Source organism: Pseudophaeobacter sp. 1A16562 (assembly GCF_041008785.1).
Taxonomy (GTDB): Bacteria; Pseudomonadota; Alphaproteobacteria; order Rhodobacterales; family Rhodobacteraceae; genus Phycobacter; species Phycobacter gallaeciensis_A.
This window is the reverse complement of the sequence record NZ_JAXGFT010000023.1, coordinates 1-45,898: the sequence shown is the minus strand read 5'-3', so window position 1 is coordinate 45,898 and position 45,898 is coordinate 1. Positions and strand designations below refer to the sequence as shown.

Genomic DNA, 45,898 nt, shown 5'->3' with positions numbered 1-45,898 from the left:
CTGCTCTTTGATCATCCCGATGATTTGCGCCTCGGTGAAACGGCTCTTACGCATTTGTCTGCTCCTACATAGGTTGGGCAGACTCTACTTCATGGTGAGGGATTTTGCGGGGGGCAGGTCACCCGAAAAGGCGACTGTTTCCAAAAACTGAAAATGTTGGAAATCGTGGAAGCAGGCGCGGACGGGTAGTTACGCAGGCTTTCGACCATCGCATTTCAGGATAATTCGCCTCTGGTCAATGTTGAGATGCGCAGCAAAAGAAAAAACATTGCAATCGCCAACCCTTATCCATGCCTCCCAAATTGGGATATTGGAAAATCCATGCACTCGGTGGATTTTGTCCATTAGTACAGCTGAGCCGCCATTGCTGTTCGATCGAAACGATGATTGAAAATTTGGCGAGCCGTGGAGGACTCGAACCCCCGACCTGAGAATTAGAAGTTCCCTGCTCTAATCCAGCTGAGCTAACGGCCCGCTCTTCTTTCGGCTGTATCAGCCAAATCCCCCGCCTTGTCAACTTGGTAGCGAGATGGGATGCCTACCCGAAAATTTTCCACCAATTTCAGGTGCATCACTGCACATGGTAGATAATAGGGTGCTATTTGTCCTCTATCCAGTTGAGCTAAGGGACCGCTGAGGACCAGTTACGACACCCGCAATGCAAGGGTCAAGGCGCGGCTTGCAGGTCCAGATGCATAAAGACGGACCAGGGATCTTCACTGTAGTCCCCAAAGGGCGGGCACTCCGAAAATCCGTAGCTTTCATAAAGCTTTCGCGCAGGGAGGAACTCTGGGGTAGAGCCGGTCTCCAGGTAAATGCCAGAGGCGCTGTCCTGGCGGGCAAGCTTCAGGAGATGGTCCAGAATGGCCCTGCCCGCGCCACTGCCGCGGGCCTCAGAGAGCGTGTGCATCGATTTCAGCTCACGGGTGTTATCCGCCAGCCGCTTCAGCGCGCCCATACCGATCGCCTGACCATCACGGCGCAGCAGGAAGAACTGCACGTCCGGACCTTCAAGACCACTGCCGTCCAGCGCGTGACAGCTCTCTTCCGGAGATTGCGCGGCCATCTGATCCAGGTGGCGCCGGATCAGAACCGCCGCATCGGGATCCGAAGGACGGGCCGGTACAATCACAGTTTCGGGCATCTTTGGTTCTGTAAGTCGGGGCAAAGTTGTTTCCACGTGGCAAAAAATTCAACATGATTTCAAAGCCTTATTTTACGCCTTTCCTCCCTCGGAGCAAGGATGCCGCGAAAATAGGGGCAAGATCCCGTGAACACCCTGAAATAGAAAAAGAAAAGCCCGCCGAAGCGGGCTCCATCTCAAGATCTGCGGGGGTAGGTCAGGCTGCGTTTTTCGCGGACACCAAGTGTCCGACATCTACAAGGATTGATTCAATCCCTTGCTTGCGGGGATGTCGGAATGCCGGGATGTTTCCGTTGAAAATTTCCGAAAACAGGTACCCAAATCGGTCGGCCCCACGCTGGCAAGCATAGAAAATCGGATGCAAAAGCGCCTTCGCCGGACACCGGTGTTGCCGGCAAACCGGCGATTTTTGCCAGTAGCTGATCAAGGTGCGATCGACCAAAGAGGACGTGCTGAACCGAGCCGCGTTCCGTCCTTAGGGTCAGCGGGAGGACAATTCCTCCGAGAGAGAACTTCAATTTGCCCTTTCGTTGCGCCGAGATATTTTGGGAGATCGCAAAGGGGGATCGCGGTCTGGAACGCCTCAATCATCGAAACCGTAGTGACTGCGTCAAATACCATCTTCCCGCTTTCAGGTAGCTTACGACATGGTTAAAGGCTTCGAGCGGTCATGCGCGCTGTCTCACACGCAGGGCCGGATTGGGCCGAATTTGGCGCCTGTATTTCTCCAGCCGAATATTGACGAAGCCAATCAGAAGCAGGAATTTGCCCAAACCTTGACTTGCTCAGCGAGCTCAAGGAGTTGGTCCTCAAGCGTCTTGCCGGTCACCCGTTTACGCGGCTTAAGGTCGTGATCGCCGTCTTCCAGCCAGTGCAGGGTCACGGCATTGGACAGATCGTATTCCTGCACCTCTTCCCGCGTGCCGAATGGATCGCGGGTGCCTTGGCAGATGAGGGTTGGACAGGTGATCTCGGCAAGGTTCTCACCACGTCGATTGCCGGGCTTCTTCGGCGGATGGAACGGGAAGCCGAGGCACACCATGCCTTTTATCCGCCCCGCGTCATAAAGGTCCTGAGCGATCAGGCTGGCCACGCGGCCGCCCATACTTTTCCCACCAATGATCAGCGGACCATCGCAGCCAAGCGCGTCAATGGCGGCAAGAAATTCTGGCGCGTAGGTGTCGGCCTTTGCCGGTGGGCGCTTAGAGCCGCCAGTGCGACGGGCGGACATGTAGCTGAACTCGAAGCGGGCGACGCGGAAGCCTTGGGCATCCAGCCCTTCGGCAACCGTATCCATCCAAGGGGTGTCCATCGCTGCGCCAGAACCATGGGCCAGCAGGATTGTGGTTCGCCCCGGTTCGTCTCCGTTCAGCAGGAAATCCATCGTGCCCTCCTACGAAATCAGGCTGCGGCGAGATCAGGCTGCGGCGCCTGTGCGCTTAGCCTCTTCGACGGCCAGTTCGGCCATCTTAAGCGCTGCCTCACGGCTGCTGGCAACCGCGATGAACCGTCCGTTGTGACAGAACTTTGCGCCTTTGACGCTGCTGGCTTCTTCCAATGCCTCGTCGGTCAGGCCAGCCCATGCGGCGGGCAGATCGGCGCGTTGTTCAAAGCTGTCACCGCTGATGCGAATACCGCCGATGGACCAGTCATTGTCACGGGGGGCCACCACAAACAGCAGGTGGTCCGCGCCAGTCGCCTCAATGGCCGAGCGGAAGGGCATGCCCATGGGCAATTCCAGAATGCGCGAGGGGCCAGCATCGTGGATCGCCTTGATGACCATGGCTTCGGCACGACGCTTGGCGGCTTTCTTGGTGATCGACGCCTCGACAAACGCCCGTGCGATCGGCAGCGCCTCTGCGAAGGCTTTATCGTCCGCGTCCGCGCTGCGGTTGTCGAAGACGGGCTTCAGGCTTTCCAACAGGACCGAGAGGGTCAAAGGCGTCAGCGGACCTGCAACCGAAGGGTTCATCGCGCCGTTGTCGATCAGATCGATGGGCAGGACAAAGCTCTGCTCAAAGCTGGCGTGGATGTCTTCCAGATCGGCCTCGGGGATCTCCAAAGCGCGGAGATAGTCAAGGCCGTAATGCTTCCAGATCAGACCGAAGGAACTGTAGGGCTGTTCGTCCTCACGCAGGGGATTGGGGCGCTGGTGGTGGTCAAAAATGCCCGCCTCAGCGTCATAATCGCGGCCGACATCATAGATGATCTTGCCCTCACCGGGGGTGATCCACGCGGCGTCCCGGGTGCGCACCACCTCGGCCTGCGGGAACAGGCGGGTCAGGATGACCGAGGAAAGAAGTTCGTCCGCGTGGAAACCGCCATTGTGGGTGACGAGGTGGGTAATGATCATGATGGGCACTCTGGCAGATCTGGAAATACAACGGGCGACCGGTTGGGTCGCCCTGAGGAAATCGCGTTCGGGGGGATTCCGGCGGCGACGCGACAAGCATCAACATGCTGTGCGCCGCGCTCACCAGTATCTAAATCTGGTGCTCCGCGAAATCTTTGCCCCGATTCCGCGACAACCTTGCCCCGATTTACAGGTTCAGTGGGTCCAGGGACCGCGCCGGTTGGTGGCGAAGTTATCGCCATAGCCGCCGGGGCGGATGTTGGTCTTGCGGGTCTTCGGTTCGACCACCTCGGCGGTGATGCCGTGATCCTTGGCGTATTCCAGCGCCTCTTCCTTGCTGTCAAAACGCAGACGGACCTGGCTTTGGGTATCGGCAGAGGAGGTCCAGCCCATCAGAGGATCAACCTCGCGGGCGCTTGCGGGTGCAAACTCCAGAACCCATTTCCGCGTCTTGGCCATGCCCGAGGTCATGGCGTTTCTCGCTGGCCGGTAAATACGCGCTTGCATTGCAGTCTCCTACTCATCCGATGCTGCCTATATGCGATGATCTGCGCGCTGCGGCAAGATCGATTTACCCTTAGTATTGCGACAATGCTAACCCGTCTGCCTGCTACGCCTGCGCCGCAACAGCGGTTGGATCAGGCGGCGATAGCTGAGCGCCGCGCCGGTATAGGTCATCACCAGGGCAAATGCGGCCGCCAATCCCGCCAAAGTCTGCCCCAAGAGGCCAAAAACCTCTCCGGTGTGCAGGAACCGCAGGAATATCCGCGCCTGCTGACCCGCGCTGCGGTCAGAGAATTCACTGCGGTCCAATACCGCCCCATCCCGGGCATCCATGGTCAGCGTTACCTGTTTCGTCGGCTGGCGGCCGGTGCCGCTGTCGACCGTGACGCGGATCTTTTCGGCAAGCGGCAGCGCAACTTCCATCCGCTGCCACTCCGGAATATTCGCGCTGGCCTGCAACAGCGCCAGATCGAGATCTGACACCTCAGCCACGGCGTCCGACGCGCCCTGCCCGGCCCCTGCCCGCCGACGCAGTTGCACCGGTTCTTCGCCATAAAGGCGGAACACAAGATCGCTGGCCCAAGGGTAAGAAATCACCACGCCTGACACCGCAATCGCCAGCAGGGGCACAAGCGCCCAGAAGCCGAAGACATGATGCCAGTTGTAATCGCGGGCCTTGCTGCTGGGCAGACCTTTGCGAAACCACAGGTTCATGCGGACCATCCGCCATTTCCACACCCGGGGCCACCAAAGGTAGAGGCCGCTGGCCAGAAGGAACAGAAAGCCAAGGTTCGCGGCCCCTGTCACGGCCCTGCCCAGATCACGCCCATCACCAGAGAGCGCAAACCAGCGGTGCAGATGTTCAACCGTGGAAAAGAATGCAGCGACTCCCGCACCCTGTTCCGGCAGCAAATCGCCGGTGAATGGATCAAGAAACAGTGTGGAATTTCGCCCGACCTGCACCGTAACGGGGGCATCCGGATCTTTTGCAAAACGAAGCGCTGTCGCCCGCCCCCCTGTTTCAATCGCGGCGATGCCTGCCAGCTCATCCGCAGACAGCCTCTCTGTGCCCACTTCGGACACCGCGGGTGTCTGCGCCCAACGGGTGATCTGCGCCTCATAGGTCAGCAACAGCCCCGTCAGTGACAGCATCAGCACTACAAGGGCAACCATCAGGCCGACCGTCAAATGACTCCAGAAAATAAGCTTCCGCATGGTTTTGTCCCCGGATCGTTTTACGCCACTCTTTCTGCAACGCAGCAGGCCGCAATCTCCGTCGCAGTGCCGTGCAATTTTTCGGGAACTTGCCCGGGACTTGCCCCTGCCCCCTTGATCTGGAACAAAAAGAGATCAAGTGTATGGCCGCCAGACTGAGGAGCGCCAATGCCCTACGCCCATTCCGACAAATCGCTGCCGATGATGACCGAACGCGAGGCCGTCCAGCGCCCCAAGCTGGAAGGTGGCAAGAGCTTTGTGATGAACACGGAGTTCAGCCCGGCCGGGGATCAGCCCACCGCAATTGCGGAGCTGAGCGCCGGCGTCAACGAAGGCGAGCGCAATCAGGTGCTCTTGGGCGCCACTGGTACAGGCAAGACCTTCACCATGGCCAAGGTGATCGAGGAAACCCAGCGCCCAGCCATCATTCTGGCCCCGAACAAGACGCTGGCTGCGCAGCTCTACGGTGAATTCAAGGGTTTCTTCCCGGAGAACTCGGTCGAGTATTTCGTATCCTTCTACGACTACTACCAGCCCGAGGCCTATGTGCCGCGCAGCGACACCTATATCGAGAAGGAAAGCCAGATCAACGAACAGATCGACCGGATGCGCCACTCGGCCACGCGGGCGCTTCTGGAACGCGATGACGTGATCATCATCGCCTCGGTCTCCTGTATCTACGGTATCGGCAGCGTCGAGACCTATTCGGCAATGACCCAGGATCTGAAGGTCGGTGAGATGTACGACCAGCGGCAGGTGATGGCCGATCTGGTGGCCCAGCAGTACAAGCGCAACGATCAGGCGTTCCAGCGCGGCTCGTTTCGGGTGCGGGGCGACACGCTTGAGGTCTTCCCCGCACACCTTGAAGACCGCGCGTGGAAACTGTCGTTCTTTGGCGAGGAACTGGAGGCGATCACCGAGTTCGATCCGCTGACCGGGGAGCGCACCGGCAGTTTCGAACAGATCCGGGTCTATGCGAACTCCCACTATGTGACGCCGAAACCGACGCTGAACCAGGCGGTTATCGAGATCAAGAAAGAGCTCCGGATGCGGCTGGATCAGCTGGTTGGCGACGGCAAGCTTCTGGAGGCGCAGCGGCTGGAGCAACGCACCAATTTCGACATCGAAATGCTGGAGGCCACCGGCCACTGCAACGGGATCGAGAACTACTCGCGCTATCTGACGGGCCGCGCCCCCGGAGAGCCGCCCCCTACCCTGTTCGAATTCATCCCCGACAACGCCATTGTCTTTGCTGACGAAAGCCACGTCTCGGTGCCGCAGATCGGCGCCATGTACAAGGGCGACCACCGGCGCAAGTTCACCCTGGCCGAACACGGCTTCCGGCTGCCTTCCTGCATGGACAACCGCCCGCTGAAGTTTGAGGAATGGGATGCAATGCGGCCGCAGTCGGTCTTTGTCTCGGCCACCCCCGCCGCGTGGGAACTGGAACAGGCTGGCGGCGTTTTTGCCGAGCAGGTTATCCGACCCACGGGTCTGTTGGACCCAATGGTCGAAATCCGCCCCGTCGACATGCAGGTGGACGACCTGCTGGACGAGATCCGCAAGGTCTCTGCCGATGGCTTCCGCACGCTGTGTACCGTTCTGACCAAGCGCATGGCCGAGGATCTGACCGAATACCTGCACGAGCAGGGTATCAAGGTGCGCTACATGCACAGCGACATCGACACGCTGGAGCGGATCGAAATCCTGCGCGATCTGCGGCTTGGCGCCTTTGATGTTCTGGTGGGCATCAACCTCTTGCGGGAGGGCCTTGATATTCCCGAATGCGGGCTGGTGGCCATCCTGGATGCCGATAAGGAAGGCTTCCTGCGTTCTGAAACCTCGCTGATCCAGACCATCGGTCGCGCGGCGCGGAACGCCGATGGCCGTGTCATCATGTATGCCGACCGGATCACCGGCTCGATGGAGCGGGCCATCGGAGAAACCGACCGCCGCCGGGCCAAGCAGATCGCCTATAACGAGGAACACGGCATCACGCCGGAAACCGTCAAGAAGAACGTCGAGGACGTCATGGCGGGTCTCTACCAGGGCGATGTGGACATGAACCGCGTCACCGCCAATATCGACAAGCCGATGCATGGAGCCAATCTCGAAGCCCACCTCAACGGGCTGCGGGAGCAGATGCGCAAGGCCGCCGAGAACCTCGAGTTCGAAGAAGCCGCCCGCCTGCGGGACGAGGTCAAACGGCTGGAGGCCGTGGATCTGGCGGTCTCAGACGATCCGTTGGCCCGCCAGTCCGCCGTCGATGCGGCTGCCGAGGCAGCTGTAAAAACCCGTGGCAGGTCCACGGCGGGCAAGCCAGGACAACGCGGCGGCAATGTGAAACGAAAATGGAAGTGATCTGAGCCTGTTCAGATCCTGTGCAGGGGGCTGCAAGACGCCTCCTGTCCCGGTTTGCCTCCTTGCCTGATCATCATTCTGTGTTAGCCTGACATTGGTATACAGGAGTTTTGTTTATGAGTATTTTTCGCGTTGCCACCCTCGGTCTGTTTTTGGTCTCTGCCGGAGCGCTTCACGCTGGCGGCGATGCAGGTTACGGAGGCAGCGGGTCCTCTGTCGGCCTGTCCGCAGCAACAAGCAAAAGCGTCGCCAATACCCTATCGCGGGGCTTCAGCCGCTGCGAGAATGTCGATTGGGTCTACCGTTACGATTGCTACCGGCTGGTTTACAAACGGTCTGGCGACAAACTGCGCGGCAACACGGCCTATTCCGAAGCGCAGAAGGCGCTGGACCTTGTCGAGAACACCCTTAGCGCTGCGATTGCCAAGAACCGCGATCCAGGTACGAAACCCAAACGTCGTGGGTTTGAGGTATACACTCCAGTCAAACCCTCTGCCCTGCCGAGGATGAAACAACAGACGCGGAAGGCGATCCAGCAAGCCGAAACCATCCTGCTGCGGGCGCCAGAGGAAAAACAGGTCTATTATGCCCGCATTGCCGACGCGCTGAATTCCAACAAGGCGCTGCTCCGCTCCGCTCTGTTGAAGGGCGTACAGCCGGGCAGCACAGCCGTGCGACTGGCCGCCGTGGCCTTGCACCGTTTGGCCAGGCTGGCTGGATGATCAGACCTGTCGATCCGGTTAGGCATCGGATCAAAACAGATCGGGGGCACGATACACGCGCCCCCGTTCTCACTTCTGAAAGTTCAGGAATTACCGTTCCAGATCACCTCAGCGTACCACATGCACGGCGCAACCGGCGTGCCGCACCACCTGCGCTGCGGTCGAGCCCAAGAGCAGATCCTGCATGCCCGGACGGTGTGACGCGATGATGATCAGATCGGGGTTGTTCTGCTCGGCCCAATCGAGGATCGACCGCCCCGAATGCCCTTCAATGACCAGACCTTTGGCATTGGGCAGGGTGTCCGCCAGTGCCGACAGCTCGCTTTCCAGCGCGGCGCGGGCCTCGGCCATGTAATCGGCCGGCATATAGGTGATCGCGTAGGACGGGATCTGTTCCACCACATGCAGCAGGGTGATCTTCGCCTCTGGCGTCGCCAAGAGGCGCGCCAGTTTCAAAGGCGCGGATACATCGCGGTCAGGGTCAAAGGAAATCGGTACAAGAATATTGTGATACATTGGGTCCTCCAGTCATTCGGGCTTGGGGACAACATGCCCGGCGCGTGCCCCCAAGGCCTTGATCCATATCAGTCTATTTGCAGATCTCAGTCAAAGGTGGCGGCAACTTCGTACATCACCGGTTCGAAACTGCGGCACAGGGCGCTGATCTGGCGGTTGCGTTCACGCATTTCCTCCGAGCGCAGCATCGCCATGAAATCCTCGCGCCGTTTCCACTGGGAATAGTTTGCGATCCGGGTTTGCGCATCATTCACATGCAGCCCCGCCGCAATGAACCCTGGCTGCCGGGAAATGAAATTGTCATAGGCGTCTGTCAGCGCATCCAGCAGATCCTGACAGGTTCCCGGTGTCATTTCAAAAGTGGTGATGACCGTCTGAATATCGGCCGTTTTGGAAATTGTCGGCATCGTTTCCTCCCGTGATTGGCCCTGAACACCTCCACACTACGACGATTTTGCCGCAAACAAGACTGTTTTCCGCGTGCAACTTGAGTTTGCGGCAAAAACATCAAAAGGTAGATTTCAAATCAGCAAAGCAACCCAAGGGAGTTTCAATTGCGGATCTGGATCCTCTCCTGCCTGTTCAGCCTGCTTCTGGCGCCGCCCGCGCTGGCTGGGCCCTGGCTGCGTCAGACAGGCCAGGGTTTTGTTGCCGCCAGCGCCACCCTGCGGCAGACCGAGGATGGCACTCTGCGCCATGAGCTGGGGTATTTCGGGGAATACGGCTGGTCGCCGCGGCTGACCCTCGGCGTTGATCTGAACCAGAACGACCGGCAGTCGGGCCACGCCCTGCTCTTTGCCCGCATACCGCTGCTGCGCGGCCACGATCGACCTCGGTTTGCACTGACATTCGCCGCTGGCGGCAGCCATCAGCATGGCCACTGGCGCCCCATGTCCCGCACCACCCTGTCTGTTGGCCACGAATTTACCACCGCCCGTGCCAGTGGCTGGATCTCTCTCGATGCCAGCTATGAATACCGCGCCTACGCCCCGGATCCGATCTGGAAACTGGATGCCACCATCGGCCTCAATACCGGCAAGGCCTTTTCGCCGATGCTGCAGATTGAAACCTCCCGCAGCGCCAGTGCGCCCCTGTCCTATGCCATCATCCCAAGCCTGCGTTACAGGGTGTCAGAGCGGCAGGACCTGGTTGTGGGGCTGGAACACAAAAAGGCCGTAGACCGGAGCCTTGGCCTGAAAATCGCCCTGTGGCATAGGTTCTGAAACACTTGCAGGGCGATAACCGCGATGACCAACCCGATCCGACCCACCGATGATGAGGCCCGCAGCCTGGCCCGCGTACTGATGGAGAAGGCACGCTTTGCTGCGCTGGGTGTCATTACCGAGGATGGAACCCCGCTTGTCACGCGGGTGGCCTTTGGTCTGTCACCAGAGGGGCAGCCGATCAGTCTGATCTCGACCCTCTCCGCCCATACGCGTGCCTTGCAGAAAGCGCCTGCCTGTTCCTTTCTCGTCGGGGAGCCGGGAGACAAAGGCGATCCCCTGACCCATCCCCGGCTCAGTCTGCAGGGCCGTGCGCAGTTCGTCCCCAATACCGGCGAAGAACACGCCCGTCTGGCCGCGCATTACCTGCAGGACCTCCCCAAGGCGAAACTCTACATCGGGTTTGGAGACTTCGCCTTTGTCCGGCTGGATGTGACGGCGGGACATCTGAACGGTGGCTTTGGCAAGGCTTTTGTGCTGAGCCCAGATGATCTGACGCCCCCCGCCTGAGCGGCGTGCTAGCGGTCCACCCGCACGATCACCTGCACCTCTCCCTTGACCGCTTCCTGCCAGTTCAGCTTCACGCGGTCCTTGCCGCTGCCCTGTTCGACCTCGGCATAGGGCATGGCATAGCGTTTGCCGCCACCCGACGTGGTGATCGGCCCCAGCGCGGTGATTGCATCCACCTTGCGGGCACGCCCTCCGAACGGCAGCTGCTGGTCCGTGTCGATAGTCCAGGTCGTGGCGGCGCTGCCTTGGGTGTATTCCAGCCGCAGGGGGCTGGCGGCAGGATAGCTGATCCCGTGAAAGGTGTTGCCTTCGAAAAAGACCATCTTACTGCGGCTGAAATCCAGCCCGGAAAAACTGGTATCGACACGCTCGGCCCGGTCGATAAAGCCGTTGATCGACCGGAACTTGTTGCCGGACACCGTGACACCGTTCAGAAAATGCCCGGTGCCATAGGGTTTGACCACAATATAGCTGAACCAGGGCGCGACCTCACCAGACAGAAACACATTGTCAGTGATCGACAGGGCGCTGAAGGAAAAGCCCGAACTGAAATCCGGCGTCGGGTCCTGTTCGTTCGTCCATTCGACAAAACAATTGTCGACGTAATTGTCGGACACGGTCGTCGAACAATAGGTATTCGTCAGCACCAGCCCGGCGGTGCGCACGCCATTGGCGATACTGTCACCCTGAAAGAAGTGGTTGCCGGTGACCGTATTATTCGCCCCCGCCAACAGCGCGAAATGGCGGAATTTGCTGGCACGGTTGTTGCGCAGCTTGGCATCATTGGCGTTGACGTTGATGGCCACGCTGCTCCGATCCGGCACATCAAGCGGCTCTTCGGCGGACAGGAACTGGCAATTGTCCACAAGAATGCCCTGACAGCCCGACCCGATCGAGGTGATCCCGCGATCCTTGGGCCTGGAGATGAAGCAATGATCGAGACTGAAGACGGTGCCCGCCGACGGCAGGCGCAGGGCGCTGCAATGGGAATTGCACTGCACCTCGACCTCGGTCATGCCAAACTTGCTGAGCTGGCTGAAGCCTGAGAAATCCAGCAGATACTTGAAGTCCTTGAAAGTGAAATTCTGCGTGCCCACCGCGTCATAAAGCGGCGCGTTCAACGTCAGCTCGCCCGCGCCGGTGTTCTTGGCCCGCACGTAGATTTCCCGCCCCACCCCGCTGCCTTCGACCAATGTGCCAATGGCGATATTGGCGATATTGGCCACGTTGCGCAGCTTGCGCGGATCGCTGCTGTCGTAGGTCGCCTGAGAGCTCACGGTTTCGGTATCCCAGGCCGCGCCGCCCACAGCGGAAAACTGACCGTTGCGGATCACCCGACGGGTGGCATAAGAGCTGCGGTTCGGCACCGCCGCCTGCATGTCGATCGGTTTAGTCACGGTGATCATGCGCCCCCGCAGATCCAGCGATTCATGATCCACGTTGTTGAGCAGCGCCTGAAATGCCTTCTTGAAGGCAAGCTCTTCGTCACCAAAGGCAGCGGCATAGGCAGGAAAATCGAAATTGCGCCGCAGAATCAGCATCTTGTCCGTCGGCATGGAGAGCGTGCCTTCGAACACCATCTCATTGTCCATCGACACCGTTTCGCCCAGGAAGAACGCCCCTTCCGGCACCAGTACCCGGCGCCCGTCGGCAGCAGCATCGGCGGCTTCAAAGGCGGCTGTGTTGTCCTGAACCCCGTCCCCGATGGCGCCAAAATCCGTCACATCCACAAGGCTGATCATATCACGCAGAAAGGCGCGGGTGATATCGGTGATCTCGATATCGTCGATCCGCACCACGCCGCCATTAGGGCCGATCAGATCCAGTCCGAAATGCCCGTGATCGGCCGCAAGGCCCCAGGGCATATCCACCCCACTGCGACTGCCGGTCCCGACGATGGCCGTGACTTCCACCACCTGCCCATAAGTGGTCAGCGTCGCGCTGGTACCGGTTTCGGCCACCCCGGACAGGTGGCTGTTATTGGCCTGCCCGGCCCAGCCCGCCACCCGCACCGTCGGAAGCGCGCCGCTGATCGCCTTGATGCGGGCGCGGACCTGCAGGTAACACCCCGGCAGGATCGGTGTCTTTCCCATGAAACGCAGCTTTTGTGTGCTGTCGAGCTTTTGCAGCTCAAGGCAGCCGCCAAAATCCGCATCCGCCGCCACATAGGCCGCGTTCACCACCCCGTCATAAGTATCCGAGCCCGGCGTGCCATCGCCGCTGGACCACTGATCCAGCCCTTCCTCGAAGGGTGAAGGCGCCAGTTGCAGCCCATCGGTGATCACCTTGTTCATGGGAAACCCTTTCCTATGCCACGACGCGCAAGCAGCGCAGATCGGAAAGGGTTTAGAATGTCGGGTTTAATCCGGCGTCAGACAGGCGCGCGCCCCTCCTGCACCGGGCCTCATGCTTTCAGGCATTGCCTTGTGGCACTTTCAGGATCTGCACGGCGTTGATCTTCCAGTCCGTGCCGCCCTCGACAACCTGATAATCCAGCAGGTGCAGCCGCCCGTCCTGATCGGTGATCAGCACCCGTTGCCACAGGTTAGCTGCGACCTCCCGCAGCTCCAGATAGCGGACCTGGTTTGGGCGCAGAACCATCGGATAGCCACGCTCGACCATCTGACCAAAGCGTTCGGGCGTGCCAAACAGGCTGCGGATGCGGGGGGAGGCAAAACCGAAAGCCCGCGTGACGTCATCATCGCGAAACGCCTCGATCTGGGCCCCGATCACGCCAGTGATCCGGTCCCTGTCCTCTGCCCCCGCAGGCAGCGCCAGAAGCACCAGCGAAAACACAAAACTTGCAAACCTGAACATTGGCGACCTCCAACGATACCTAGATGTGTTAGCTAGGCCAGGAATGCGGCAGGTCAAAAATTAGATGACAAGGGCGTAGCTTGCGGGCCGTCAAAAAAAGGGCGCCGCATTGGGCGCCCTTCTCATCCTTGTCTTGCGGTGGTCTCAGACCAGCTCGCCAGCCAGTGCCTTGTCGATCAGGGCCACGGTCTCTTCCACGCCGTAAAGGGCGACGAAGCCACCAAAGCGCGGACCCTGGCTGGCGCCCAGCAGAACCTCATAAAGCGCCTTGAACCAGTCGCGCATGTTTTCCTTGCCGAAATGCTCGCGACCCACCTCAAAGACGATGCCTTGCAGCGCTTCGCCCGTGGTCTCGCCATCCCAGGATGCCAGTTTGCCGCGGAATTCCTCCAGCGCGGCACGTTCGACGTCGCTCGGCGCGCGGAACACTTTCTGCGGCTCGACGAAGTCTTCGTAGTATTTGACGGCAAAGCCCGCCGCCGCGTCCAGATCGGGGTGGGTCTGCGGCGTCGCATCGGGTGCATAACGGCGGATAAAGCCCCAGAGCGTTTCCTTGTCATGTGCCGACGCCACAGAGGCCAGGTTCAGCAGCATCGAGAAAGGCACCACCATTTTGGATTCCGGCACGTCGCCGCCGTGGATGTGCCAAACCGGGTTGTTGAGCTGCCCCTTGAGATCCTGACCGTGGTAGGCCCGCAGCTGCTGATGGTATTCATCCATCGCCTTGGGGATCACATCGAAATGCATCCGCTTGGCCGTTTTCGGCTTTTGATACATGAAATAGGCAAGGCTCTCGGACGAGGCATAGGTCAGCCATTCGTCGATCGACACGCCATTGCCCGATGTCTTGGAGATCTTCTGGCCGTTCTCGTCGAGGAACAGCTCATAAGTAAAATGTTCAGGCGCGCGCCAGCCCAGGATCCGGCAGATCTTGTCATAGATCGGCGTGTTGGTGCTATGGTCCTTGCCGTACATTTCGAAATCAACTTCCAGCGCCGCCCAGCGCGCGCCGAAATCCGGTTTCCACTGCAGTTTCACGTTGCCACCCGTGACCGGCAGGGTCCATTCCTTGCCGTCCTCATCGTCAAAGGTGATGCTGTGGTTTTCCGCATCCACCTTTTTCATCGGTACGTATAGAACGCGGCCAGTTTCCGGGTGGATCGGCAGGAAGATCGAATAGGTCTGGCGCCGTTCCTCGCGCAGGGATTTCAGCATGACCTCCATGATCTCGTCATAGCGTTCGCAGGCGCGCTTCAGGACCTCGTCAAACTGGCCCGAGCCATAGAATTCGGTCGCCGAGTAGAATTCATACTCGAACCCAAAGGTATCCAGGAACCGGCGCAGCATGGCGTTGTTGTGGTGGCCAAAGCTGTCGTGGGTGCCAAAGGGATCGGGCACCGAGGTCAGCGGTTTTTGCAGGTGGTCGTGCAGGCTTTCGGCATTCGGGACATTGCCCGGCACCTTGCGCATGCCGTCCAGATCGTCGGAAAAGCAGATCAGCTTGGTCGGGATATCGGAGATCACCTCGAAGGCGCGCTTGATCATCGTGGTGCGCGCAACCTCGCCAAAGGTGCCGATATGAGGCAGACCCGAGGGGCCATAGCCGGTTTCAAACAGCACATAGCCCTTTTCCGGCGCGCCCTTGGCATAACGTTTGAGAATGCGGCGTGCTTCTTCAAACGGCCAGGCTTTGCTCGTCAGAGCGGTTTCGCGCAGTTCAGACATGTTGTTCTCCATCGGGGCCGCCAATCGGCCTATATCCGCTTTACCGGTATGCGTCTTGCATCCGGCCTCCTCCTCTATTGTGCCGGTGCGGCATAAGTCAATAAACACTGGCGCCAAACCCCGTCGCCCCGCGCAACAAAACCTGCCGGATCCGCCTGTCGGCGGCAAAACACCGCCCCGGGGGGCCGACCTGCGGACCGGCATGGTTGCACCCGCAGAAAACCCCGCATATCGTCCGTGATGTACAGTGGTTTTACAAAAGGTTGCCCCCATGAGCGAGCAAGCCCCCCATCCGATGACGCCGCAGGATTGCCTCGTGGCGCTGATGGTGGCGATTTCGGCCTCGGACGAGAACATCCGCACCGCCGAGCTGGTCAAGATCCAATCCGCAGTCAACATGTTGCCGGTCTTTGCCGACTATGACATCGACCGGATCAACACGATCTCGCAGACCGTTTTCGACCTATTCGAGCAGGAGGACGGGCTGGACGCCCTGTTCGGCCTGATCCGGGACAACCTGCCAGAACGCCTGTTCGAAACCGCCTATGCGCTGGCCTGTGACGTGGCTGCTGCCGATGGCACGCTGGCGGAATCCGAGCTGCGCCTTTTGGAAGAAATGCGGTATGAGCTGAACATCGACCGCTTGCATGCCGCCGCCATTGAACGTGGCGCCCGCGCGCGGCACATGGTTTAGGCACGGCCCCACTTAGGACCCACATACAAGAACCTGCCCGCAGCAGCTTTATGCTCGGGCCGTTCGTAAGCAAATTCTGACGGATTCTGACGGGCGCAAGGCGCGATACTCCTCGCCCTGCGCCCTTTGACCATCACAGCATGGTATAATCCGTCAGGCCGAAATCTTCGATATCGCCATAGGTTCCAAGCAGCAGGCTGTTGCGCCCCCATTCCAACAGGAACCCGCGGTCAAAGTATTCCCCGGCCCATGGGCCTGAGCTGAACTCTTCTTCCATATTGATAAAGGTGACCGTGATCTCTTTGCCGGTGCGGATAATCAGGTCGGCACCGTTGTTGTCAGTATCGTGGATCCAGTCGTGACCGGATCTCTTACCAAAGACAAAAGTATCGCGCCCGACAGTGTCATACATCTTATCGTTTCCGCGGCCACCGTTGACACGGTCGTTGCCAGCGCCGGCCTCAATGTAGTCGTCGCCGCCACCGCCAAAGATCTTGTCGCGTCGCCCGTCCCAGTAGCCGACGTCGCCATAGATTTCATCATCCCCTCGGCCGCCTTTCAGCGTGTCTTTCCCCAACCCGCCGCGGATGAAGTCGTTACCGTTCCCCCCGCTCACGAAATCACGCCCTCCACCGCTAAGGATGGTGTCGTCCCCGGCGCGGCCAAAGATTTTGTCCCGCCCATCCATGCTGAATTGGGTGCCATTGCCAAAAAACATCTCATTCGGGTCGATGACATCCACCGAAGGCACGCCCCGGTAGACCCAGCCCTTGCCATAGAGCAGCTCTTCAACGGTGCCATCAAAGCCACCGTTGTCTTCAAAATCCATCGCATCGGTGAGATCGTTCACGTCGATCCGCAAGCCGCGCATATTGAAGATCTTGGCGGTCCCGCCATCATCGGTCAGTTGCTCCACTTTGATGTGGCGAATCTCCCCGCCGGTAACCTCATCGCCCTGATAGGTGAAACCGACACCCTTGACCGTCATCCGCAGGTCCAGCGGAAAGCCCGCAAACCCCAACTGCCCCTCAACGACCAGGGCGCGGTCAGTTGATGTCTTGATGGGGAAATCATCATTCCCGACGATTCCGTTGAAAAGATTGAAGATGTTATGCGGTTGGGCAAACCCCATCTCGTCTGCGTTCTGTCCCCAAGAAACCTTCGCACGCATTATTTCCACCCCTTAATACTGTCACCAGATTGAACTCTACACCTTGCTACCGCTAACAGATCGATGGATTTGTTCCAAGTATTGCGCCTCGCCTCCATTTCGCCGACCGATGGCTCAAATAGAAAATCAGCGACTCAAACCGGATAACGCGTTCAGACGGCTGAAAACTTAGGCGATTACCTTTGCCGACTGTTGCACGGCAGGCATACACAAAAGCAGCATAGCGAATTAACAGTCGTAAAAAATTCGCAAAAGTTAATGGAGCCGCCCGCGGCCACTGCAACCATAAGGATTGCAAAATACTTCGGAAGATCCTGAAAAGATTGTTCATCCTTCCGTTTCACCGAAAATTTTGAAAAACACGCCCGCACCTCAAATCGTTTATTGATTGCAACAATTCAACGTTTTGCACGTATCGACAGACCCTTTTTCCTGCCGATTACTAAGGCAAGAGTTATTATGTGAGGACGATTTGATGTTGAAAATTATCAAGCCCCGTATTCGGCGGGAAAGAAAGTTCGAAGAACAGCAGGCGGTTCTGGACGTCATCGACAGGACACAGGCCGTTATCGAGTTTGCGACAGACGGCACAATCCTAAAAGCAAACAAGAATTTCCTCGAAACCCTGGGCTATGAACTCAGCGAGATCGAAGGGCATCATCATTCGATGTTCGTCAAGCCCGAAGACGCGCAATCGGCGGATTATGCGACCTTCTGGTCGGGATTGGCATCGGGGGAATATTATTCGGACCGCTTCGAACGAGTTTCGAAATCCGGCGAACCTGTCTGGATACAGGCAACCTATGCGCCCGTATTCGACTCTGAAGGCAAGGTGCGCAAAGTCATCAAGATTGCCACCGACGTGTCCGATGCCAGCGCCCGCCAGGAAGCCATGGATGGCATCCTTACCGGGCTTGAGGCCATCAGCCAGGGCGATCTGCGGCACCGGGTCGAGGTATCAGACATCAAAGAGCTGAGCACCCTTGGCACCACCTTCAATGCGGCCATCGAAAAACTGGAGCAAGTGGTTCTATCGGTCAAACAGGTTGCATCGACCGTCTCCGCAGCCGCCGACGGGATCGAAGGCTCTTCAGGGGAACTGTCGTCACGCACGGAATCGCAGGCGGCGACATTGGAAGAAACCGCCGCCGCAGTGGAAGAGCTGTCATCAGCGGTGAATTCCTCGGCCAATCTGGCGCAGGATGTCAAAGGCATCGCAGATACGGCGCAGCGGACTGCTAAGGACAGCAATAAAGTCATGGACCGGGCCGTCGACGCGATGGAGGCAATCAAGCAATCCTCCGAGGAAATCGGAAGCATTGTCTCCCTCATTGACGACATTTCGTTTCAGACCAACCTTCTGGCTTTGAATGCCGCCGTCGAGGCCGCCCGTGCCGGAGAGGCAGGCAGGGGGTTTTCGGTGGTTGCGGCCGAGGTTCGAACCCTGGCCCAGCGCTCGGGCAGCGCTGCAGGGGAAATCAAAAAGCTGATCGAACGCAGCTCTTCGCAGGTGCATTCGGGTGTGGATGTCGTGGCACAGGTCGGCCAGGAACTTCAGACCATCATTGGCGGCGCATCGGACATCTCCGAACGCATCGGTCATATCGCCAGTGGCGCCAAGGAACAGGCAGCCGCCTTGCAAGAGATCAACGTTGGCATCGGTCAGCTTGATCAGGTCACGCAGCGCAATGCCGCAATGGTGGAAGAAACCAGCGCCGTCAGTCTGGACCTGTCGCACAACGCCCGGCTGCTGCAGCAGCGTGTCGCTACTTTCAAGGTCGGCGGTGACGCGGGGCAAGGCACCGTCCGGGCTGTCCGAGCCACCCCGGACACGCCCCTACAAACACACCGTCCGGCGGCCTGAGACGGGGGTTTCAAAACCCTCCCCCAGCACTGGCTTTCTTAGACCCCCAACGAACAAACCGCGCCGCAGCAATGCGGCACGGTTTGGTATTCTAGCCTTCAGACTGGTTCAGCCCTTGGCGTAGCCGATGCTTTGCAGGGCGTCCTTTATCTCATCCAGGATGGCCGGATCGTCGATGGTTGCGGGCATCTTGTAAGGCGTGCCGTCTGCGATATTGACCATGGTGCCGCGCAGGATCTTGCCAGACCGCGTCTTGGGCAGGCGGTCCACCACCACGGCCAATTTGAATGCCGCAACCGGGCCGATCTTTTCGCGTACCAGCTTCACGACCTCAGAGACGATCTCTTCGCCCGGGCGGTTGGTGCCCGCGTTCAGGCAAAGAAAGCCAACCGGCATCTGCCCCTTCAACTGATCACTAACGCCGATCACCGCGCATTCGGCAACATCGGGGTGCGAGGCCAGAACCTCCTCCATGCCGCCGGTGGACAGGCGATGGCCGGCCACGTTGATCACATCATCAGTGCGCGCCATGATATAGAGGTAACCATCCTCATCCTTCATGCCTGCATCGCCGGTTTCATAGTAGCCCGGGAAGGTGGTGAGATAGCTTTTCTTGAAACGTTCCTCGGCATTCCAGAGGTTCGGCAGGGTGCCCGGCGGCAAGGGCAGCTTCACCGCGATGGCGCCAAGTTCACCTGCAGGCATCGGATTGCCGCCCTCATCCAGGATATCCACCTCATAGCCCGGCATCGGCACGGCGGGCGAGCCAAGCTTGGTCGGCAGTTCCTCGATCCCCAGCGGGTTCGCAGCGATGGACCAGCCGGTTTCAGTCTGCCACCAGTGGTCGACCACCGGCACCTTCAGCTGGTCCTGCGCCCAGGTGATGGTGTCGGGGTCAGCACGTTCGCCCGCGAGATACACCTGTTTCAAGCAGGACAGATCGTATTTACCAACGAATTCGCCCTTGGGGTCTTCGCGCTTCACGGCGCGGAACGCCGTAGGCGCGGTGAAGAAGCTCTTGACGTTATGCTCGGAAATCACCCGCCAGAAAGTACCCGCATCGGGGGTGCCCACAGGTTTACCTTCGAACACGATTGTGGTGTTGCCATGGATCAGTGGCCCATAGCAGATGTAGCTGTGCCCGACGACCCAGCCCACATCAGAGGCCGCCCAGAACACGTCGCCCGGATCTACGTTGTAGATGTTCTTCATAGACCAGTTCAGCGCCACCAGCTGCCCGCCGGTGTGGCGGATCACGCCCTTGGGTTGCCCCGTGGTCCCGGAGGTATAGAGGATATACGCCGGGTGGTTGCCCTCGACCGGCACGCAATCGACCGGTTCGACCCCGTATTGGAAGCCGTGCCAGTTGACATCACGCCCTTCGACCAGCTCGGCAACCTCTTGTTCACGCTGGAAGATCACGCAGAAGTCGGGCTTGTGCGTGGCCAGATCAATGGCCCCATCCAAGAGCGGCTTGTAGTGGACCACCCGGCCCGGCTCCAACCCGCAGGAGGCAGCGATGATCGCCTTGGGAGTGGCATCGTCGATGCGCACCGCCAGTTCGTTTGCCGCAAAACCGCCAAAGACCACCGAATGCACCGCGCCGATACGGGCGCAGGCCAGCATCGCCTCAAGGGCTTCGGGTATCATCGGCATGTAGATGATGACCCGGTCACCCTTTTCAACGCCCTTGGCCCGCAGCGCACCGGCCAGCGTGGCGACGCGGTTGCGCAGCTCAACGAATGAAATCTCGCGCTTGGTATGGGTGATCGGGCTGTCATAGATAATCGCCGTCTGCTCGCCACGTCCGTTTTCCACGTGGCGGTCAACGGCGTTGTAGCAGGTGTTGACCATGCCGTCGGCGAACCATTCATACAGCCCGCCGCCAAGATCGCTCAGCGCCCGGCTCGGAGCCTGGTCCCAGTCGATCGCTTTCGCGGCCTCCATCCAGAACCCCTCAGGATCCGATTTCCAGCTGGCATATACGTCTTGATACGACATGGCGTCCTCCTCGCTCCTCGATGCAAAAGAGTTATGCCCAAGCGATGCGCCCGGGCAAGCCGCCGAAGGAACGTGGCGTCACAGTGTAGCAGAAATTTGCAATTTCGGCCTGTTACGCCCTGCAAATATATGCAAACGCGGCGGAGCCTTACGTGTTAAGGCGCAATTTCTGGAAATCTGCAAAGTTGCAAAGCCAATTTGGCTAAGAACTGCCACTACGCCTTCGAATCAATGCGCAGCACTCCACGCGTCAGGACGCCCATCTTGCGATCCGCGCGGCATCCGCACAGCCCTGCCCGTTCCCGCAGCAAGTCGCAAAATGATCCCTGGTTTTGCCGCATATCCCCTTGCAACCCGACGCGCGGCGTCTAACCTGCCGACAGGAGAATTACATATGACACAAAGCGATATCTGGCGTCTCAGCGCCACCGAATTGACCACCCAGACCCGTGCCGGGGACATTTCCGCCGAGGCTGCGGTTCAGTCCTCGATCGACCGCATGCAGGCCGCCAATCCCGCGCTCAATGCGGTGGTCGAAGACCTGAGCGCCGAGGCGCTGGAACGCGCCCGGACCCTCGATAAGGCACGCGCTGCAGGCGCTGCGCCCGGCCCGCTGCACGGGGTGCCGGTTACCATCAAGATCAACGTCGACCAGACGGGTCATGCGACCTCGAACGGGGTCACCGCGCTGAAGGATCTCATCGCCCCGGCGGATGCCCCGGTGGTCGAGAACCTGCACAAGGCCGGTGCCGTCGTGATTGGGCGCACCAATACGCCGGAGTTTTCATTCCGTGCCGATACCGACAACCCGCTGCACGGACGCACCTACAATCCCTGGGGACGGCATATTTCGCCGGGCGGCTCTTCTGGCGGCGCAGGTTCAGCCGTAATGGCCGGGATCGGCGCGCTGGGGCATGGCAATGATATCGGCGGCTCTCTGCGCTTTCCGGCTGCGGCCAACGGCGCGGTCACGGTGAAACCGGGCCTGGGCCGTGTGCCTGCCTGGAACCCCAGCCAGAAGGCAGAGCGCGGCATGTTGGCGCAATCCATGTCGGTGCAGGGTCTGATCACCCGTTCGGCCGAGGATCTGCACCTGGCAATGCCGACCATGATCGCCCCCGATGCGCGCGATCCCTTCCACGTCCCCCTGCCCTGGCGCGGGGAAGCCCCCGAAGGACCGATCAAGGTCGCCTTTACCCGCAACACCCACGGCTATGATCTACACCCCGAGGTCGAGGCGGCGCTGCTGACCGCCCGTGATGCGCTGAGCGATGCCGGTTACGTGGTGGAAGAGGTCGAGCCGCCCAATGTGTTCGAGGCAGGCCGCAACGGCTATCGCGCCCTGATGGGCGAGGTCTACGCGATGATGAAAAAGGACGTGGATGCCGCCGGATCGCAAACCGTACGCGACATCTTCGAGGTCTACTTCCAGGAGTTCCCGCCTTTCATGGGCGATGAGCTGCTGCAGATGATGGCAAAACGCAGCCATTATGCGCGGGAGTGGTCCCTTTTCCAGCAGGACTATCCGCTCGTGCTGACCCCCTTCCTGCCGCAGCCCTTCTTCAAACCGGATCGCGACACCGAAGGCGCGGAAGGCGTGCACGAGGTGCTGGGCTGCGCGGTCTATTCCTATGCGATGAACTTCATGGGGCTGCCCGCAGGCTGCGTTCCCTCCCGGCTGGCGCAGCTGGAGCAAGGCCCGCAGCCGATCAACGTCCAGATCGTATCGCCGCGCTGGCGCGAAGACATGGCGGTCGATGCCTGCGCCGCGATCGAGGCTCGCGTTGGCCGTATGCATCTGCCGCTGTGGGAGATGATGGATCAGGGCTGACACAGCCTGCCCCAACCTTGAACACCTTTATAAAGGGGCGCTGCAAACCGCAGCGCCCCTTTTCACATCTCAGTCTTCTGGATCAGGTGAACTGCTCCGAGATCAGCCGCTCTTCCAGTCCGTGGCCGGGATCAAACAGGATTTTGTGCCGGATGCTTGTATCCGTCCGGATCTCCACCCAGTCGATATTCTCGAATGAGATTGAATCCGCTTCGGCCATCACCGGGCGCTTGTCGGCCTCCAGCACGTCAAAACGCACATTGGCGGTACTGGGCAGCAGCGCTCCGCGCCAACGCCGCGGGCGAAAGGCTGCCACCGCCGTCAGGGCCAGCACATCGGCGCCGATTGGCAGAATGGGGCCGTGGGCAGAGTAGTTATAAGCGGTAGAGCCGGCCGGCGTGGACACCAGCGCCCCGTCGCAAACCAGCTCGGCCAGCCGCTGTCGCCCATCCACCGAAATCTTCAGCCGCGCCGCCTGTGGCCCGGCCCGGAGCAGCGACACCTCGTTGATTGCGAGCGCGTGGTGGATCTTTCCATCCCGGTCCATTGCCGTCATCGATAGCGGGTTGATGATTTCCTGCTCCGCTTCCCGGAGCCGCTCGATCAGCGCCTCTTCGTGATATTCGTTCATCAGGAAGCCGACGGTGCCCCGGTTCATGCCATAGACCGGCGCGGGCAGATCGACGGTTTCGTGCATGGTGCGCAGCATGAAGCCGTCTCCGCCCAAAGCCACGATCACTTCCGCCTCCTGCGGCGGAACATTTCCATAGCGGTCGACCAAAGCCTTGAGCGCGATTTGCGCCACCTTGGCGGAGCTGGCCAGAAAGGCGATTCTCATGAAGCTATTCTCATTGGGGCCACCCTGAGGTCACGACTGGGGGCGCAGGGCGCGGAAATCTGTTTCCGGTGGTGCGCATTCGGTTCCGAAACAAGCACAGCTGCCCCACAAAGACCAGAGTGGCCGTTCTGCCGCAGGTAATAGTCGCTTTACGGGCTTTTAGATCGGCCGTGTTTCCGATAGGAAATCGCGCAATCCCACCTCCAACCCGACGGAGCCAGCATGACCGAGACCACCCGTGACCCCGGTTTTTTCACCCAGTCCCTCGCCGATCGCGATCCCGAACTGTATTCTTCGATCACTGACGAGCTGGGCCGCCAGCGCGACGAGATCGAGCTGATCGCATCGGAGAACATCGTTTCTGCCGCAGTGATGGAAGCACAGGGATCCGTGCTGACCAACAAATACGCCGAAGGCTACCCGGGGCGCCGCTACTACGGTGGCTGCCAGTATGTCGACGTGGCGGAAAACCTGGCGATCGAACGCGCCAAGGAACTGTTCGGCTGCGGCTTTGCCAATGTCCAACCGAACTCGGGCAGCCAGGCCAACCAGGGCGTCTTCCAGGCGCTGATCAAACCCGGCGACACCATCCTTGGTATGGATCTCGCCTCGGGCGGTCACCTGACCCACGGCGCCGCGCCCAACCAGTCGGGCAAATGGTTCAACGCCGTGCACTATGGCGTGCGCCGCGACGACAACCTGATCGACTATGATCAGGTCGAAGCCATGGCACTGGAGCACCAGCCCAAGCTGATCATCGCCGGCGGCTCCGCGATCCCGCGAGTCATCGACTTTGCCCGCTTCCGCGCAATCGCAGATAAGGTTGGTGCCTATCTGCACGTGGATATGGCCCACTTCGCCGGTCTCGTGGCCGCAGGTGAGCATCCCTCGCCCTTCCCGCACGCGCATGTGGTGACCACGACCACCCACAAAACTCTGCGCGGTCCGCGCGGCGGCATGATCCTGACCAACGATGCCGATATCGCCAAGAAGGTGAACTCGGCCATCTTCCCCGGTATCCAGGGCGGCCCGCTGATGCACGTGATCGCAGCCAAGGCTGTTGCGTTCGGAGAGGCCCTGCGTCCCGAGTTCAAAAGCTACCAGAAGCAAGTGCGCGCCAATGCGGTGGCCCTTGCTGATCAGCTGATCAAGGGCGGCCTGGACATCGTCACCGGCGGCACCGACACCCACGTCATGCTGGTCGACCTGCGCCCCAAAGGCGTGACCGGCAATATCGTGGACAAGGCCCTCGGCCGTGCGCATATCACCACCAACAAGAACGGCATCCCGTTTGACCCGGAAAAGCCGACAGTGACCTCGGGCATCCGCCTTGGCACCCCGGCGGGCACCACCCGCGGCTTTGGTGAGGAAGAGTTCCGCCACATCGCCGACCTGATCGTCGAGGTGATCGATGGTCTGGCCGCCAACGGTGAAGACGGCAACGAGGCCGTGGAAGAGGCCGTGCGCGGCAAGGTCGCGGCCCTCTGCGCCCGATTCCCGCTCTACCCGAACCTCTGATCCCAGAACGGTTCTTTATGCTTCCAGTGCCCGGCGCGATGACATCGCCCGGGCATTTTTCTTGCCGAATGTCAGTTTATCGGGCAATGGATATTCTCAAGGAGGAGTACGGCGCCTGACAGGACCGTCTCCGCCCTGCACAGTTTGGTAACCATTTATTTTGTTTGAGATCTTGTAACATGGCGAATTTTCCCGCCGGTCCCAACCGCACCCGCCGCCTTGAACGCCGACTTGGCGATGCCATGCGGGCCCGCCTACCCTTTGCCGTGGCAGAATTTGTTATGTTCGGCCTCAAGCAGGCCTGGGCCGCCATATTCGGAGCCTTGCTCCTGTTCGGCATTCTCTTCAGCAATCACATCTGGCAGCCGGACTGGGTGCTCGCGCGCTATGACGCGCTGCTGATGTACGCGCTAGCCTTGCAAGCGTTGCTTTTGTGGACCGGGATGGAAAGCTGGCGCGAAGTTCGCGTGATCCTGCTGTTTCACCTGACCGGCACCGCAATGGAGATCTTCAAGGTCCATATGGGCAGTTGGAGCTATCCGGGCGACGGTCTGTTCAAGATGTATCAGGTGCCGGTTTTTTCCGGTTTCATGTATGCCTCGGTGGGGGCCTATATGGCGCGGGTCATCCGGCTGTTCGACATGCGTTTTGCACCCTATCCGCCCTACTGGATGCCCCTTCTGCTTGCGGTGGCGATCTATGGCAATTTCTTCGCCCATCACTTCCTGCCTGATATGCGCGTCGTGCTTTTTGCGGCAACGGTGGTCATTTTCCTGCGCACCCGTATCTGGTTCACCATCGGTCATAACCGCTATTGGATGCCGCTGCCGCTTGCGGCTTTTCTATCCAGCTTTTTCCTGTGGCTGGCTGAAAACATCGGCACGGGCACGCGGACCTGGCTTTATCATGGGCAGGCCCCGACAGATTGGGTGAGCCTTGCCAAGATGGGGTCCTGGTACCTGTTGCTGTACGTAAGCTTTGCCACGGTAACCCTGGTTTTCCGCGAGGCGCTGAGCGATAAGGCGCTACACGCCTCGCGTCCCCGTGTCAAAGACCCCACCGGCGCAGCAAAGGCGCCCTGGCTGCGCTAGACGAACCCGCGCCAGCGCAACACGAGGATCAGCAGCGCCACGACGGCCAGCAAGGAAAACGCCATGCTGCCCAGCATCTGCAACAGCCGGTCCTTGCGCCGCTCCGCCAGATTGATGCTGCGCAGATGAGCCGTAACCTCGCGGCTGGCTCCATGCAGCGCCGCCTGATCCAGCGTCAGGCTCAGCTTCGGATGCTCCAGCAGCGGCAGGGCTTCGGCCAGTCTCATCCCCTGTCGGTAGATCCGCCGCGGCAACTGGCGGCGCGCCTTGCGTAGGGCCGAAGGCAGATCACCCGAGGCCTGCGTACGCTCGGCCAGCAGGCTGCGGATTTCTTCGATTTCCTCAAGGACGGTCTGTGACATCGTTCTGGGCTCCGGTCCGGCGGCGTCCTGCCTGCCAAGGCGCAACCTACCGCGTTCACATAGCTGGCTCAATGGGGCTGGCGCCGCTGCGCCATCGCGTTTATCACCTGCCCCCATGCTGAACACGATCCTGCACGGTACCCCGACTGACCGCCCGCCTCTTCTGATCGCCCACGGGCTTTATGGCTCGGCCCGCAACTGGGGCGTCATTGCCAAACGCTTGTCCGACGAGCGCCAGGTGATCGCAGTGGATATGCGCAACCATGGCAACAGCCCCTGGAGCGACAGCCACAGCTATCCCGATATGGCCGAGGATCTGGCCGAGGTGATCGCGGCCCACGGCGGACAGATGGATGTGATCGGCCACTCCATGGGTGGCAAGGCCTCGATGATGCTGGCGCTGCTGCACCCGCAGGCGGTGCGGCGCCTGCTGGTCGCCGACATTGCCCCGGTCAGCTACACCCACAGTCAGATCCAGTTCATCGAAGCCATGCGGCAGGTGGATCTGGAACAGGTGACGCGTCGCTCGGATGCCCATGCACAGCTAGCTAAACTGGGTGTGGAACCAGCTTTGCAGAGCTTCTTCACGCAATCGCTTGATATTCAGGGAAAACGCTGGCTGCTGAACCTTGATGCGCTGGCCAATCATATGCCCGACATCATGTCCTTTCCGCAGGTTGAGGCCAGCTGGGACGGGCTTGCGCTGTTTCTGTCCGGCGCCAATTCGGACTATGTGCTGCCGGAGCACAGGCCGCAGATCCGGGCCAAGTTCCCCAACGCACGGTTCGCCAAGATCCCCGACGCCGGGCACTGGCTGCATGCAGAAAACCCGCGCGCCTTTGAACAGACGGCGCGGGCCTTTTTCAACGCCTGAACAGGCTGTGTCATGATCCGGGCCACCCTGATCCTGGAACGGCCCGGATGATCGCGATTACATGCCCTTGTCGACCGGCTCTTCGATCGAGGCACCCGCTGCTGCCCAATCGGACAGGCCGCCGGTGTTGTAAACGGTTTCATAGCCCATATCCTTGAGCAGCTTGCCCGCAAGGGCCGCCCGGCCACCGCTAGCACAATGCAGCAAGATCGGACGATCCATCTTCAGGGTGTCGTCGTGGAACGGGCTGGCCGGATCGGCGCGGAATTCCAGCATGCCGCGGGGGATATGGTGCGACCCCCGCACCCGGCCATTGGCCGACAGTTCCGGCGCATCACGGATATCCAGCAGCAAGGCGCCTTGCTCCAGCAGTTTCTGCGCCTCTTCCACCGGCAGGCGCTCCACGGCGGCGTTGGCGTCTTGCATCATCTGTTGCAGAGTCAGGGGCATGACAGTTTCCTTTTCTTGATCAGCAGGTTCAGCCGCCCATCCATCATCGGCGGCTCCTCTCGCAGCACGCTACGCGCGAAGCCATCCGGGCGGCAACCCCGCAAAGGCCGCGCCTCAACCAGCCGTGATCGCCTCCCTGCCGAAAGTGTGCCCACGCCAACCGGAACAAGGTTGCCATGGGCCGGTTTCCTCAGCGCGCGCTGATCTTTTCCGGTTTCGCCATCCATTCGCGCCCCTTCAGCATGGCCTTCCAGTAGATCGGCGGCAGGATCTTCTCCTTCAGCAGCCAGGCTGTGCGCGAAGGCTTGGTGCCGTCCAGCAGGAACTTCGGGAAACTCGGCAGCATGGCGCCGCCATAGCCGAACTCGGCCAAGACGATCTTGCCACGCTCCACGGTCAGCGGACAGGAGCCATAGCCGTTGTATTGCGCGACCGGCGCCTTGCCTTCGATATCCGCCGCCAGGTTTTCCGCCACGATGGGCGCCTGAATACGTGCCGCGGCAGCGGTTTTGGCATTTGGTGCGTTCATCACATCGCCCAGCGACCAGATATTGTCATAGCTTGTGTGGCGCAGGGTGGACTGATCCACATCGACCCAGCCTGCGGCATCGGCTAGCGGCGACACCCGGATGAAATCCGGCGCCGTCTGCGGCGGGCAGACATGCATCATGTCGAACTCCATCTCGACCCGTTCGACCGGCGTGTCCGGCTTGGCCAAATCAAACCAGGCCTTGCGTGCCTCGCCATCGACCGCCACCAGATTGTGGAAGAAGTTCAGATGAGCGCCGTATTTCTTCACATAGCCTTCGAGCGCGGGCACATAGTCCTTGACCCCGAACAACACGCCACCGGCGTTGTTGAAATGAATGTCGATATCCTTCAGCACCCCGTTTCGCAGCCAGGCATCGCCCGACAGGTACATTGCCTTTTGCGGCGCCCCGGCGCATTTGATCGGCATCGGCGGCTGGGTGAAGATCGCCCGCCCCTTTTTCAGCCCCCGCACCAGCTCCCAGGTGTAGGGCGCCAGATCGTAGCGGTAGTTTGAGGTGACGCCGTTCTTGCCCAGCGTTTCGACCAGTCCTTCGACCTTGTGCCAGTCCAGTTTCAGCCCCGGACAGACGACCAGCCGGTCGTATTTCACCACCCGGCAGCCATCCAGAACGACGGCATCGTCCTTAGGCTCAAAGGCCGCGACCGCCGCCTTGATCCAATGCACATCCTTGGGGATCAGCGATCCCATGGTCCGCACCGTGTCTTGCGCGTCAAAGATACCGCCACCGACCATGGTCCAGCCCGGTTGATAATAATGGATATCCGCCGGATCGATGATCGCGATATCAAGATCCGGCTTGCGGGATTTCAGGCTGGAGGCCACCGAGATCCCGGCCGCGCCGCCGCCGACGATGACCACGTCGAACCGCGCATCCGCCCGGTCCGTCGGCGTTTTGCCGCCATTGGCAATCCGTCGCACAACCCCACCCATGTCATAGCCAGCCGCATTGGTCGTGGCGAGGATATCCGCAACGCTGAGCCGGTCGGCCTGCGACAGCGACCACAAGGTTGCCGAGCGGGTGCCCGAGCGGCAATAGGCCAGCACCGGCCCCGGCAACTCCGTCAGGGCCGCACCGAACCCGGCGGCATCCGCGTCGCTGACCTTGCCCGACACGATCGGCAGGTAGCGCGCCTCAAGCCCCAGCTTTTCAGCCGCAGCCTGAATTTCGTCAAAGGTGGGCTGATCCGCCCCCTCCCCGTCCGGCCGGTTGCAGATGATCGCCCGATACCCCGCATCGCGGATCGCGGGCAGGTCCGCGATAGTGATCTGCGGGCTGACCGACAGGCCACTCGTCAATGTCTTGAAGTCCATGGTGTCTCCTCACGTCTGGTGGCGCGTGACCAGCAAAACCAGCCCGTGCAGCTCCCGAAAGTCAGATCACCGGACCTGACATCGGCAAACACTGCAGCCCCCTCTCACAAAACTACATTCATTTTATAAGTTTCGGTGCTACACCCGTCGGTGACTTAGTCACCAAAGCCGTAGATGCCAGACATCACCCCGAGGCATCACGCCTTTGCGGCGTCTTCCGCCAGGCTCAGCAGAGCCCCGCGATCCTGAATATGGACGCTTCCCCGCGCCTGCCGAATCCATCCGCGGCGCTGGAATTCCTGCAATTGCCGCGACACCACCTCGCGGGCGGTGCCCAGTTCGACGGCGAGCCGCTGGTGCGTGGTCTCGATCCGGTCATCGCCTTTGGAAATCTCCAGCAGCCGCTGCGCTAGCCGCACGTCCATCCGCTGGAAGGCGATTTCATCGATCACCAGAAACAAATCGGTAATCCGCCGCGAAAAGGCGGTGAAGACAAAATTCCGGAACGAGGGTGACTGCGCCACCAGATCGTCAAAAACCAGACGTGGCACAGCGGCGGCCCGCACCTCGGTTTCCGCGATACCTTCGGCGGAATATTCCGCATAGCCCATCAGGCAGGCGGTGGTGAGAACGCAGCTTTCGCCGCCGCCCACACGGTAGAGGACGATCTCACGGCCACTGTCCGACAAATGCTGAACCCGAACGGTGCCCTCCAACAGGAACAGCATATGCTCGGCCGTTTTGCCCGGCCCAAACAGAACAGTCCCCGCAGGCACATCGATCAGGGTGCTGCGCTGTAGCAGCACCTGTCTGGCCGGGGTTTCCAGCTGCGAAAGACCGGGAAACTGATCGACCCAATCCCGGCTTTCGCTCTCCGCCGTCACGTTGCGCTCTCCGGTCGGGGGTCCAGTGGCGCGATCCGTGCCAATAGGTCGCCCCTGTTCGAAGCGATATCTGCGATGGTCACTTCTTCCAGCACCGCCATGAAGGCCTGGGTAGCCTCCTGAATCTTTCGGGAGAGTTTGCAAACCCCCATCAGCGGGCAGGTATTCTTGTCGGGGTTGAAACACTCCACCACTTCCATCGGCCCCTCGGTCAGGCGCACCACATCCGCGACCACGATTTCGTGAGCAGGCCGCCCCAGACGAAAACCGCCGCCGCGCCCGCGCTGGGTCTGCAGGTAGCCCGCCTTGCCCAGTTCATGCACGATTTTGACCACGTGGGGGCGCGACAACCCATGGATCTGCACCATGTCCTCGACCCGCACCAATGTCGGCGCCTTCAGCGCTGCCAACTGCAGGGAACGCAAGGCATAATTGGTATATCTGGTCAGCTTCATGATTGTCTCCCCGGCGCCGCAGGGTACGCAGCAGGGCCAGTATAGAACCGCAGTCACGGCAGCGAAAGTGCGGCCGCGGCGCACGTGTTCTCCCATTATCACAACGCGGCCAAACCGGCGCATTCGGCCTGAATAGCGAGGCCGGAAAATGCTGAGTGACATTAACTCTATTATTACAAGTTTTATGAAATTTGTGAGCCAGCACGTCACGCTGCATTCGAACAAACCTCGGACCAACAAGGCGCAATATGAACGACTGGACTTCCGGCTATGTGGCCGATCTTGATTACACACATGACTTTTTTCGCGAACTGGCGCCGTCCCACCTCGCCTTCTGCGCCGTCTCTCAAGGGAAGAAACACGGGCTGAACCGATCCAAGCTGACATATTGCGAACTGGGCTGCGGCCAGGGCGTTTCGGCAAATCTGCTGGCAGCGGCCAACCCGCATATCGAATTCCACGCGATGGATTTCAACCCGGCTCATATGGTTGGCGCCCGGGCACTGGCCGAAGAAGCAAAGCTGGACAACATGCATTTCCACGAACAATCCTTCGAAGACTTCGCCAATGCGCCGGGCCTGCCCGAGACCTTTGATGTCATCGCCCTGCACGGGGTCTACAGCTGGGTGTCCAGGGAGAACCAGCAGCATATCCTCGACTTCCTGTCGAAGCGGCTGAAATCCGGCGGCATGGTCTACATCAGCTACAACACGCAACCCGGTTGGGCGGCGGCTGTGCCCCTGCGCCGCATCCTGGTGGACCGCACAGCTCAGGGCAGTGGCCCGCTGGCCGAGCGGATCGGCGATGCGATCCAGCACCTGGAACAACTGGATCAGGCCGGAGCGGGGTATATTTCCTCGAACCCGTCGCTGTCCGCATGGATTGAAAAGATCAAGAACATGTCGCCCAACTATCTGGCGCATGAGTATCTCAACAGGGACTGGACCCCGTTCCATTTCGCCGATGTGGCCAGCGACATGTCCGAGGCCAAACTGTCCTTCATGGCCTCGACCGATCCGATGGATCATCTGGACGACGTGTCATTTTCCGCCGAGCAGCTGGCCCTTCTGAACGCGGAAACCGATCCGGTGCGCCGTCAGGGCCTGCGGGATCTTTTGCTGAACGAGCAATTCCGCACCGACCTGTTTATCCGGGGGGAACTGCCCCACACGGCACGCGGCGCCATCGGCGCCTGGTTTGAAACCACGCTGGCGCTGTCGCGCCGCTATGGCGGTGGGCGACTGACCTTCAAGGGGCGTCAGGGAGAGGTTCCCCTGCAATCAGAGCAGTACGCGCCGGTGCTGACGGCGCTGCAGGACGGTCCGCAAACCGTGCGCAACCTGCTGGATCAGGGCGCTTTCGGGCAGAACACATGGGAGGCAATCACCCGTATCCTGACCGTTCTGATCGGCGCAGGCCACATCACCCCCTGCTTGCCGCAGGAAGGTCTGCAAGAGCGAGCAGCACATTGCCGCGCCTTCAATACCGCCGTGTGCAAACGCGCTGAAGACAGCGAAACCCTGCGCTTTCTGGCTTCACCCGTGACTGGCGGCGGCATCGAAATGGACCGGTTTGAACAGCTGTTCCTGCTGGCCCGCAGCGAAGGGCTACAAACGCCGAATGAATGGGCAGAGCTGGCCTGGCAGATCCTCGCGCCGCAAGGCTATCGGCTGCATGCCGATGGCCGTATTCTGGAAACACCCGAGGAAAACCTTGCGGTTCTGCGGGTGCGGGCCAACACATTTGCAGCCCAGCGCCTGCCGCTCTGCGAAAGCCTCGGCCTCACGCTTGAGCCACCAATGCCGAACCCAGAGGCCCAGCCCCACTCGCAGGCTGTCGCCTGACGGGGCCAGCGGCTCCTACACATCCGACCTCCGGTAGCTGCCGGGGGTCGTACCCGTCCAGCGTTTGAAAGCGCGGTGGAAATTCGCGGCAGAGGCAAAGCCCACATCCTGCGACACCGCCTCGATGCTCTTTGCCCCAAGTGACAGATCGCGGATGGCAATATCGCGCCGCAAACCGTCCTTGATCTCCTGAAACGAAGTATTTTCGGCATCAAGACGTCGGATCAGCGTGCGGGGCGTCAGGTTCAGAGCACGCGCCGCATCTTCCAGATTGCAACTCAGCCGCTCTGATTGCAGCAGCAGCTCACGCACGCGCAACATCACCGCATGCTCCCGGAAGCTGGTAAAGATCCAGTCCCGCGGCGCCCGGATCAAAAACTCCTGCATCTCTGCCTCGCTGCGCGACACTGGCAGCCGGTCCAGCGTTCCGTCGAAGGTCAGCGAGGAACTCACCTCACCAAACCTGACCGGCGCAGGAAACAGGATAGGGTAATCCTCCGCAAACTCAGGCTTTTGGAAGGCAAAGCTGACCTCCCGCAGTGGCAATTCTCGCCCCGCCACCCATGAGGCAATCCCATGGGCAAGCTTCAGCAATAGCATATGCCCGAACCTGTTCTGGCCGCCATCACCCTGCGGCTCCAGAACAATCTGCAGCCTGTCCTCCCCGGTCTCAAGCCGCACGCGGCAATCATCCAGGACCAGATTCCAGAACGAGCTAAAGCGAAACAAGGCCGCCGAAAGCGACGACGCCCCGAGCACCGAGGTACAGAGCAGTTTCAGCGCCCCGGACCGGACCGGGCGGCTCCACAACCCCATCATTTCATCGCCGGTTTCACTGGCCACCAACTGGTAAAGCCGCACGATCTGGTCATGGGTGACACGCCCCAACGGCTGCGCCGCATCATCCAATCCGATCTGATCAAGGAATCCTGCAAGCTGGCCCGGCGCGCAATGCACCCGCAAGGTCGACAGCCAATCTTCGAGAAAGGCCCGCGATACCGTCGGCAGGATCAGTGCGCCCTGCGCATGTTCCGGGGGGAGCGGCGACATGGTATTTGTCACTTTTAGCAAGTTTCGCGTCCACAGGGGATATAGACCACACTCAGACCAATGTCTATCTGGCGGGAATGGCAACCGCTAAAGAAAGGCCGCCCCATGACATTTGATGCCCCGGTCAAAGACATGATTTTCAATATCCAGCATCTTGCGGGATGGTCAGAGGTGACCAGCCTGCCTGCCTATGACGGGCTGGAACTCGAGGATGCGGCGGCTGCCCTCACCGAACTTGCGCGGTTCACGGCCGAAGAGATTGCCCCGCTCAACGCGCCCGGCGACCAGTCCGGCGCACGTCTTGAAAATGGCCGGGTGATCCTGCCCGATGGCTTTACCGAGGCCTATGGCAAGTTCGTCGAAATGGGCTGGCAAAGCCTGCCCCACCCGGAGGATTTCGGCGGTCAGGGCCTCCCCCGCGCCGTCGGCGCCGCCGCTACGGAAATGCTGAACGCCGCCAACATGAGCTTTGCCCTTTGCCCCCTGCTGACCGATGGCGCGGTCGAGGCGCTGCTGACAGCCGGGTCAGAGGAAACCAAGGCGATCTATCTTGAAAATCTGGTGTCCGGCAAATGGACCGGCACCATGAACCTGACCGAACCGCAGGCCGGCAGCGATCTGGCCCTGTTGCGCAGCCGCGCCGAACGGCAGGACGACGGCACCTATGCGATCACCGGCACCAAGATCTTCATCACCTATGGTGAGCATGACATGGCCGAAAACACCATTCATCTGGTGCTGGCCCGCACGCCGGATGCCCCCGCAGGCGTCAAAGGCATCAGCCTGTTTCTGGTGCCGAAATATGTGGTCAATTCCGACGGCACCCCGGGCACGCGCAACGCCGTGAACTGTGCCAGCATCGAACACAAGCTGGGCATCACGGCCAGCCCGACCGCAGTCCTGAACTTCGAAGGCGCCACCGGCTTTTTGATCGGCGAAGAAAACTCCGGGCTGCGCTACATGTTCGAGATGATGAACTCCGCCCGCTATGCCGTTGGTTTGCAAGGGGTTGCCATTGCCGAACGCGCCTATCAGCAGGCCGTCAGTTTCGCCCGCGAACGCATTCAATCAAGCCCGGTCGATGGCTCCAGCCGCGAGGCGGTGGCAATCATCAACCACCCCGACGTCCGCCGGATGCTGATGCGCATGCGCGCAGTGACCGAAGGCGGCCGGGCGATGGCGGCCTTCACCGCCGGCTGGCAGGATCTGGCGAAACATTCCGCCAGCGGCGAAGAGCGCGCTGCAGCCACCGCAATCTCGGAGTTCCTGACACCGCTGGTCAAAGGTTTCTGCACCGAGATGGGCGTCGAGGTCGCCTCGACCGGGGTGCAGGTGCACGGCGGCATGGGCTTTATCGAGGAAACCGGCGCGGCCCAGCACTACCGCGACGCGCGCATCCTGCCGATCTATGAAGGCACCACCGCGATCCAGGCCAATGATCTGGTGGGCCGCAAGACACTGCGCGATGGCGGCGAAACCGCGCTGCGGCTGGCCGGGATGATCGCGCAGACCGAGACGGATCTGGCGCAAGGCTCTGCCGAGGCGAAATCGGTCGGCGCGCGGCTGTCCGTTGCGCGGCAAGCCTTTGAGGCTGTGGTTCGCCACATGGCCGCAACCGGCAAGGAAGACCCCAAGGCGGCCTTTGGCGCCGGAGTGCCCTATCTGATGCTGGCGGGCAATCTGGTGGCAGGCTGGCAGCTGGCGCGCTCCCTGATGGCTGCCGAAACCGCATTGCAGGCAGGCGAGGACCCGGCCTTCATGCAGGCCAAGATCGCCACGGCGCGCTTTTACGCTGATCACATCCTGAACGATGCCGGGACGCAAGCTGACCGGATCCTCAAGGGCTCGGACAGCCTGCTGGCCGCGGTGCTCTGACCTCCCCCAATCCCTGGCAGGTGGCCCTAGGGGCCGCCGCCCTTTTCCCACATTTTCCGAAAGGACATCCCCATGACCGTCGAAATCGACATCTCCCGATTCACCAACCTGGCCATTGACGCGCAGGAGGATGGCGTCTGGGTGGTGACACTCAACCGGCCGACCAAACGCAACGCGCTGGATATCGACACCATCGAAGAACTGGTTGAGTTCTTCTCACTGGCGCCGCGTGCCGGGGTCAAGGCAGTGGTGCTGGCCGGGGCTGGCGATCACTTTTGCGCCGGCCTCGACCTCATTGAACACCACGACGAAGACCGCAGTCCGGCCGATTTCATGCACGTCTGCCTGCGCTGGCACGAAGCTTTCAACAAGATGGAGTACGGCGGCGTTCCGATTATCGCAGCCCTGCAGGGCGCGGTTGTCGGCGGCGGGCTGGAGCTGGCGAGCTCTGCCCATATCCGGGTGATGGACCAGACCACCTATTTCGCCCTGCCTGAAGGCCAGCGCGGCCTGTTCACCGGCGGCGGCGCCACCATCCGGGTCACCGATCTGGTCGGCAAATCCCGCATGATCGACATGATGCTGACCGGCCGGGTCTACAAAGGCCAGGAAGCCAGCGATCTGGGCCTTGCGCAATATATCGTCGAAGGCTCCAGTCTGGACAAGGCGATGGAACTGGCCCGCCGCGCTGCCGAAAACCTGCCCCTGTCGAACTTTGCCATCTGTTCGGCCGTCAGCCACATGCAGAACATGTCAGCGCTGGATGCAGCCTATGCCGAAGCCGTGGTGGCCGGCGTGGTGAACACCCAACCAGACGCGCGCGCGCGCCTGGCGGCCTTTGCCGACAAAAGCGCCGCCCGCGTGCGCCCCGACAGCTGATCTCAGCCGCCCTTTGAAACTAATGGTCCGGGCGGCTCCGCCCGGACTACATGCCTCCCCGAGCGCACGTGCCGACGAGCGACGAATGCGCGCAGCTCGACAGAGAGCACATCACAGCAGCTGGTGTCTCACAAGTTGAAATCCCCCCGCTACGACAGACCAACTGTCTGTTCCGACGTTAAAATTCGGCACCACTTGCCCCAATCCGTCCACGGAACCCCCGGTTTTTGTAGGACATCCGGGACTATTTGCTCTAAATTGATCATCATAAATGCCTTGAACTTCACCTCGCCACCGGGTCCAAAGCCGTTGCTGGTTGGGAGAAGACAAGATGACCGCGATCGAAGGGTTTTACAGGGCCGAATTCATGACACCAGAACACCACGGGTTCGGTGTTCTGGCCATCGCGGGTGGAACCGCCCGCGGGGGCGACTCGATAATGTCCTACGTTGGCAGTTACGACTGCTCCGGCGGTGATGTGACCCTTGACCTAGAGGTCTGCCGCCATTCGCATCTGGGACAAATGCAGCCGATTTTCAAAACGGACTGTTGCACCCTGTGCATCACGGGCAAGCAGATCGAAGGCGGCCGGATCGCTGGCACCGGACACAGCCCCGAAGCCCCTGACATTCCGTTCAAGCTGATCCTGACAAAGCTGCGCGACTGATAAGGCGACGCAGCGCGCGTTGCGCCAGCGCCGTAAGGCAGTGACCGGCGAACGCCGGATCGCAAATAGGTGTCTTGCCTCCCCCGCAACGCGTTGATAGGCAGCGCCACGAAATCCGGTCGCAGCCTACCCGGATACCAAAACAAGGGCCCAACATGAAAACACTTGTCATCTGCTCAGGCGGACTCGATTCCGTGTCGCTTGCGCATATCGTCGCCGCGGAGCGTCAGCTCACCCGGCTTGTTTCCTTTGACTATGGCCAGCGCCATCGCAAGGAACTGGACTTTGCCGCCGCTGCCGCGCAGCGCCTTAATGTCCCCCACCACCTGATCGACATGCGCCCCATCGGCGCCGCGCTGACCGGATCAGCGCTCACCGACGACATCGACGTCCCCGACGGTCATTATGCCGAAGAAACGATGCGCATCACCGTCGTGCCAAACCGCAACGCCATCATGCTCGCCATCGGGTTCGGTGTTGCCGCCGCAAACGGGGATGAGGCCGTCGCCACCGCCGTACATGGCGGCGATCACTTCATCTATCCCGATTGCCGTCCTGGGTTCACCCGGGCTTTCGAGACCATGCAGAGGGCCGCGCTAGACGGCTATGCCGATGTCGATCTCTACACGCCTTTTGTAGAACGCAGCAAAGCCGACATCGTGGCCGATGGCGCCCGCCACGGCACCCCCTTTGCCGAAACCTGGTCCTGCTACAAGGGCGGCGATCTGCATTGCGGGCGCTGCGGCACCTGTGTTGAGCGCCGCGAGGCCTTCCACCTCGCCGGGGTCGCGGATCCGACAGCCTATGCCGATCCGGACTACTGGCTCTCCGCCATTGCCGGAAAGGAAGGGCACTGATGTTCCGCATCCGCAAGGAGTTTCATTTCTCCGCCTCGCATCAGCTTTCACATCTGCCGGACGACCACCAATGCGCGCGCCTGCATGGGCACAATTACATCGTTGTGGTGGAACTGGCTGCCAAGGCGCTGAACGCGGATGGGTTCGTGCGCGATTATCACGATCTCAAACCGCTCAAGACCTATATCGACGAGACCTTCGACCACCGGCACCTGAACGATGTGCTGGATGTGCCCTCGACGGCTGAAAACATGGCCCGCCATTTTCACGACTGGTGCGCCGCCCGCTGGCCTGAAACCAGCGCGGTTCTAGTGAGTGAGACGCCAAAAACCTGGGCTGAATACCGGCCATGACCCTACGAATTGCCGAGATTTTCGGCCCCACCATCCAGGGCGAAGGCGCCCTGATCGGTGAGCCGACCGTATTCGTACGCGCAGGGGGCTGCGACTATCGCTGCAGCTGGTGCGACAGCCTGCACGCGGTGGACAGTGCCTATCGCCACACCTGGACACCGATGAGTGACGCGGAGATCTGGGACGAGGTTTTGCGCCTGTCAGGCGGGCAGGCCCTGACCGTCTCACTCAGCGGCGGCAACCCCGCGATCCAGGACTTCGCCCCGCTCATCGCGCGCGGCCGGGCGGCGGGCTACCGGTTCGCCTGCGAAACGCAAGGATCGGTGGCGCGGCCCTGGTTCGGCGACCTTGATACGCTGGTGCTGTCCCCGAAACCGCCCTCAAGCGGTGAGAGCGTCGACTGGGCAGCCTTTGCCGCCTGCGTGAAGGCCGGGCAGACTGCCCGCCAGATGGTGATGAAGATCGTCATCTTTGACGAGGCCGATTATGATTGGGCCAAGGACGCCCACGCGCGCCACCCCGACCTGCCGCTTTACCTTCAACCGGGCAATCCCGATGTGGATCCGGAATCCCCTGTGGATCCCCAGGATCTTGCAGACCGGCTGGAATGGCTGACCGAACGCGCCATGACAGATGGCTGGTTCGCCCCCCGTATCCTGCCGCAACTGCATGTCCTGATCTGGGGCAACAAGCGCGGCGTCTGACCGATTGGAGTTTTCCATGACAAACGATATCTACAGCAATCTCAAACAGCTGGGCGGAGAAACCCCTATTCCCACCAGCCCCGAAGAGGCGGAACTGGAGCGGGTGCCCAACCCGCAGGCAGATGTGGATTACAACGTGCGTTTCACCGCGCCGGAATTCACTTCGCTCTGCCCGATGACCGGACAGCCGGATTTTGCCCATCTGGTGATCGACTATGTGCCCGGCGACTGGCTGGTGGAATCAAAATCGCTGAAGCTGTTTCTGACCTCCTTCCGCAATCATGGTGCCTTTCACGAGGACTGCACAATCTCCATCGCACGTCGGCTGGTGGATTTTCTTGATCCCAGATGGCTGCGCATCGGCGGCTACTGGTATCCGCGTGGCGGCATTCCGATTGATGTCTTCTGGCAAACCGGCCCACTGCCTGAGAGCGTGTGGATCCCGGACCAAGGCGTGCCGCCCTATCGCGGACGGGGTTGATCGCCTAGCGGCAAACAACACAACAATCCACCTAGGGGGCGTCAGGCCTGACGCCCCAGCCAATCGCGACGATTAGGGAAAAGACATCGCGCGAGGCCGCAATTGTGTCACTGGTTCGCTATGGCCAATGGTTGGCCAGCCGCCGGTGAGAATTCACCCGAACCAGATCTCCCCAGCAGATTTCCGAGATGGCGACGCTATGCGCAGACGCATCGCCATGCAAGAACTGGCCTGAAAACTTTTCTGCCGCGCAAAGATGATTTTGGCATACGAACGAAGGGGGAATGGTGGGTGATGAGAGACGGAAACAAACCAAAAATTACTGTAAGAATTCAGTTCCGCAGTGTCCCACGCCAGCAGTGAAACCCGGATATAGAAAACAATCACTTACAGAACCGGTGTCCCACGAAAACCATCTTCGCCCAGTCGGCAGCTGGCTGGCGGCATTGCTGTCTCCGCAGCCCCGGAAACTTGCTGGGGCTCCGGTCTAAGGCAGCCATTTCCAGCGCTTCCGTTAGATATTTCGGCGCACCTTCCCCTGCGATCGATTTACCCCTCTGGGATCACATCCCACCGGCCTTGGCTGCTCGGCGGATTGTGGAAACCCTCAAAGGTTTCCAGTTTTTCCTGTCAGGCAGTGCGGAACTGTTTTCGCCGAGTTTGCTAGGTTCGCCTCACCTAAATCAAGCGTTCGCCGGAGCAAGCTCCCGCAAGGCACGCGCCATTTCCAGATAGCCGGAATATCCATACTGCGCGTGCATGCTTTCATACCATGCGGCCCAAGGCTCTCGGCGCTCCTCTGCGAACACGTCACTCCAGAACCCCTTGCGAACACTCACCTGACCATCGGGCAACCTCGAAACCTCTATCCGCGCTTCACTCATCAAAAGCCTCCTTTTGTGATCTACCGAAGTCATCAGCGGCACAAGGCGCCAAGCGATCCCCCGGCTCCTGCCCTTCATATTCCACGTTCTGGGTTTTGTAGAGCCCTTTGCAGCCCTTCAGCAGTGAGAGCGGACCCCACGCATCGGCCTCTTAACTGCCGCTAGGTCGCCGAACAGTGCCGAGTAGACAGGAATTCGAACCCGGATAGTGCTTTCATGTTCAACGGTTTTCAAGACAGGAGAAGATTACAACAATCCAAACACATAGCTCAGATATTCCCCAGGACATTTGCAGAACATTCAGCGGCCATGGGAAACGACTATGGAGGTAAATATTAGGCATTTCTCTGTTCTGGGACAGCATCCCCAAGGTCGGCCAGGCGCAGGAAGTGTACATACTTCCCAGACGCAATGCGCAATCCGGCGCAGTTGCGAGATCCTGAGGCTGCCTTCCCGGAAGCAATTCCTCGGTTTGGCGATGTGGCACCCCCTTGACGCAGCGAGCTAAGGCCGCGTTGGCGAGGCACAGGGAGCCATCTTTACAAGCAGCTGTTTCTTAGGGCTTCATACTCGGCAGAGTTGCCGTCCAACTTGACCGATCGAAGGCTTCGGGTCACATGTCAAGCGGACCAACCAGGGCAATGGGAACCCTCAACGTTGTCGTGCCATTTGAAGGACCAGATCTTTAGAATTGAGAAAAGCCTTGGTGCTAGATCAAGTTGACCAGCTTTCAAAAGAAAAGAACATGGCATGCAAAAGATCAATCGAAGAACCGCAATTATGAGTAGTTGCGGGATCATACCCGCCATGGCGGCGCCTGCAATTGCAAGTGGGGTCCGGCGGATGACGATGGTAACCGCCTGGCCGCGGGACATGAAGCCGATGCATAACACCGCAGAGCGACTCGCGTCGCGTATTGCGGCGATGAGCGACGGTCAGATCATTGTCGACGTTCTTGGGGCGGGTGAAAAAATGGGGGCATTCGAAACCCTCGACGCACTTGCCGCGGGGGCCGCGGATCTTTCGCATGGGACTTCCTACTACTGGACCAAGAAGTCCCCCGCCTTTGCCTTTTTTGCAACTATCCCATTCGGCATGATGGCAAATGAACACAATGCTTGGCTTGAGCATGGGGGCGGACAGCAGCTGTGGGACGAGCTTGGTGAGAGGTTTGGAGTGAAACCGCTGGCAGGCGGAAACACCGGGGTGCAGTCGGCCGGTTGGTTTCGAGCCCCGCTTCGTACACGACGCGACCTAGAGGGATTGGTCATCCGCTTCCCATCGCTCGGTGGTGAGTTATTTCGGTCCATGGGCGCGGTGCCTAAACTGACAGCAGCCAGCGAAATAAAAGCGCTGCTTGACAGTGGAGATCTGGATGCTGCGGAATGGATTTGCCCCTGGGTTGACCTAGAATTCGGTATGCATCTCCATGCCAAGAACTGCTACTACCCTGGTGTGCACGAGCCTGGTCATACTCTCGAAGTCAACGTTTCTCTGCAAAAGTGGAACAACTATGACGACGCTACGCGTGCGATCATAATGAACGCGTGCCAGGCTGAAAGCGCAGCCATGCCGAACGAGTTTGCGGCACAGAACGCTGCTGCGGTTGGCAAGTTGTCACGGGACTTTGGCGTGAAATTCCTCCCCTTACCGAATGATATTGTCCGAGCCATGCGGCATGCTGCACCGGGCCTCATCGAGGAATTCGTTGCGGAAGATGCATTTTCAAAACGGGTTCATGCGTCCTACAACGATTTTGCGCACAGCTTGGGTCGCTGGTCCGAGTTCTCCGAAAGAGCTTATTGGCGTGCCCGATTTACCTGAACTGATATTCCAGTTCCGACAGAAGAAATAATGTTCCTGCAAACTTCTAGATCTCCAGCGCCTGCTTGGGAGCGCCTGAAAAGCCTCTTGTCGCCCGCTCTCGCAATGTCGTGCACGGTCGTCTTGGCCTTTGTTGTGGTTATCGCCGTCGTGATCCAGCTGGTCGTCCAAAGCGCAATGGAGGAAAGTAAGGCTCGCGTCAGGTCTGCAGTCGAGGTCTTGGCAAATGAAATCGCAAGCTCGCTACGACACACCGACGATGTGCTGCAACAACTCGCGCGAACCATAGAGATATACGGACCAGGCATTGTCGCTGACGACATCGACCCCAGATGGGCGACAAATGCGGAACAGCGGAACTATCTGGGAATCAGCGTTTGGTCGACATTTGGCGATTTAATGGTGACAACCGATGAGGCCCACTGGAACTACGACCTGAAGCAGGCGGTCTCGCATTTCATGTATGGCGAAGGGCCGGACACCCCGCCGATCCTGATCGAGATTGAAAAACGCGGAAACGACGCTGCCGAAACCTCAGCACAATTTGGTATAGCGCATGGCCTGTACGAGGACGGCTCGTTAATCGGCCTTACAATGGCCGAAGTCTCGATACCGCATCTCTTTGACCTTTTGGAAGAGGTGCGGAAGAAGACCGGTGCTGACATCTCGATATGCTACAGGGGGGAGCCACTGATAGATGTGTCATCCCCTAGGCTGCAAGACAGTAGGTCCCATTCACCAAACGAAACCAGGCTTGGCACGGATGCGCTGTATGGATTTTCCGTAGAGGCGGTACTGGACGAAACGCTCATACGCCAGGATGCTATATGGTCACTAAGACTACTGCTGGCAGTCCTATGCGGGATCCTACTCACTCTGATTGCCTTCGCGGTACTGTTAGTCATCGGTGAGCGCAAGCTACGAGCTGAGATAGAGCGCACGAACGAAGCCGCGAATGCCAAGGCACAGTTCCTGGCCAATATGAGCCACGAAATTCGTACACCGATAAATGGCATTAGAGGCATGGCCGAGTTTTTGGAGGGCGACAAACTGACGCTCGAACAACATGAATGCGTTGAGACGATCCTGGGGTCTTCCGAGACACTGCTGACAATCATCAACAGCATCCTTGACTTTTCGAAGTGTGAAGCCGGAGAGCAGGTTCTACAAAACGAGGCCTTCTCGCTGTATGAAACGATATTTGACGTTGCGGCCTTGCTCGGCCCGCCGATTGGCGGTCACGAAGTGGAAGTGATTGTCGACTACGATGAACAACTTCCGAAATGGTTCTATGGCGATCCTGAGCGGATACGGCAAATTATTGTAAATCTGACTGGCAATGCTGTGAAATTCACCCCCAAGGGTGAGGTTGTCATGTCGGTTACGTACGAGCCGGAAGAAGCATTGCCCCTGGTAGTCACAATCAAGGACAGCGGAATCGGGATCGCTGAGGAAAAGCTCGCCAGTATCTTTGACGCATTTCAACAGGCCGAAATGCACAAAGCGCGCCGTTTTGAGGGAACAGGACTTGGCCTCACCATTACTCGGACTCTGATCGAAAACATGGGTGGCGATATTTCCGTTGCCTCCAGGCCTGGCGCTGGATCGACTTTTGCAGTTAGGCTTCCACTGGAAAAAGCTACTTCGGTGGTAAAAGAGCACCCGATTAGCCTGGAAGTGCTGTCCGGCAAGAATGTTCTCCTTGTCGATGACATCGAGCTCAACCGAATTGTCATGAAGAGGACACTGGAACAGTGGGGCGTTGTCGTCCATTGCTACCCAAGTCCAGAGGCAGTTCTGGCTATGGAACCTAGCGCATTGGCAAAAATCGATATCGGTATTCTGGACTACAATATGCCGAATATGAGCGGAGATGAACTGTTCCGGAGACTTAAGGCGCGTATGGACCAGGACACTTTCCCGATGATCCTTTATTCATCCGGCCACCAAGCCAGTGATCAGGGCCTAGTAACCGGCTTAGGGTTTGACGCGGTGTTGATGAAACCCGTACGCGCGACAGCGCTGGCACAGTGCCTGCAAAACACATTGACTGGCAACCGGCAAAAACACAAAACGAAACAGCCTGAGGGACGTGTAGATCTCTCAGGGACACAGATTCTCGTCGCCGAGGACAATCGCACGAACCGGCTGGTGTTGGAAAAAATGCTGAAACCAACGAACGCCACCCTCATTTTTTGCGAGGATGGCCAAGCGGCGGTGAACACCTATGGGCACAGCCACGCGGAAATTGACCTTGTTTTGATGGATTTCTCAATGCCAGTTATGGACGGCTTGACTGCGAGCCGAGAGATACGTGATTTTGAGGAAGCTCAGCACCTCCCCCCCTGTCCGATCATCGCGCTCACCGCAAACATCATGCAAACTGATCGGGACGCCAGCGTTGAGGCAGGCATGAATGCTTTTCTTTCAAAGCCTGTACGCAAAAAGGAGCTGCTGGAGGTTATCTCTAAGTTCGATTGTTGAATGCTAATCAAAAACACCTCCACTGAGGGGCCGCATGCCGCACGATGTTAAGATCGGTCATGTCCGCTTGAGGCAGAAGACCGGACATCGCTCGTAGGAGCGTCTGAACCCCGCCAACCAGTGTTTCCGGCCCAGAGCCGCCGTTCATGCTCTTGACTTAGGATGTCCGGTCCCAGCCCGAAGCGGACATGACTTGTGCAGCCGCAGCACTAGACCCTTCCCGAAGTGAGGGCGGAAACCGGTCCTTCGCTGCGCGGTCGGCGAATGACCGAATTAGGGTGGGAACGGCATTCAACATGGCAGTGTGGAATCGACAACACTGGCGATCCACTGGAGCAATGCGTCGATTGAAACAGTCCTAACGACGGGCAGCCCGGGCGACCACTGTGGCCCGGGCACATCGCGAACGCATCACGTCAGGGCTTGAAGGCTGCGTCCTTTTCCCAGCCGCTGAAACCGGATTGCAGGACGACGACATTCGTGCGACCTGCCACCCGCAGGGCGAATGCCGCCTGGGCGGACAAGCTTCCTGTGTTGCAGAAGAGGATTGTCATACGATCCCCAGGGATCTCGTCGATCCGGTCCAGCACTTCGCGCCATTCAATATTGACGGAACCGGGAATCGTGGCGGCCTCGAACTGCTCTGCGTCGCGAGTGTCGACGAAAAGCGCCGTTTCGAAAACGGTCTGATCAATCTGTTGCGGCAATATGATGCCGGACTCATACTCCGAGAACATCATGTATTCCTGCATCGCCTCGATGGCGGCCTCCTGCGCCAGAATGGGCGTGGAATGGAGGCCGAGCGCGACAGTCGTCGCGGCAAGAACGTGGCTCAGTTTCATCTGGGTGCTCCTTGGTTTTCGGTCTTATTCGGTGACGTGTGATTGCAGATGACCTGCCCCCCGAGGCTCCCTTATTCATAACGAGAGTCTGCGGGTCTGGTTTTCATATTCTCCGTCGTCTGATTGGGCAAGCGCGCCGGGCGCGGAGCCCTCAAATTGCTCAAGCG

41 protein-coding genes and 1 tRNA gene are annotated in these 45,898 nt (G+C 59.8%); 20 read left to right on the top strand and 22 right to left on the bottom strand.

Annotated elements, in window-relative coordinates; translation table 11 throughout:
- Nucleotides 1-396: 396 nt before the first annotated feature.
- The 6 genes from SM764_RS21405 to SM764_RS21380 form a co-directional block, all read right to left on the bottom strand.
- Nucleotides 397-474, bottom strand: a tRNA-Arg gene (locus SM764_RS21405).
- Between the two features lie 193 nt (nucleotides 475-667).
- Nucleotides 668-1,144 (bottom strand): GNAT family N-acetyltransferase, encoded by a 477-nt coding sequence (locus SM764_RS21400; RefSeq protein ID WP_368947109.1) that lies wholly within the window; start codon nucleotides 1,142-1,144, stop codon nucleotides 668-670.
- A gap of 751 nt (nucleotides 1,145-1,895) precedes the next feature.
- Nucleotides 1,896-2,528: an alpha/beta fold hydrolase gene (locus tag SM764_RS21395; RefSeq protein WP_369002722.1), complete on the bottom strand. Its 633-nt coding sequence runs from the start codon at nucleotides 2,526-2,528 to the stop codon at nucleotides 1,896-1,898.
- Nucleotides 2,529-2,561: 33 nt separating this feature from the next.
- A complete protein-coding gene (locus SM764_RS21390) occupies nucleotides 2,562-3,497 on the bottom strand; it encodes an MYG1 family protein (RefSeq protein WP_369002721.1) in 936 nt (311 codons plus the stop codon).
- A 195-nt stretch (nucleotides 3,498-3,692) separates the two neighbouring features.
- Nucleotides 3,693-4,004 (bottom strand): ETC complex I subunit, encoded by a 312-nt coding sequence (locus SM764_RS21385; protein WP_065270634.1) that lies wholly within the window; start codon nucleotides 4,002-4,004, stop codon nucleotides 3,693-3,695.
- An 87-nt stretch (nucleotides 4,005-4,091) separates the two neighbouring features.
- The gene (locus SM764_RS21380; protein ID WP_369002719.1) at nucleotides 4,092-5,216 is read right to left on the bottom strand and encodes a PepSY-associated TM helix domain-containing protein; all 1,125 of its coding nucleotides are present in this window, start codon (nucleotides 5,214-5,216) and stop codon (nucleotides 4,092-4,094) included.
- A gap of 168 nt (nucleotides 5,217-5,384) precedes the next feature.
- Here SM764_RS21380 and uvrB point away from each other — a divergent pair, with 168 nt between their 5' ends.
- Nucleotides 5,385-7,577 (top strand): excinuclease ABC subunit UvrB, encoded by a 2,193-nt coding sequence (uvrB, locus tag SM764_RS21375; protein ID WP_274828452.1) that lies wholly within the window; start codon nucleotides 5,385-5,387, stop codon nucleotides 7,575-7,577.
- Between the two features lie 116 nt (nucleotides 7,578-7,693).
- Nucleotides 7,694-8,299 (top strand): hypothetical protein, encoded by a 606-nt coding sequence (locus SM764_RS21370; protein ID WP_369002718.1) that lies wholly within the window; start codon nucleotides 7,694-7,696, stop codon nucleotides 8,297-8,299.
- Between the two features lie 108 nt (nucleotides 8,300-8,407).
- On the opposite strand, the gene SM764_RS21365 is transcribed toward SM764_RS21370, so the two are convergent.
- Together SM764_RS21365 and SM764_RS21360 are read right to left on the bottom strand one after the other, a co-directional pair.
- Nucleotides 8,408-8,815 (bottom strand): universal stress protein, encoded by a 408-nt coding sequence (locus SM764_RS21365; RefSeq protein WP_065270638.1) that lies wholly within the window; start codon nucleotides 8,813-8,815, stop codon nucleotides 8,408-8,410.
- Between the two features lie 86 nt (nucleotides 8,816-8,901).
- The gene (locus tag SM764_RS21360; RefSeq protein WP_065270639.1) at nucleotides 8,902-9,222 is read right to left on the bottom strand and encodes an antibiotic biosynthesis monooxygenase family protein; all 321 of its coding nucleotides are present in this window, start codon (nucleotides 9,220-9,222) and stop codon (nucleotides 8,902-8,904) included.
- A 147-nt stretch (nucleotides 9,223-9,369) separates the two neighbouring features.
- On the opposite strand from SM764_RS21360, the gene SM764_RS21355 reads away from it, so the two are divergent.
- Nucleotides 9,370-10,038 carry a hypothetical protein gene (locus SM764_RS21355; protein ID WP_369002717.1) on the top strand — a complete coding sequence of 223 codons (669 nt, stop codon included), beginning with the start codon at nucleotides 9,370-9,372 and terminating at the stop codon, nucleotides 10,036-10,038.
- Nucleotides 10,039-10,062: 24 nt separating this feature from the next.
- Nucleotides 10,063-10,548 carry a HugZ family pyridoxamine 5'-phosphate oxidase gene (locus tag SM764_RS21350; protein ID WP_369002716.1) on the top strand — a complete coding sequence of 162 codons (486 nt, stop codon included), beginning with the start codon at nucleotides 10,063-10,065 and terminating at the stop codon, nucleotides 10,546-10,548.
- 8 nt (nucleotides 10,549-10,556) lie between these two features.
- Here SM764_RS21350 and SM764_RS21345 read toward each other — a convergent pair whose 3' ends face one another.
- From SM764_RS21345 to SM764_RS21335, 3 genes are all read right to left on the bottom strand, one after another.
- Entirely contained in the window at nucleotides 10,557-12,842 is a 2,286-nt protein-coding gene (locus SM764_RS21345; protein ID WP_369002715.1) for a glycosyl hydrolase family 28-related protein, read from the bottom strand.
- A 118-nt stretch (nucleotides 12,843-12,960) separates the two neighbouring features.
- A complete protein-coding gene (locus SM764_RS21340) occupies nucleotides 12,961-13,365 on the bottom strand; it encodes a DUF4864 domain-containing protein (protein WP_369002714.1) in 405 nt (134 codons plus the stop codon).
- Between the two features lie 144 nt (nucleotides 13,366-13,509).
- Entirely contained in the window at nucleotides 13,510-15,090 is a 1,581-nt protein-coding gene (locus tag SM764_RS21335; RefSeq protein ID WP_369002712.1) for a lysine--tRNA ligase, read from the bottom strand.
- A 271-nt stretch (nucleotides 15,091-15,361) separates the two neighbouring features.
- Here SM764_RS21335 and SM764_RS21330 point away from each other — a divergent pair, with 271 nt between their 5' ends.
- Entirely contained in the window at nucleotides 15,362-15,784 is a 423-nt protein-coding gene (locus SM764_RS21330; RefSeq protein ID WP_065270643.1) for a tellurite resistance TerB family protein, read from the top strand.
- A gap of 133 nt (nucleotides 15,785-15,917) precedes the next feature.
- Here the strand turns inward: SM764_RS21330 and SM764_RS21325 are convergent, their stop codons facing one another.
- Nucleotides 15,918-16,955, bottom strand: a complete 1,038-nt coding sequence (locus SM764_RS21325; protein ID WP_369002711.1) for a calcium-binding protein — start codon at nucleotides 16,953-16,955, stop codon at nucleotides 15,918-15,920.
- 475 nt (nucleotides 16,956-17,430) lie between these two features.
- On the opposite strand from SM764_RS21325, the gene SM764_RS21320 reads away from it, so the two are divergent.
- On the top strand, nucleotides 17,431-18,819 hold the full coding sequence (locus SM764_RS21320) for a methyl-accepting chemotaxis protein (RefSeq protein WP_369002710.1): 1,389 nt from the start codon (nucleotides 17,431-17,433) through the stop codon (nucleotides 18,817-18,819).
- A 108-nt stretch (nucleotides 18,820-18,927) separates the two neighbouring features.
- Here SM764_RS21320 and prpE read toward each other — a convergent pair whose 3' ends face one another.
- Nucleotides 18,928-20,820, bottom strand: coding sequence for a propionate-CoA ligase PrpE (gene prpE / locus SM764_RS21315; protein ID WP_274828444.1), 1,893 nt, complete (start codon nucleotides 20,818-20,820; stop codon nucleotides 18,928-18,930).
- 394 nt (nucleotides 20,821-21,214) lie between these two features.
- Between prpE and SM764_RS21310 the strand changes: the two genes are divergently transcribed.
- Nucleotides 21,215-22,651 carry an amidase family protein gene (locus SM764_RS21310; RefSeq protein ID WP_369002708.1) on the top strand — a complete coding sequence of 479 codons (1,437 nt, stop codon included), beginning with the start codon at nucleotides 21,215-21,217 and terminating at the stop codon, nucleotides 22,649-22,651.
- A gap of 82 nt (nucleotides 22,652-22,733) precedes the next feature.
- Here the strand turns inward: SM764_RS21310 and SM764_RS21305 are convergent, their stop codons facing one another.
- Nucleotides 22,734-23,489 carry an NAD kinase gene (locus SM764_RS21305; protein WP_369002706.1) on the bottom strand — a complete coding sequence of 252 codons (756 nt, stop codon included), beginning with the start codon at nucleotides 23,487-23,489 and terminating at the stop codon, nucleotides 22,734-22,736.
- Nucleotides 23,490-23,711: 222 nt separating this feature from the next.
- Between SM764_RS21305 and glyA the strand changes: the two genes are divergently transcribed.
- Both glyA and SM764_RS21295 read left to right on the top strand, forming a co-directional pair.
- Nucleotides 23,712-25,007, top strand: a complete 1,296-nt coding sequence (gene glyA, locus SM764_RS21300; RefSeq protein ID WP_274834205.1) for a serine hydroxymethyltransferase — start codon at nucleotides 23,712-23,714, stop codon at nucleotides 25,005-25,007.
- 179 nt (nucleotides 25,008-25,186) lie between these two features.
- Nucleotides 25,187-26,098, top strand: a complete 912-nt coding sequence (locus SM764_RS21295) for a DUF817 domain-containing protein (RefSeq protein WP_369002705.1) — start codon at nucleotides 25,187-25,189, stop codon at nucleotides 26,096-26,098.
- On the opposite strand, the gene SM764_RS21290 is transcribed toward SM764_RS21295, so the two are convergent.
- A complete protein-coding gene (locus SM764_RS21290) occupies nucleotides 26,095-26,460 on the bottom strand; it encodes a hypothetical protein (RefSeq protein ID WP_369002704.1) in 366 nt (121 codons plus the stop codon). The two genes, SM764_RS21295 and SM764_RS21290, sit on opposite strands and share 4 nt — an antisense overlap.
- Nucleotides 26,461-26,575: 115 nt before the next feature.
- Between SM764_RS21290 and SM764_RS21285 the strand changes: the two genes are divergently transcribed.
- Nucleotides 26,576-27,334, top strand: a complete 759-nt coding sequence (locus SM764_RS21285; protein WP_274867156.1) for an alpha/beta fold hydrolase — start codon at nucleotides 26,576-26,578, stop codon at nucleotides 27,332-27,334.
- Nucleotides 27,335-27,391: 57 nt separating this feature from the next.
- Here the strand turns inward: SM764_RS21285 and SM764_RS21280 are convergent, their stop codons facing one another.
- The 4 genes from SM764_RS21280 to SM764_RS21265 form a co-directional block, all read right to left on the bottom strand.
- Nucleotides 27,392-27,784: a rhodanese-like domain-containing protein gene (locus SM764_RS21280; RefSeq protein WP_065270653.1), complete on the bottom strand. Its 393-nt coding sequence runs from the start codon at nucleotides 27,782-27,784 to the stop codon at nucleotides 27,392-27,394.
- Between the two features lie 190 nt (nucleotides 27,785-27,974).
- Nucleotides 27,975-29,648, bottom strand: a complete 1,674-nt coding sequence (locus tag SM764_RS21275; protein ID WP_368947092.1) for a bifunctional protein tyrosine phosphatase family protein/NAD(P)/FAD-dependent oxidoreductase — start codon at nucleotides 29,646-29,648, stop codon at nucleotides 27,975-27,977.
- A 197-nt stretch (nucleotides 29,649-29,845) separates the two neighbouring features.
- Nucleotides 29,846-30,532: a Crp/Fnr family transcriptional regulator gene (locus SM764_RS21270; RefSeq protein ID WP_369002703.1), complete on the bottom strand. Its 687-nt coding sequence runs from the start codon at nucleotides 30,530-30,532 to the stop codon at nucleotides 29,846-29,848.
- Nucleotides 30,529-30,987, bottom strand: a complete 459-nt coding sequence (locus tag SM764_RS21265) for an Rrf2 family transcriptional regulator (protein ID WP_369002701.1) — start codon at nucleotides 30,985-30,987, stop codon at nucleotides 30,529-30,531. Before SM764_RS21265 ends, SM764_RS21270 begins: the two co-directional genes overlap by 4 nt.
- Before the next feature lie 248 nt (nucleotides 30,988-31,235).
- Here SM764_RS21265 and SM764_RS21260 point away from each other — a divergent pair, with 248 nt between their 5' ends.
- Nucleotides 31,236-32,831 carry a methyltransferase regulatory domain-containing protein gene (locus tag SM764_RS21260; protein ID WP_369002700.1) on the top strand — a complete coding sequence of 532 codons (1,596 nt, stop codon included), beginning with the start codon at nucleotides 31,236-31,238 and terminating at the stop codon, nucleotides 32,829-32,831.
- A 15-nt stretch (nucleotides 32,832-32,846) separates the two neighbouring features.
- Here SM764_RS21260 and SM764_RS21255 read toward each other — a convergent pair whose 3' ends face one another.
- On the bottom strand, nucleotides 32,847-33,881 hold the full coding sequence (locus SM764_RS21255) for an AraC family transcriptional regulator (RefSeq protein ID WP_369002699.1): 1,035 nt from the start codon (nucleotides 33,879-33,881) through the stop codon (nucleotides 32,847-32,849).
- A 105-nt stretch (nucleotides 33,882-33,986) separates the two neighbouring features.
- Here SM764_RS21255 and SM764_RS21250 point away from each other — a divergent pair, with 105 nt between their 5' ends.
- The 7 genes from SM764_RS21250 to queF all read left to right on the top strand — a co-directional run bounded on the left by SM764_RS21250 (nucleotide 33,987) and on the right by queF (nucleotide 39,697).
- On the top strand, nucleotides 33,987-35,756 hold the full coding sequence (locus SM764_RS21250; protein WP_369002697.1) for an acyl-CoA dehydrogenase family protein: 1,770 nt from the start codon (nucleotides 33,987-33,989) through the stop codon (nucleotides 35,754-35,756).
- A 72-nt stretch (nucleotides 35,757-35,828) separates the two neighbouring features.
- Nucleotides 35,829-36,635 carry a crotonase/enoyl-CoA hydratase family protein gene (locus tag SM764_RS21245; protein WP_274867162.1) on the top strand — a complete coding sequence of 269 codons (807 nt, stop codon included), beginning with the start codon at nucleotides 35,829-35,831 and terminating at the stop codon, nucleotides 36,633-36,635.
- Nucleotides 36,636-36,966: 331 nt separating this feature from the next.
- Nucleotides 36,967-37,302: a hypothetical protein gene (locus SM764_RS21240; protein WP_369002695.1), complete on the top strand. Its 336-nt coding sequence runs from the start codon at nucleotides 36,967-36,969 to the stop codon at nucleotides 37,300-37,302.
- 155 nt (nucleotides 37,303-37,457) lie between these two features.
- Nucleotides 37,458-38,159, top strand: coding sequence for a 7-cyano-7-deazaguanine synthase QueC (queC, locus tag SM764_RS21235; protein WP_274828431.1), 702 nt, complete (start codon nucleotides 37,458-37,460; stop codon nucleotides 38,157-38,159).
- On the top strand, nucleotides 38,159-38,512 hold the full coding sequence (gene queD / locus SM764_RS21230; protein WP_274828430.1) for a 6-carboxytetrahydropterin synthase QueD: 354 nt from the start codon (nucleotides 38,159-38,161) through the stop codon (nucleotides 38,510-38,512). The genes queC and queD overlap by 1 nt, the downstream gene beginning before the upstream one ends.
- On the top strand, nucleotides 38,509-39,216 hold the full coding sequence (queE, locus tag SM764_RS21225; protein WP_369002693.1) for a 7-carboxy-7-deazaguanine synthase QueE: 708 nt from the start codon (nucleotides 38,509-38,511) through the stop codon (nucleotides 39,214-39,216). The genes queD and queE overlap by 4 nt, the downstream gene beginning before the upstream one ends.
- A 16-nt stretch (nucleotides 39,217-39,232) precedes the next feature.
- Complete coding sequence (queF, locus tag SM764_RS21220) at nucleotides 39,233-39,697, top strand: preQ(1) synthase (protein ID WP_369002691.1); 465 nt, start codon at nucleotides 39,233-39,235, stop codon at nucleotides 39,695-39,697.
- Nucleotides 39,698-40,380: 683 nt separating this feature from the next.
- On the opposite strand, the gene SM764_RS21215 is transcribed toward queF, so the two are convergent.
- On the bottom strand, nucleotides 40,381-40,581 hold the full coding sequence (locus SM764_RS21215; protein ID WP_065273505.1) for a hypothetical protein: 201 nt from the start codon (nucleotides 40,579-40,581) through the stop codon (nucleotides 40,381-40,383).
- A gap of 750 nt (nucleotides 40,582-41,331) precedes the next feature.
- On the opposite strand from SM764_RS21215, the gene SM764_RS21210 reads away from it, so the two are divergent.
- Complete coding sequence (locus SM764_RS21210) at nucleotides 41,332-42,405, top strand: TRAP transporter substrate-binding protein (protein ID WP_369002689.1); 1,074 nt, start codon at nucleotides 41,332-41,334, stop codon at nucleotides 42,403-42,405.
- 30 nt (nucleotides 42,406-42,435) lie between these two features.
- Nucleotides 42,436-44,889 (top strand): hybrid sensor histidine kinase/response regulator, encoded by a 2,454-nt coding sequence (locus SM764_RS21205; protein ID WP_369002687.1) that lies wholly within the window; start codon nucleotides 42,436-42,438, stop codon nucleotides 44,887-44,889.
- A 416-nt stretch (nucleotides 44,890-45,305) separates the two neighbouring features.
- Here the strand turns inward: SM764_RS21205 and SM764_RS21200 are convergent, their stop codons facing one another.
- Nucleotides 45,306-45,731, bottom strand: a complete 426-nt coding sequence (locus tag SM764_RS21200; protein ID WP_274837356.1) for a rhodanese-like domain-containing protein — start codon at nucleotides 45,729-45,731, stop codon at nucleotides 45,306-45,308.
- Nucleotides 45,732-45,898: the final 167 nt, after the last annotated feature.

Excerpts from the sequence above, each read along its gene's own strand:
- SM764_RS21285 (WP_274867156.1), top strand. The coding sequence starts at position 26,576 with ATGCTGAACACGATCCTGCACGGTACCCCGACTGACCGCCCGCCTCTT.
- SM764_RS21320 (WP_369002710.1), top strand. The coding sequence starts at position 17,431 with ATGTTGAAAATTATCAAGCCCCGTATTCGGCGGGAAAGAAAGTTCGAA.
- SM764_RS21400 (WP_368947109.1), bottom strand. The coding sequence starts at position 1,144 with ATGCCCGAAACTGTGATTGTACCGGCCCGTCCTTCGGATCCCGATGCG.
- SM764_RS21215 (WP_065273505.1), bottom strand. The coding sequence starts at position 40,581 with ATGAGTGAAGCGCGGATAGAGGTTTCGAGGTTGCCCGATGGTCAGGTG.
- queC (WP_274828431.1), top strand. The coding sequence starts at position 37,458 with ATGAAAACACTTGTCATCTGCTCAGGCGGACTCGATTCCGTGTCGCTT.
- SM764_RS21240 (WP_369002695.1), top strand. The coding sequence starts at position 36,967 with ATGACCGCGATCGAAGGGTTTTACAGGGCCGAATTCATGACACCAGAA.
- prpE (WP_274828444.1), bottom strand. The coding sequence starts at position 20,820 with ATGTCGTATCAAGACGTATATGCCAGCTGGAAATCGGATCCTGAGGGG.
- SM764_RS21350 (WP_369002716.1), top strand. The coding sequence starts at position 10,063 with ATGACCAACCCGATCCGACCCACCGATGATGAGGCCCGCAGCCTGGCC.
- SM764_RS21275 (WP_368947092.1), bottom strand. The coding sequence starts at position 29,648 with ATGGACTTCAAGACATTGACGAGTGGCCTGTCGGTCAGCCCGCAGATC.
- SM764_RS21200 (WP_274837356.1), bottom strand. The coding sequence starts at position 45,731 with ATGAAACTGAGCCACGTTCTTGCCGCGACGACTGTCGCGCTCGGCCTC.
- SM764_RS21390 (WP_369002721.1), bottom strand. The coding sequence starts at position 3,497 with ATGATCATTACCCACCTCGTCACCCACAATGGCGGTTTCCACGCGGAC.
- SM764_RS21245 (WP_274867162.1), top strand. The coding sequence starts at position 35,829 with ATGACCGTCGAAATCGACATCTCCCGATTCACCAACCTGGCCATTGAC.
- SM764_RS21310 (WP_369002708.1), top strand. The coding sequence starts at position 21,215 with ATGACACAAAGCGATATCTGGCGTCTCAGCGCCACCGAATTGACCACC.
- queE (WP_369002693.1), top strand. The coding sequence starts at position 38,509 with ATGACCCTACGAATTGCCGAGATTTTCGGCCCCACCATCCAGGGCGAA.
- SM764_RS21250 (WP_369002697.1), top strand. The coding sequence starts at position 33,987 with ATGACATTTGATGCCCCGGTCAAAGACATGATTTTCAATATCCAGCAT.
- SM764_RS21360 (WP_065270639.1), bottom strand. The coding sequence starts at position 9,222 with ATGCCGACAATTTCCAAAACGGCCGATATTCAGACGGTCATCACCACT.
- SM764_RS21340 (WP_369002714.1), bottom strand. The coding sequence starts at position 13,365 with ATGTTCAGGTTTGCAAGTTTTGTGTTTTCGCTGGTGCTTCTGGCGCTG.
- SM764_RS21345 (WP_369002715.1), bottom strand. The coding sequence starts at position 12,842 with ATGAACAAGGTGATCACCGATGGGCTGCAACTGGCGCCTTCACCCTTC.
- SM764_RS21205 (WP_369002687.1), top strand. The coding sequence starts at position 42,436 with ATGTTCCTGCAAACTTCTAGATCTCCAGCGCCTGCTTGGGAGCGCCTG.
- SM764_RS21385 (WP_065270634.1), bottom strand. The coding sequence starts at position 4,004 with ATGCAAGCGCGTATTTACCGGCCAGCGAGAAACGCCATGACCTCGGGC.
- queD (WP_274828430.1), top strand. The coding sequence starts at position 38,159 with ATGTTCCGCATCCGCAAGGAGTTTCATTTCTCCGCCTCGCATCAGCTT.
- SM764_RS21370 (WP_369002718.1), top strand. The coding sequence starts at position 7,694 with ATGAGTATTTTTCGCGTTGCCACCCTCGGTCTGTTTTTGGTCTCTGCC.
- SM764_RS21365 (WP_065270638.1), bottom strand. The coding sequence starts at position 8,815 with ATGTATCACAATATTCTTGTACCGATTTCCTTTGACCCTGACCGCGAT.
- SM764_RS21290 (WP_369002704.1), bottom strand. The coding sequence starts at position 26,460 with ATGTCACAGACCGTCCTTGAGGAAATCGAAGAAATCCGCAGCCTGCTG.
- SM764_RS21295 (WP_369002705.1), top strand. The coding sequence starts at position 25,187 with ATGGCGAATTTTCCCGCCGGTCCCAACCGCACCCGCCGCCTTGAACGC.
- SM764_RS21255 (WP_369002699.1), bottom strand. The coding sequence starts at position 33,881 with ATGTCGCCGCTCCCCCCGGAACATGCGCAGGGCGCACTGATCCTGCCG.
- SM764_RS21210 (WP_369002689.1), top strand. The coding sequence starts at position 41,332 with ATGCAAAAGATCAATCGAAGAACCGCAATTATGAGTAGTTGCGGGATC.
- SM764_RS21265 (WP_369002701.1), bottom strand. The coding sequence starts at position 30,987 with ATGAAGCTGACCAGATATACCAATTATGCCTTGCGTTCCCTGCAGTTG.
- glyA (WP_274834205.1), top strand. The coding sequence starts at position 23,712 with ATGACCGAGACCACCCGTGACCCCGGTTTTTTCACCCAGTCCCTCGCC.
- SM764_RS21395 (WP_369002722.1), bottom strand. The coding sequence starts at position 2,528 with ATGGATTTCCTGCTGAACGGAGACGAACCGGGGCGAACCACAATCCTG.
- SM764_RS21330 (WP_065270643.1), top strand. The coding sequence starts at position 15,362 with ATGAGCGAGCAAGCCCCCCATCCGATGACGCCGCAGGATTGCCTCGTG.
- SM764_RS21305 (WP_369002706.1), bottom strand. The coding sequence starts at position 23,489 with ATGAGAATCGCCTTTCTGGCCAGCTCCGCCAAGGTGGCGCAAATCGCG.
- queF (WP_369002691.1), top strand. The coding sequence starts at position 39,233 with ATGACAAACGATATCTACAGCAATCTCAAACAGCTGGGCGGAGAAACC.
- SM764_RS21335 (WP_369002712.1), bottom strand. The coding sequence starts at position 15,090 with ATGTCTGAACTGCGCGAAACCGCTCTGACGAGCAAAGCCTGGCCGTTT.
- SM764_RS21280 (WP_065270653.1), bottom strand. The coding sequence starts at position 27,784 with ATGCCCCTGACTCTGCAACAGATGATGCAAGACGCCAACGCCGCCGTG.
- SM764_RS21325 (WP_369002711.1), bottom strand. The coding sequence starts at position 16,955 with ATGCGTGCGAAGGTTTCTTGGGGACAGAACGCAGACGAGATGGGGTTT.
- SM764_RS21260 (WP_369002700.1), top strand. The coding sequence starts at position 31,236 with ATGAACGACTGGACTTCCGGCTATGTGGCCGATCTTGATTACACACAT.
- SM764_RS21380 (WP_369002719.1), bottom strand. The coding sequence starts at position 5,216 with ATGCGGAAGCTTATTTTCTGGAGTCATTTGACGGTCGGCCTGATGGTT.
- uvrB (WP_274828452.1), top strand. The coding sequence starts at position 5,385 with ATGCCCTACGCCCATTCCGACAAATCGCTGCCGATGATGACCGAACGC.